The organism is Novosphingobium sp., assembly GCF_032093395.1.
Taxonomy (GTDB): Bacteria; Pseudomonadota; Alphaproteobacteria; order Sphingomonadales; family Sphingomonadaceae; genus Novosphingobium.
On sequence record NZ_DAMDBA010000038.1, the window covers coordinates 1 to 45807 of the forward strand.

At 65.0% G+C, this 45807-nt stretch carries 40 protein-coding genes; 21 read left to right on the forward strand and 19 right to left on the reverse strand.

Translation table 11 applies throughout. The features are described from left to right. The first annotated feature begins 53 nt into the window (after positions 1-53). The 5 genes from obgE (at position 54) to RT424_RS13665 (ending at position 5260) form a co-directional block, all read left to right on the forward strand. Complete coding sequence (gene obgE, locus RT424_RS13645) at positions 54-1109, forward strand: GTPase ObgE (RefSeq protein ID WP_313439201.1); 1056 nt, start codon at positions 54-56, stop codon at positions 1107-1109. A gap of 75 nt (positions 1110-1184) precedes the next feature. Next, the gene (locus RT424_RS13650) at positions 1185-2090 is read left to right on the forward strand and encodes an alpha/beta hydrolase-fold protein (protein ID WP_313439100.1); all 906 of its coding nucleotides are present in this window, start codon (positions 1185-1187) and stop codon (positions 2088-2090) included. 40 nt (positions 2091-2130) lie between these two features. Further along, a complete protein-coding gene (locus RT424_RS13655; protein ID WP_313439102.1) occupies positions 2131-3078 on the forward strand; it encodes a DMT family transporter in 948 nt (315 codons plus the stop codon). Positions 3079-3191: 113 nt separating this feature from the next. Next, a complete protein-coding gene (proB, locus tag RT424_RS13660) occupies positions 3192-4337 on the forward strand; it encodes a glutamate 5-kinase (RefSeq protein WP_313439104.1) in 1146 nt (381 codons plus the stop codon). After that, a complete protein-coding gene (locus RT424_RS13665) occupies positions 4337-5260 on the forward strand; it encodes an NAD(P)H-binding protein (protein WP_313439107.1) in 924 nt (307 codons plus the stop codon). The genes proB and RT424_RS13665 overlap by 1 nt, the downstream gene beginning before the upstream one ends. A 196-nt stretch (positions 5261-5456) precedes the next feature. Here the strand turns inward: RT424_RS13665 and fahA are convergent, their stop codons facing one another. Together fahA and RT424_RS13675 are read right to left on the reverse strand one after the other, a co-directional pair. Then, on the reverse strand, positions 5457-6782 hold the full coding sequence (fahA, locus tag RT424_RS13670) for a fumarylacetoacetase (RefSeq protein WP_313439110.1): 1326 nt from the start codon (positions 6780-6782) through the stop codon (positions 5457-5459). A gap of 74 nt (positions 6783-6856) precedes the next feature. Beyond that, on the reverse strand, positions 6857-7600 hold the full coding sequence (locus tag RT424_RS13675; RefSeq protein ID WP_313439113.1) for an energy transducer TonB: 744 nt from the start codon (positions 7598-7600) through the stop codon (positions 6857-6859). A 210-nt stretch (positions 7601-7810) separates the two neighbouring features. Here RT424_RS13675 and RT424_RS13680 point away from each other — a divergent pair, with 210 nt between their 5' ends. From RT424_RS13680 to RT424_RS13690, 3 genes are all read left to right on the forward strand, one after another. Next, entirely contained in the window at positions 7811-8080 is a 270-nt protein-coding gene (locus RT424_RS13680) for a GlsB/YeaQ/YmgE family stress response membrane protein (RefSeq protein ID WP_313439116.1), read from the forward strand. A gap of 206 nt (positions 8081-8286) precedes the next feature. Beyond that, positions 8287-8565, forward strand: a complete 279-nt coding sequence (locus RT424_RS13685) for a hypothetical protein (RefSeq protein WP_313439119.1) — start codon at positions 8287-8289, stop codon at positions 8563-8565. 237 nt (positions 8566-8802) lie between these two features. After that, positions 8803-9405 carry a superoxide dismutase gene (locus RT424_RS13690; protein WP_313439122.1) on the forward strand — a complete coding sequence of 201 codons (603 nt, stop codon included), beginning with the start codon at positions 8803-8805 and terminating at the stop codon, positions 9403-9405. Positions 9406-9528: 123 nt separating this feature from the next. Here RT424_RS13690 and RT424_RS13695 read toward each other — a convergent pair whose 3' ends face one another. Next, positions 9529-10119, reverse strand: coding sequence for a sigma-70 family RNA polymerase sigma factor (locus RT424_RS13695; protein ID WP_313439125.1), 591 nt, complete (start codon positions 10117-10119; stop codon positions 9529-9531). Beyond that, the gene (locus tag RT424_RS13700) at positions 10112-10324 is read right to left on the reverse strand and encodes a NepR family anti-sigma factor (protein WP_313439128.1); all 213 of its coding nucleotides are present in this window, start codon (positions 10322-10324) and stop codon (positions 10112-10114) included. The genes RT424_RS13695 and RT424_RS13700 overlap by 8 nt, the downstream gene beginning before the upstream one ends. Positions 10325-10541: 217 nt before the next feature. On the opposite strand from RT424_RS13700, the gene RT424_RS13705 reads away from it, so the two are divergent. Next, positions 10542-12257 (forward strand): CHASE domain-containing protein, encoded by a 1716-nt coding sequence (locus RT424_RS13705; RefSeq protein ID WP_313439131.1) that lies wholly within the window; start codon positions 10542-10544, stop codon positions 12255-12257. 97 nt (positions 12258-12354) lie between these two features. Here RT424_RS13705 and RT424_RS13710 read toward each other — a convergent pair whose 3' ends face one another. Beyond that, positions 12355-13149 (reverse strand): response regulator, encoded by a 795-nt coding sequence (locus RT424_RS13710; protein WP_313439133.1) that lies wholly within the window; start codon positions 13147-13149, stop codon positions 12355-12357. 475 nt (positions 13150-13624) lie between these two features. Between RT424_RS13710 and RT424_RS13715 the strand changes: the two genes are divergently transcribed. After that, on the forward strand, positions 13625-14296 hold the full coding sequence (locus tag RT424_RS13715; protein WP_313439136.1) for a sigma-70 family RNA polymerase sigma factor: 672 nt from the start codon (positions 13625-13627) through the stop codon (positions 14294-14296). 63 nt (positions 14297-14359) lie between these two features. Further along, positions 14360-14764 (forward strand): response regulator, encoded by a 405-nt coding sequence (locus RT424_RS13720; protein WP_409521495.1) that lies wholly within the window; start codon positions 14360-14362, stop codon positions 14762-14764. Between the two features lie 272 nt (positions 14765-15036). Here RT424_RS13720 and RT424_RS13725 read toward each other — a convergent pair whose 3' ends face one another. The 4 genes from RT424_RS13725 to RT424_RS13740 all read right to left on the reverse strand — a co-directional run bounded on the left by RT424_RS13725 (position 15037) and on the right by RT424_RS13740 (position 18859). Then, entirely contained in the window at positions 15037-15501 is a 465-nt protein-coding gene (locus RT424_RS13725) for a pyridoxamine 5'-phosphate oxidase family protein (protein WP_313439139.1), read from the reverse strand. A 94-nt stretch (positions 15502-15595) separates the two neighbouring features. Continuing rightward, positions 15596-16078, reverse strand: coding sequence for a hemerythrin domain-containing protein (locus RT424_RS13730; protein WP_313439141.1), 483 nt, complete (start codon positions 16076-16078; stop codon positions 15596-15598). A 94-nt stretch (positions 16079-16172) separates the two neighbouring features. After that, a complete protein-coding gene (locus tag RT424_RS13735; RefSeq protein ID WP_313439144.1) occupies positions 16173-18734 on the reverse strand; it encodes an HWE histidine kinase domain-containing protein in 2562 nt (853 codons plus the stop codon). Then, positions 18731-18859 carry a hypothetical protein gene (locus RT424_RS13740; protein ID WP_313439147.1) on the reverse strand — a complete coding sequence of 43 codons (129 nt, stop codon included), beginning with the start codon at positions 18857-18859 and terminating at the stop codon, positions 18731-18733. The genes RT424_RS13735 and RT424_RS13740 overlap by 4 nt, the downstream gene beginning before the upstream one ends. A gap of 265 nt (positions 18860-19124) precedes the next feature. On the opposite strand from RT424_RS13740, the gene RT424_RS13745 reads away from it, so the two are divergent. The 3 genes from RT424_RS13745 to RT424_RS13755 all read left to right on the forward strand — a co-directional run bounded on the left by RT424_RS13745 (position 19125) and on the right by RT424_RS13755 (position 24097). After that, positions 19125-19853 (forward strand): Crp/Fnr family transcriptional regulator, encoded by a 729-nt coding sequence (locus RT424_RS13745; RefSeq protein ID WP_313439150.1) that lies wholly within the window; start codon positions 19125-19127, stop codon positions 19851-19853. A 151-nt stretch (positions 19854-20004) separates the two neighbouring features. Further along, positions 20005-22473, forward strand: a complete 2469-nt coding sequence (locus RT424_RS13750; protein WP_313439153.1) for an alkaline phosphatase PhoX — start codon at positions 20005-20007, stop codon at positions 22471-22473. A 253-nt stretch (positions 22474-22726) separates the two neighbouring features. Beyond that, positions 22727-24097, forward strand: a complete 1371-nt coding sequence (locus RT424_RS13755) for an aromatic ring-hydroxylating dioxygenase subunit alpha (RefSeq protein WP_313439205.1) — start codon at positions 22727-22729, stop codon at positions 24095-24097. Between the two features lie 151 nt (positions 24098-24248). Here RT424_RS13755 and RT424_RS13760 read toward each other — a convergent pair whose 3' ends face one another. Genes RT424_RS13760 through RT424_RS13770 form a run of 3 tightly spaced genes read right to left on the reverse strand, consistent with a single transcriptional unit; the run spans position 24249 to position 28502 of the window. After that, complete coding sequence (locus RT424_RS13760) at positions 24249-25097, reverse strand: sulfotransferase (protein WP_313439156.1); 849 nt, start codon at positions 25095-25097, stop codon at positions 24249-24251. Beyond that, positions 25094-26344, reverse strand: coding sequence for a DegT/DnrJ/EryC1/StrS family aminotransferase (locus tag RT424_RS13765; protein ID WP_313439159.1), 1251 nt, complete (start codon positions 26342-26344; stop codon positions 25094-25096). Before RT424_RS13765 ends, RT424_RS13760 begins: the two co-directional genes overlap by 4 nt. A gap of 58 nt (positions 26345-26402) precedes the next feature. Beyond that, on the reverse strand, positions 26403-28502 hold the full coding sequence (locus RT424_RS13770; RefSeq protein ID WP_313439162.1) for a nucleoside-diphosphate sugar epimerase/dehydratase: 2100 nt from the start codon (positions 28500-28502) through the stop codon (positions 26403-26405). Positions 28503-29041: 539 nt separating this feature from the next. Here RT424_RS13770 and RT424_RS13775 point away from each other — a divergent pair. From RT424_RS13775 to RT424_RS13790, 4 genes are all read left to right on the forward strand, one after another. After that, on the forward strand, positions 29042-30286 hold the full coding sequence (locus RT424_RS13775; protein WP_313439165.1) for a glycosyltransferase family 4 protein: 1245 nt from the start codon (positions 29042-29044) through the stop codon (positions 30284-30286). 17 nt (positions 30287-30303) lie between these two features. After that, entirely contained in the window at positions 30304-31209 is a 906-nt protein-coding gene (locus tag RT424_RS13780; protein ID WP_313439167.1) for a methionyl-tRNA formyltransferase, read from the forward strand. Between the two features lie 2 nt (positions 31210-31211). Beyond that, entirely contained in the window at positions 31212-31895 is a 684-nt protein-coding gene (locus tag RT424_RS13785) for a PIG-L deacetylase family protein (RefSeq protein WP_313439171.1), read from the forward strand. 1042 nt (positions 31896-32937) lie between these two features. Beyond that, positions 32938-33678, forward strand: a complete 741-nt coding sequence (locus RT424_RS13790) for a response regulator transcription factor (protein ID WP_313439173.1) — start codon at positions 32938-32940, stop codon at positions 33676-33678. A 63-nt stretch (positions 33679-33741) separates the two neighbouring features. On the opposite strand, the gene RT424_RS13795 is transcribed toward RT424_RS13790, so the two are convergent. Both RT424_RS13795 and rlmN read right to left on the reverse strand, forming a co-directional pair. Further along, the gene (locus tag RT424_RS13795; protein ID WP_313439208.1) at positions 33742-34668 is read right to left on the reverse strand and encodes a formylglycine-generating enzyme family protein; all 927 of its coding nucleotides are present in this window, start codon (positions 34666-34668) and stop codon (positions 33742-33744) included. Positions 34669-34818: 150 nt separating this feature from the next. Continuing rightward, the gene (gene rlmN, locus RT424_RS13800) at positions 34819-36087 is read right to left on the reverse strand and encodes a 23S rRNA (adenine(2503)-C(2))-methyltransferase RlmN (RefSeq protein ID WP_313439211.1); all 1269 of its coding nucleotides are present in this window, start codon (positions 36085-36087) and stop codon (positions 34819-34821) included. 331 nt (positions 36088-36418) lie between these two features. Here rlmN and RT424_RS13805 point away from each other — a divergent pair, with 331 nt between their 5' ends. Further along, the gene (locus tag RT424_RS13805; RefSeq protein WP_313439176.1) at positions 36419-37090 is read left to right on the forward strand and encodes an outer membrane beta-barrel protein; all 672 of its coding nucleotides are present in this window, start codon (positions 36419-36421) and stop codon (positions 37088-37090) included. Between the two features lie 68 nt (positions 37091-37158). Here the strand turns inward: RT424_RS13805 and RT424_RS13810 are convergent, their stop codons facing one another. Genes RT424_RS13810 through greB form a run of 3 tightly spaced genes read right to left on the reverse strand, consistent with a single transcriptional unit; the run spans position 37159 to position 38742 of the window. Next, positions 37159-37665: a hypothetical protein gene (locus RT424_RS13810; protein WP_313439179.1), complete on the reverse strand. Its 507-nt coding sequence runs from the start codon at positions 37663-37665 to the stop codon at positions 37159-37161. Between the two features lie 41 nt (positions 37666-37706). Beyond that, complete coding sequence (locus RT424_RS13815) at positions 37707-38216, reverse strand: TPM domain-containing protein (protein WP_313439182.1); 510 nt, start codon at positions 38214-38216, stop codon at positions 37707-37709. 40 nt (positions 38217-38256) lie between these two features. Further along, positions 38257-38742, reverse strand: a complete 486-nt coding sequence (greB, locus tag RT424_RS13820; protein WP_313439185.1) for a transcription elongation factor GreB — start codon at positions 38740-38742, stop codon at positions 38257-38259. 122 nt (positions 38743-38864) lie between these two features. Here greB and RT424_RS13825 point away from each other — a divergent pair, with 122 nt between their 5' ends. After that, positions 38865-40250, forward strand: coding sequence for a glycoside hydrolase family 27 protein (locus RT424_RS13825; RefSeq protein ID WP_409521496.1), 1386 nt, complete (start codon positions 38865-38867; stop codon positions 40248-40250). Between the two features lie 200 nt (positions 40251-40450). Here the strand turns inward: RT424_RS13825 and RT424_RS13830 are convergent, their stop codons facing one another. After that, entirely contained in the window at positions 40451-42427 is a 1977-nt protein-coding gene (locus RT424_RS13830) for a lytic transglycosylase domain-containing protein (protein WP_313439188.1), read from the reverse strand. Positions 42428-42507: 80 nt separating this feature from the next. On the opposite strand from RT424_RS13830, the gene dapA reads away from it, so the two are divergent. After that, positions 42508-43398 (forward strand): 4-hydroxy-tetrahydrodipicolinate synthase, encoded by an 891-nt coding sequence (dapA, locus tag RT424_RS13835; protein ID WP_313439195.1) that lies wholly within the window; start codon positions 42508-42510, stop codon positions 43396-43398. Between the two features lie 200 nt (positions 43399-43598). On the opposite strand, the gene RT424_RS13840 is transcribed toward dapA, so the two are convergent. After that, a complete protein-coding gene (locus RT424_RS13840; protein ID WP_313439198.1) occupies positions 43599-45491 on the reverse strand; it encodes a S9 family peptidase in 1893 nt (630 codons plus the stop codon). Between the last annotated feature and the right edge of the window lie 316 nt (positions 45492-45807).

The following is a 45807-nucleotide window of genomic DNA, read 5'->3' on the forward strand; positions in this document are numbered from 1 at the left end:
GTGCCATCGCCAACCTCGCCTTGAACGTCTTTGAACGCGCCGGAACCCATAAGATGCATTTTCTCGACCAGGCCAAGATTTACATCCGTTCGGGCGGGGGCGGCCCCGGCGCGGTTTCGTTCCGGCGCGAGAAGTACGTCGAGTACGGCGGTCCGGACGGCGGTAACGGCGGCAAGGGCGCGGATATCGTGTTCGAGGCCGTTGCCGGGCTGAACACCCTGATCGACTTCCGCTATACCCAGCACTTCAAGGCCCCGCGCGGCGGCCACGGCATGGGCAAGAACCGCAACGGCGCGGCGGGCAAGGATCTTGTCATCAAGGTTCCGGTCGGTACGCAGATCGTCGACGATGAGGATCGCGAGACGATCCTGGCCGACCTGACCGAGGCCGGCCAGCGCGTGACCCTGATGGAAGGCGGCATGGGCGGACGCGGTAACGCCAGCTACAAGACCAGCACCAATCGCGCGCCGCGCCAGCACCAGCCCGGCATTCCGGCGCAGGAGATGTGGGTCTGGCTGCGGCTCAAGCTGCTGGCGGACGTCGGCCTGGTGGGGATGCCGAACGCGGGCAAGTCCACCTTCATCAACAAGCTGTCCAACGCCAAGGCGAAAGTCGGAGACTATGCCTTCACCACGCTGCGCCCGCAGCTTGGGGTCGTCATGCACAAGAACCGCGAGTTCGTGCTGGCCGACATCCCCGGCTTGATCGCGGGCGCGGCGGAAGGTGCGGGCATCGGGGATCGCTTCCTCGGCCACATCGAGCGTTGCCGCGTGCTCGTCCACCTCATCGACATCTCCAACACCGATCCGGTGGAGGCGATGCACATCGTCGAGGAGGAACTGGAGGCCTATGGCGGCGATCTCGACGGCAAGCCGCGCCTGGTGGCGCTCAACAAGATCGACCTCGTCGACGATGAACTGGCGGCGGCCTATGCCAAGGAACTGATCAAGGCGGGCGCGCAGGAAGTCTTCCCGATTTCGGGCGCGACCGGCAAGGGCATGTCCAAGCTGCTCGACGCGGTGATCGATTACCTCCCCGCCGCAACCGTGACCGAGCGCCCTGACGGCGAACAGGAAGAGACCGACGAAAAGCCCTGGTCGCCGATCTGATCCCGGTTCCGCAATAGTTTCCTTGCGGATCAGGAGGATGTTGGCAGGCAAGACAGTGGTCGCTAGACCATTGCGATGAAGATCGAGCAGACGCTTCTCGCCCTGGGACTTTTCCTTGCTCCGGCTGCCGCTGTCGCGCAGCCGGCAACACTACCGGTGGTCGTCGGCCGACCGATCGAGATCGGCACCAGCTACAGTCTCCATTCGTCCGTGCTGGATGACACGCGCGAACTGAACATCTGGCTGCCGATCGGCTACGACAAAGCGCAGGATCGCTACCCCGTCCTCTACCTGCTGGACGGCGGGCTCGACCAGGATTTCATCCATATCGCGGGTCTCGGCCATCTCGCTTCGCTGAGTTGGACTTACGGGCCGATGATCGTGGTCGGCGTGCAGACGAAGAACCGGCGCGCCGAACTGACGTCGCGGCCAACAGATCCGCGCTATCTTTCCGCCTTTCCCGAAAGTGGCGGCGCCGACACGTTTCGTCGGTTCCTTCGCCAGGAAGTCATTCCCTTCGTGGAAGCGCGCTTCCGAACCGGGGATCGCCGCGCGATCATGGGAGAATCGCTCGCCGGGTTGTTCGTGGTCGATACCCTGCTGCACGATCCGGGCCTGTTCGGCGACTATGTGGCGATCAGCCCCAGCCTCTGGTGGGACGATCGCCGCCCGCTTGCCGATCTCAACCAGACAGCGCGCCTGAAGGAGCTGGCGAAAGCGCGGCTCTATCTGGCGGTGGGCGACGAGGGCGGAACGATGCAGGACGGTATCGACCGACTGCGCGCCGTGCTCTCCGCCCAGCCGTCGCAGCGCCTGACCTTCCGCTACGACGATTTCAGCAAGAGCGCGTCCCACGCCACCGTCTATCACCACGCGGCGGAAGACGCGCTGCGCTGGCTCTACCCGGCGCCGCCGTACGAGGGTGAGGGCACGCCATGGTTCATGATCGAAGGCGCTCAGCCGCCGCCAAGCTCGAAATAAGGCTGCAGCACCCGCTTCGCCCGCACTATGGGAGCGGCCTATGAACAGGGATCACACCATTCCCCGAAAACCGGTCGATGGACAGGCGGCGCTTTTCATGATCGGCCTTTGCGCGATCTGGGGCATGCAGCAGACCGCGCTGAAGGCCGTGGCATCGGACATGGCGCCCGTCCTGCAAATCTGCCTGCGCTCGGGTGTCGCGGCGCTGTTGATCGCCGTGCTGGTCTTCGCGCGGGGCGAGAGCCATGGCTTGCGCGGCGGCACCTGGAAGCCGGGGATCGCCATCGGCGCACTGTTCGCGCTGGAGTACCTGTTCATGGGAGAGGGGCTGCGCTTCACCAATGCCTCTCACATGGGGATATTCCTCTACACGGCGCCGATCTTCACGGCGCTGGGGCTCCATTTCGGACTGCCGGAAGAACGCCTGAGCCCGCTGCAATGGCTCGGCATCGTCACGGCATTCGGTGGGGTGGCAGTCTCGTTCCTCGGTGGTGCGAGTTCTGGGCCGACGCGCGGCACGGCATGGATCGGCGATCTCATGGGCATCGGCGCGGGTGCGGCCTGGGGCGCCACGACGCTGACCTTGCGGTTTTCCCGCCTCTCGCAGGCGCCCAGCACGGTGACGACGCTCTACCAGCTGCTTGGCGCCTTCGTGCTGCTGGGCCTGCTCGCGCTGGGCAGCGGGCAGACCGCCGTGACGGCCACGCCGCTGCTCGGCCTGAGCATGGCGTTCCAGATCGTCTTTGTCTCGCTGATCAGCCTGCTGGTCTGGTTCGGGATGCTGCGCGTCTATCTCGCCTCGCGGCTGGGCGTGCTTTCGTTCATGACGCCGCTGTTCGGCGTGGTCTTCGGCGTCGTCCTGCTGGGCGAGCGGTTGGAAACCGCCTTCATCGGCGGCGCGATCATGGTCGTTGCCGGTATTCTCCTGGTCAGTGGACATGAGACGTTCCGCGCGCGACGGGTAAAGCGCATCGATTCGACGGAATAGTGGGCAACAGGATAGGCCGGCGCCCTGCCGTTCCCGCGACGGGACAGGGAGGGGGCGCTTTCGCAAGCGAGTCCTTTCCACGGCGCGGCCAATGTCCTAGAGGCTCTGCCTCCATGCCTGTATCGCGCCTTTCCGATCTCTCCGACAGAGCCCTTGCACCCCGCCTCGTCATCAAGGTGGGCTCGGCCCTACTGGTGGGCAAGGAAGGCGTGCGGCGCGCCTGGCTGACCGCGCTCGTTGCGGAGATTGCCGAGGCGCGGGCGCGTGGGCAGCAGGTGATCGTCGTTTCCTCGGGCGCCATCGCCTTGGGTGCGGCGACGCTGGAGCTGGAGAAGGGTGGGCGCGGTTCATTGGCCGATGCGCAGGCCGCCGCAGCGGTGGGCCAGATCGCACTTTCCGGGCTCTGGGCGGAACTGCTCGGCAGCCACGGCCTCACCGCCGCGCAGATGCTGCTGACGCTGGACGACCTCGAGGATCGCCGCCGTTATCTCAACGTCACGGCCACGCTTACACGCCTCCTCGATGCAGGCGCCGTGCCGGTGATCAACGAGAACGATTCGGTCGCCACGCAGGAAATCCGCTTCGGAGACAATGACCGCCTCGCCGCGCGCGTCGCGCAGGCCGCCCAGGCCAGCGCCGTGGTGCTGCTCTCCGATATCGACGGTCTTTACGATCGGCACCCCAGGGAGCCCGGCGCGCAGATGATCGCCGTAGTCGAAGGCGTGACCAGCGAAGTCCATGCCATGGCCAGCACCGAATCGAACTCCGGTATGGGGTCGGGTGGCATGGTGTCCAAGTTGCAGGCGGCCGAGATCGCGGAGCTGGCGGGCATCTGCCTCGTCATCGGCAACGGCCAGCACGAGCGCCCGGTGGCGCGTATCATCGGGCAGGGTATCGGCACGCTGTTCCTCCCCCGTCCCGGAAAGAACGGGGGCAGGGCAGGCGCGCGCAAGGCCTGGCTCGGCGGGCGGCTGCGGCTCAAGGGCAGCATTCATGTCGACGCCGGAGCCGCCGCCGCGCTGACGCGGGGATCGAGCCTGCTCGCAAAGGGCGTGACCGGCGTGGAAGGGCACTTCGAACGCGGCGATCCGGTCGCCATCCTCGATGCCGAGGCGCGGGTGCTGGCCCACGGGCTCTCGGAATATCGCGCCGCCGAATGCGATGCGATCCGGGGGCTCCATTCCAGCGAACAGGCCGAAGTGCTGGGTTATTCGCCCCGTTCATCCGTCGTGCATCGCGACCAGCTTGTTCTGAAGTGATGGAAATAGACCGTCCCACCATCGCGCTTACCGGCGCAACCGGCTTCGTCGGCCAATCGCTGCTCGATGAGGCCGTTGCCGCAGGCTATGACGTGCGCGCCCTCGCCCGGCGCGAGCAGGAGCCGCGCGAGAACGTCACCTGGGTACGCGGCGAACTGCGCGACACGGCATCGCTGTCCGAACTGACGCGCGGCGCCGAGGCGATCCTTCATGTCGCCGGCGTGGTCAGCGCTCCCGATGCGGCCGGATACGAGGCGGGCAACGTCACCGGCACGCTCAACCTGATCGAGACGGCCGTTGCGAAAGGCATCCGCCGCTTCGTATTCGTCTCCTCGCTTTCGGCGCGGGAGCCGCAGCTTTCCGCCTATGGCGCTTCCAAGGCCAAGGCCGAGAAGTTCCTGCGCGCCAGCCCGCTGGACTGGACCATCGTGCGCCCGCCCGCCATCTACGGCCCGCGCGACAAGGAAATGTTCGAGCTGTTCCGCGCCGCGCGCTGGGGCGTGGTGCCGGTGCCCAAGGGCGGCTCCGCCTCGATGATCCACGTCGAGGATCTCGCCCGTCTGCTGGTGGCGCTGGTGCCCGGCGGCGAGGACGTGACCGGCAAGCTGTTCGAGCCGGACGACGGCAAGCCGCTCGGCTGGGACAATGTCGAGATGGCCCGCGCTATCGGTGCCGCCGTGGGCCGCCGGGTGCGGGTGCTCTCGCTGTCGCCGGGCGCGCTGAGCAAGGCGGCGAAAGTGGACCAGTTCCTGCGCGGTGACGGTGCGAAGATGACCGCCGACCGGGCGGCCTATTTCAGCCATCCGGACTGGGTGGTCGGTGCCGAGGCTGCCGTTCCGGCTTCGATCTGGGAACCGCGCATCGACACGCGCGACGGGTTGCGGGCTACGGCCGAGTGGTATCGGGCGAACGAGTGGCTTTGACGAAGTAGGAGGAAGTCCTGGGGGTGATCCCCCAGACCCTCGGAATGTCGGCCTTGCGCGTTTCCTAGCCGTAATGCGCTCCCTGCGGCGCAGCCAATTGTCTCCCGACGCGGCCATGGGCGCAGGACGGATAGGCGGAGTGTGACCTCGACAGTAACGGGGTGCAGGGGCGATGGCCCCTGCTTCTACCCTCTTACTACTTCACCGAAACCGCAGCCTGCACGACCCCTGTGCACGGCCCGAACCCGATCGAAACCGCGCCTTCCGCCACGAAGCGTCCCGAAAGCACCAGTTCGTCGCCGTCCTCCAGGAACGTGCGCGTCTCGCCGGTCGGCAGGGTCAGTGCCTGGCGGCCGGATCGGGTGATTTCCATCAGGCTTCCCTGCGAGCCGTCTTCCGGGCCAGAAATGGTGCCGGTGCCGAGCAGGTCGCCGGGGTTCATCTCGCAGCCGTTGGAGGCATGGTGGGCGACCATCTGCGCGATCGTCCAGTACATGTTGCTGGCCGGGCCGTGGCTGAGGCGTTGGGCGGGCAGGCCCTCATCGCGCATCTTGCGGGTGCTGAGCGCCACTTCGAGGTCGAGCGAGAGCGCGCCTTCGCGCTGGTCGGCTTCGTCCCAGAGATAGGGCAGGGGCTGGGGATCGCCTTCGGGGCGCGGCGGCTGCGCGATGCGGAAGGGGGCAAGCGCCTCCATCGTCACGATCCAGGCCGAGACGGTGGTGAGGAAGTTCTTGGCAAGGAACGGCCCCAGCGGCTGATATTCCCACGCCTGCACGTCGCGCGCGGACCAGTCGTTGAGCAGGGTCACGCCGGCGACATGGTCGAGCGCCTCGCCGATGGCGATGGGCTGACCGAGTTCGTTGCCCTGCGCCATCCACACGCCGAGTTCGAGTTCGTAATCGAGCCGGGCGATCGGGCCGAACGAGGGATTTTCCGCGTCAGGCGCCTTGGTCTGGCCGTTGGGGCGGATCACCGGGGCGCCGCTGGCCCGCACGGTGGAGGCGCGGCCGTGATAGCCGATGGGGACGTGCTTGTAGTTGGGCAGCAGCGGGTTGTCGGGGCGGAACAGCTTGCCGATATTGGTCGCGTGGTGGATGCCGACGTAGAAATCGGTGTAATCGGCGATCCGTGCGGGCAAGTGGAGCAGTGCCTCGGCCATCGGCACCAGCAGCGGCTCTACCTGTGGGCGTGCGGCAGCGCCTTCAGCGAGCAGTGCGGATATCCGGCGGCGCAAGGCGCGGCGCGGACCCGCACCCAGCGCCAGGAGCGGGTTGAGGCTGTCGCCCGAACCGGCGCGCGCGGCTTCCAGTGCTTCGCCTTCCAAAAGCCCCGTCCCGGCCAGCGCCGACAGGTCGAGGATGCTGTCGCCGATCGCCACGCCGCCGCGCCGGGTTTCATGGCCCTCGCCACGGCGCGAGAACACGCCGAAGGGCAGGTTCTGGATCGGGAAGTCGCCGTGGCCGTTCGCGCTTTCCACCCACGACTGCAAGGCGCTGTCGTGGGTTTCGTCGATCGTGGCCATGGGATTCTCCTCTTCCGTATTCTGGTTGGCGTATTCTGGTTGGAGCGCATCCCTAGCCGGTCGGAATGACGGCGTCACGGCTCGTCTTCACTATCGCTCACATTGTCCCAGCCGTGGGTTTCGGTCATGAGGAAGGGCACCGGATTGCCGCGCGCATCGCGAGCGGGGCGAAAGCGGAAGCGTTCGGTGATGCGCCGGCAGGTGCCGTCGTCCACGTCCGCCCTGCCGCTGGACACGACTACCGTGCAGCCGCTGACCCGCCCGTCCACGCCGATGCGATAACGCACGGTGATATCGGCCCCGGTGCGGGACTTGCGCACGTCCGGCGGGAGGTCGGAAAAGCGGATGCGTCCAGCAGTCTGGCGGGGATAGGTAGCGACCCCGCTATTCGCACCGGCACCGTCTCCGCCTCTACCGCCACCGCCAGTTCCGGCACCCCGGCCGCCTGCTCCGCTGCCGCTCCCGGCGGATCCCGCACCTTGCGATGACTGCGATCCCGTGCCCGGGTTCGGCGCAGCGACGATCGGCGGCGTCACCGGAAGGACGATGCGTGGGGGCGGCGCGACGATGGCGGTGGCCTTTGCCCGGCGGCCTTCCGGAGCGGGACTGTCCTTCGGTGTGGAAGCCACGCTTCGGGTCGGGGTGGGTGCGGGCGGGGGCGGTTCGTCTGGCAGGGTGGTGATCGCAGTCAGCGCCGCCCGCGCCGGTATGAGCGGAAGATCGACGCCAAGCCCGAAGACCAGACCGGCAAGACCGCCGCCGACGACCGCTGCCGAGGCTGCGGCAGAACGCAGCCGGTCCCGTCGAAATGCCTGCATGACCGCTCCTTCCTGCATGGCGGTTGGAATCCATCTTCAGGGGAAACCGGCACGCCGCGTGAAAGGTCCGGCAGGGCGCGCGCGAGGCCGAAACGGCAGGCCCAGGAACGGGTTGCAGGGAAGGCCCGATGAGAATGGTGACGAAGCGTGCGGAACCTTGATCTCACAACATCGTTATTCCGCCAACGAGACAATTTCGGAGAAACGACTATGACTCTACTTCTCATTCTCCTGGTCGGTGGCGTCATCGGCTGGCTCGCTTCGATCGTCATGCGCACCGATGCGCAGCAGGGCGTATTTCTCAATGTGGTCGTCGGCGTCGTCGGCGCGTTGATCGCCGGTCTGATCGTCACCCCCCTGATCGGCGGCGCGCCGATCACCAGCGGTTCGTTCGACATCATGTCGCTGTTCGCTTCGTTCCTGGGCGCCATCGTCCTTCTGGCGATCGTGAACCTTTTCCGTCGCGGCTCGATCCGTTAAACAGGTTGTCGCGGCGCGGGTTTCCGGGTCGCCAAGGAGCATTTTCTAATCAGATGGAATCATCTGATGACTAGGAAAATGCGTTAAAACAGAAGCTTGGAGCAGATGATCCGATGCAATCGGATCATTTGTTCAAGGAGGCTGGCGCGTCCTCCAAGCGAAACGCGCCCTTTTCAACAGGGATAAGGAAGCCTGAGATGAAAGCCATGAACACTTCGCGTCTCGCCATGATTGCTGTGGTTGCCGCCGGATCGCTGGGTCTTGCGGCCTGCAACAACAAGGCGGACGACGCCACCGAGCAGCAGGCCGATGCGGTCGAGCAGTCGTCGGATGCCGCAGCCGACGCGCTGGAGAATCAGGCCGACACGATGACCGGCGCCGCTTCCGAAGCCGTGGAAGAAAAGGCCGATGCGGTCGAAGCGGCCGGCGAAGCCAAGTCGGATGCGCTGGAAAACAGGGCGGACGAGATCAAAAAGCAGAACTGACCCTTCGCAAATCCCCCTTGCAGAAAAGCAGGGCAGCGAAACAGGAAGGATGGCGGCTTCGCCATCCTTCTTTCGTTTGAAGCCTATGCTCCTTGAAAAATGCCGCCAATAGGTGCTTGAATTGTCGGGCAAGAGGGCAGACATAGCCCCGGAAAGTCCGATACGTTCGATGCGCCGCCCGTTCCTGCGGAGGCGTTGACGGCCAAGCCTTTGATAACCTGAAACAGGAAGACAGCCATGACCATTTCGCTGATGCCGCTGCCCTATGCGCAGGATGCGCTCGAACCCCACGTCTCGGCCAAGACGCTCGAAATCCACCACGGCGCTCACCACAAGGCTTACGTCGACAAGCTGAACGCGGCGATCGACGGCACCGACAATGCGGGCAAGTCGGTTGAGGAAATCACCAAGTCGGCCTCGGGCCCGCTGTTCAACAACGCGGCCCAGACCTGGAACCACGGTTTCTACTGGCACTCGCTGACCGGTGAGAAGACCGCTCCCAGCGAAGCTCTGCTCGCCGCGATCGAGAGCGACTTCGGCTCGCTGGACGCGCTGCTCGAAGCTCTCTCGAACGAGGCCGTCAACCACTTCTCCAACGGCTGGGCATGGCTGGTTGTCGAAGGCGGCAAGCTGAAGGTCATCTCCACGCATGACGCCGACAGCGCGCTGGTCAAGGGCGTGAACCCGCTGCTGACCGTCGACGTGTGGGAGCACGCCTACTACATCGACCAGATGAACAAGCGTCCGGCCTATGTGAAGGCCGTTCTGGAGAACCTGCTCAACTGGCAGTTCGCATCGGAGAACTTCGACCGCGGCACGCCCTGGACCTATCCGGGCTGAGCCGAACGGCGTCGATGAAAAAGGCCTCCGCTCTACTCGAGCGGAGGCCTTTTGCTTTTCAGGACGCTATTTCGCGATCTGTCCGCTTTACGCCGGCATCGGTTGTTTCAGCCTGGGAGGCGTTCAATCCGGGCGCCGTCCGCCAATCTCCAGCAGTTCGGGTTCGCCGTTCAGCATGCGGGCCAGGTCGGCCCTGGCGCGTGCCACGCGGCTTTTCATGGTCCCGATCGGGCAGCCGGCGATTTCCGCCGCTTCCTCGTAGCTGAAGCCGGAGGCGCCGACGAGCAGCACGGCCTCGCGCCGCTCCGCCGCCAGTTTCTGCAAGGCCGCCTCCATGTCGCCCAGATGCAGGGGGCCTTCCTGGTCCGCCTCCATCACCAGCATGCGTTCCACCGCGCCCTCGTCGAGGTCGGTCTGCCGCTTGCTCTTGCGCAGTTCGGACAAGTAATGGTTGCGCAGGATCGCGAAGGTCCAGGCGCGCATGTTGGTACCGGCGGTATAGCGATCCCGTGCGGTCCAGGCCTTGATCGCCGCTTCCTGCACAAGGTCGTCGGCGAAATCCGGCCTTCCGGACAGACCTCTGGCGAAAGCGCGCAAGTGCGGCAGTACCGTCAGAAGTTCCTTGCGGAATTCCTCGTCCCCAGAGCGTGGAATTCTGGGATCGGGGCGCTGGGGATCAGAACCGGAGGGAGAAGCCTTGGCGCCGTCAGGCATCGTCCGCCCCGTCCAGCTTCTTGAGGAGATCCTTGAAGCTGTCCGGAAGCGGTTCGTCCACCACGGAGTTGTAAAGCTTCCTCAACCCTCCGGCCCAGCCGGGTTCGCCGTCCCTGCGGGTTTCCGGCGGCAGGCCCGGCGTCACCGATTCGCCCCCTTGCGGGGCGCTTCGGTGTTCAGCGCCTTTTCCTTCGGATTGATTCAACTTTGACTCCATCGCAACCTGGACACTTGCTTGCTGGCCGGGAGCGGGTCAAGAGTCATGCTGCAACCGCGTTGCGGTGCCGTCGATGGCAGGCTTGTCCGCTGTCCTATCGCCGGCAAGGCAACCGAACGTCGTTTTCGTTGGAACAATCGAGGTCGGTCTTGGTTCCCTTTGCTACAAAGTCTTGTCCTGGCCTCGCTTGCGAATGTTCCGGAGCATGGCGATGCTCTTGAAGAACGATGCGGCCCGGCTCAAATGGCGTGGATTTCCAGTGATTGACCAAGCCTTGCTCGACAGGGTGCAGAAGCAGGCGTGGTTCCACAGGTATCCGCGCGGCTGGCCCTTTCTTCTGTTCATCATCGCGTCGATCACTACGGCCGTCTCGGTCATGGCGATCGAGCGTGCCGACCGGCAGACCCGTCGGGTCGAGTTGGACCGCAATCTCACCGAGATCGCTTCCGCATTGCAGCGCCGCGCCACCGAGAACATCGCCCTGCTAAGGGCCGGGGCGGCCCTGTTCGCCACGCAGGAAACCGTCAGCGCGGCCCAGTTCCGCTCTTTTGCCGAGGATCTCCAGGGCAAGGGAGATCTTTACGGCTCGCTGGGAATGGGCTGGGCGCCGCTGGTGCCGGTGAACCGGCTCTCCGACCTGGAACAGTCGGTGCAGCGCACGGAACGCCCCGATTTCCTGGTCTATCCGCGGCCCGACCTTTCCCGCCGCAACGCCGCGCCGATCGTCTACCTCGAACCGGACGACGGCACCAATCGCGCGGCGATCGGCTACGACATGTTGTCCGAAGACATCCGCCGCACCGCGATGGAGCGGGCGATGAAGCTGGGCAAGCCGGTCGCATCGGGCAAAGTCCATCTGGTGCAGGACGTCAGCAGCAAGCAGCAGACTCCGGGCTTCCTGATCTACATGCCGGTGATCGCGCCGCGTTCCGGTGGACAGGTGAAAGGCTTCGTGTTCAGCCCGTTCCGCGCCGAGACTTTTCTGGAATCGGCCAGCGAGCTTTATCGCAACAACAATATCGACGTTGCCGTCTATGACGCGGCGGTGGAGCCGGAGAAGCTCCTGGCCGAGCGTCATGCGGAAGGCTCCGCCGGGCCGCAGATGGAGCGCCGGATCGATCTGGGCAGCCATACCTGGGTGGTCGTGATCAGCGACCGCAAGAGCGGCGTGCTGTCCACCGCATCGCGGATCACGCTGTTTTTCGGGGCGCTGGCCTCTCTGATGGTCATGGCGATCGGTCGATTGATCACACGCCGTGCCGCGGAGGACCGCATGGTGCTGGAGTGGCTCCAGAGCCAGGCCGCGATCCGCAACTCGCTGACCCGCGAACTGAACCATCGCGTCAAGAATACGCTGGCCAACGTGCTCTCGATTGCGGCCCTGACTCGCCGCCGCGCCACTGACATCGACGATTTCACCGAAAGCCTCACCGCCCGCATCCGCGCGCTCTCCGCCACGCACGATCTGCTGTCGCAGTCGGACTGGACCCATGCCGCCCTGGGCGACGTGGTGCGTTCGGAACTGGCGCCTTACATGGAAGGCAACGAGAGCCACGTCGAACTGTCGGGACCGGAGATATTGCTGGCTCCCAACGATGCGATGTCGCTGGGGCTGGCGATCCACGAACTGGCCACAAATGCCGCCAAGTACGGCGCGCTCAGCAGCAGTGGCGGGCGTATCCATGTCCACTGGATGCTGGAAACGCCGGAACTGGCCGCGCTGGACTGGCGCGAGGAAGGCGGCCCACCGGTTCGCGAGCCGGCCAAGCGCGGCTTCGGTCGCGATCTGATCGAGAAGATCGTTGCGCACGAACTCAAGTCCGAAGTCGATCTCCGGTTCAAGCCGGAAGGCGTGGAATGTCGCCTCAAGGTGCCGGTGCGGGCAAGCCGCGAATTCGCGCTGAGGAACGAACGCAAGTAGCTTTCGCAGTCCCCGGCTTCCACTTCACTCCGCATACCAAAAAACCCCGCCGGAAGCACCGGCGGGGTTTTTATAGCTTCGGCTTCGATCGGAGCGCTTAACCGAGCGGCTTGCTCGATCCGAAAAACAGCGCCTGGCTGATGGCGGCGCGCACCGTGGCTTCCTGGAAAGGCTTGGTCACCAGATAGGTCGGCTCGGGCCGTTCACCGGTGAGCAGGCGTTCGGGATAGGCGGTGATGAAGATCACCGGCACGTCGCCGAACTTCAGCAGGTCTTCCACGGCCTCGATACCCGAACTGCCGTCGGCCAGCTGGATATCCGCCAGCACCAGCCCGGCCGGCGAACGCTCGAAGATGTCGAGGGCCTGGGCGTGGGTGGCGGCAGTGCCGACGACCCGATGGCCGAGATCGCTGACGAGTCCTTCCAGCTGCATCGAGATCAACGGCTCGTCCTCGATGATGAGAACGTCGGTCGTGCTTTCGCTTTCGATCTCGGTGATCGCCTGGGCGACGAGGGCGTCGACCTCTTCCGGCGATACCGCCAGGATGCGGGCGGTATCTTCCCGCGAGAATTCCTCGACGGTTGTCAGCAGCAGGGCCTGGCGATGGGTGGGCGCGATCGTGGCAAGGCGGGTCTGCGCCGCCTGCTCATGTTGGCCGCCTTCGCTATCCAGGCCCGGTTCCTCGACATGGCCGGTGGCCCAGATGCGGGTGAAGGCGCCATAAAGCGCGGCGCGGCTGCGGGCGATATCCTCGCGCAGCACCTTGTCGGCCAGCGCGGCTTCCAGGGTGGCGCGGACATATGTATCGCCCGAATGCTGCGATCCGGTCAGCGCGCGCGCGTAGCGGCGCAGATAGGGTAGCTGGATGGCGATCTGGTCAGAGACGGACATCGAAATTCCTCGGCTCTTGGGAAGTCTTCTTCCCGTGTTTTCGTCGCATCGGTGGCCCGCTTCCCCTCCCGAACTGACATCGATTTCTGCCGTTGCAACGGGGGCAGGGCAACCTCAAAATTTTTCTCACAAAGCCTGGGCGGACGGGAACCAATAGGACGATCGCTCGTTTGATCGATGTCACCACTGGCTCCCCCACCCCCCGCAAACCGGTGGTGACCCGATCCCGGAGGCCTCCGTTCACATCAGTGGACGGAGGCCTCAAAGTTTACGGCGCCGGGATGTTCCCAGGATGAACAAATAAATGCGGTAGGTTTCACCGCAAATCGCGCCTCAGCCTCGTTTCATCCCGTAACAGGCGCCGAAAACGGCATGGAACCGTTCCCCGTTTGGTCGCTTCAGGAACTTTGTGTGCATTAGTCGCGTTTGCCAATTCGACCGGTCACGAAATGTGGCCAGCCAAGGAGGGAACGCAATGTCCGCAGCAACCGAAACCAGCGCCGGCGCCGAAAGCGCAGAAGTCGCAACCGTAGCCGCTCCCGTGGCGGCCCTCAGCGACCGTGATTTCAAGCGCGCGCTGGCCGAAGTGGCGCCGCACCTTCGCGCGTTCGCCCGCGGCCTTTGCGGCTGCCGCGACCGCGCTGACGATCTCGCTCAGGAAGCCATGCTCCGGGCATGGGCGGCGCGCGAACGCTATGCGGCCGGCACCAACTTCAAGGCCTGGACCTTCACGATCCTGCGCAATCACTTCTATAGCGAGGCCCGCCGCGCCCGCTTCCATGGCGAGTACGACGAACTGGCAGCCGAGCGCATCCTGCGCGCCGAAGCAAGCCAGGAAAGCGCCATCGAACTGGCCGACGTCCTGCGCGCCCTGACGGCCATTCCGGAAACCTATCGCGAAGCGCTGATCCTGGTGGCTGCCGGCAATCTTTCCTACGAGGAAATCGCGCGTATCTGCGGCATTGCTCTCGGCACCGTGAAGAGCCGCATCTGCCGTGCCCGCGCCATGCTCTCGAAGGTCATCGAATCCGGCCAGCTTCCGGACTTCCGCCACAACTTCGTGCTTCAGGGCGATGCGATCGACGCCTTCTTCGCAGAACTGGTCAAGATCGCCAATGCGGACGAACAGGATGCTATCGCGGCCTGAGATTACGGCTCTAAAGCCGCTTCCGGTCTTGTTTCCAGGGATGTCCGTGTCTTGGACCCGATGATGGCGCGCAGCGCAAAGATCCTCATCGTCGAGGATGAATTTCTGGTAGCTCTGCAACTTGAAGATATCCTGGCCGACGGCGGCCATGCCGTTCTGGGCACTTTTCCCGATGCCGCCTCGGTGGCGGCATGGGGAGAGGCGCCCGATGTCGCGCTTGTCGACCTGAACCTGCGAGACGGACTGACCGGTCCGTCCGTGGCGCGCGACCTCGCGGCGCGTTTCGGGTCGCGCGTCATCTACGTCACGGCCAATCCCGGACAGATCGATACGCCGGCACCCACCGCCGTGGGCATCGTCCAGAAGCCTTTCTCGCGCCAGGCGATCCTTTCCGCGATCGCCTATGCCCTTGCCGATTGTCCGGAAAACAGTCGGCCGCTTGAATTGTCGCCCCTGGAGCGGGCCTGAAGCTTCGGTCTGACGGGCTGGCACGGGGGGAGATGCCATGTGCGGCGACACGGCACCGTTCCGGCGCCTTCGGCCTTGCAAGGAGCCGAGGAATGCCTCGTCCTCCCTTCACGCTTTCGTTTCCTCAGAACCTGATGAGTGGAAACAGCGCGACTTACTCGCTGCTTTGAGCGGCGATGTTCCGTGCCTTCAAACCTTGAAAGAGAGAAGGGGCGCGAAGGGGCTGGCCTTCGCGCCCCCCGGGAGCACGGTTCAGACGGTCGACGAGGGATTCAGACCGCGCCTACTTCGTGCTCGCCAGCCTTTGACGGATCGATGGTGCCGCCGGTTGCCAGCTTGAACAGCCCGGTGATGCCCACGTCGGATGTCCAGACTTCGGCATCGTCGATCTCGAAACGCAGCATGACGATCGACGGATCGTCCTTGCCCTTGGGGAACCAGGCCTCGACGGCGTTGCTCCAGTGATGCTCGCGCACGGTCCGATCGGTTTCCTCGATGAGGGTACCGGCCAGGCAAGCGAAAACGTCGTGGCCCTTGGTGATGACCTGGCCCATTGCCCGTCCGCCCGCGCCGATGCGATTGTCCCGCTTGCAGAAGAACCAGATGGCGTGATGCGCTTCCTTGTCGAGCAGCGCGGTCATCGGTTCGGCATGGCCATGCGCGGCATCGAGCTTCATCATGATGAACGGGCTGGCGGCGAAAGCTTTCCAGAACCGCTCGCGGACTTGGCTTTCCATGGCAGGTCTCCTCCTGGTTGTTAACGAAGCAACGCCTTCGAACCCTCGGATGTTCCCGGAGAGAATCCAGGGAGAATCCAAGGGGCAGGGCGTCTCACTCGCGTTCGTCGCCGGGCTTCTGCTCTGCGGCCAGGGACAGTTCCGCCGGCTTGCGGCGCTCGAAGGTCTTGGCCATCTTCCGCTCCGCTTCGCTGGAGAGCGTATCGGCGGCGGAGGGGAACATATCTTCCTCCTCTTCGTCGATATGGTGCAGATAGCGATGGCGCATGTCCTTGAACTTGGTCAGCCAGGCGCCCGAAGCCATGTCGATGTCCAGGAGTTCGCCCAGGAAATCGTCGATCTCCTTGTGCTCGGAAACCGAATGGCGGGCCTCGTCCCGCAGTTCCGGACAGGCCAGCATGGTGGCGTAGAGCGATTCCTCCTCCGCCGCCGCATGGGCCTGGAGTTCGCGGCGCAAGGCTTCGAACAGCTCGCGCCGCTCGGGGCTGTCGCCCTGTGTTTCGCCCAACTGTGCCAGCATGTCGCGATGGCGGTCGTGATCCGCCTTGAGATCCTTGAAGATTTGTGCGTCGGCCATGGTCTTTGCTCCTTCCTGGGGCATGTTCTGTACAGGAAGGAACGGGCGCCGGAGACCAGGGTTCCGGCGCACCTTTCTATCAGCGCCTTGTGGATCAGCGGCGATGCAGCCGACCGATCGCGGCACGCACCTCGCGCTCGCCGTAGGGCTTGGTGACGACCGGCATCGCCTTGAACGGACCCGTGGTGAGCGAGCGTTCGCCATAGCCGCTGGCGAAGATGAACGGCACGCCGCGTTCGAGCAGCACCTGCGCCACCGGCTCGCTGGTGTCCTTGCCCAGGTTGATGTCCAGCATGGCGAAGGAAACCTGTCCGCCCTCGACGATCTCCAGCGCCGTCCGCACCGAGCCGGCGATGCGGCAATCGTTGAAGCCCAGCCCGCGCAGCACGTCTTCGGCCTCCATCGCGATGATCACGTTGTCCTCGACGATCAGGGCGATGCCATCCTGCAAGGCACCGGCGAGATCGGCCGCCGAGGGCACTTCGACCGGGGGCTTGGGTTCGGACGCGGTGGGCGTTTCGAAGCTGGCGATATGGTCCGCAGGCAGCAGGAACAGTGCCTTCATGCCTTCGGGCGGGTAGATCACCGAGGCCGAGCCGCCAAGTTCGTGCGGGATCGTGCGCTCGATGATGGTGGAGCCGAAGCCGCGCCGGGTGGGCGTCTTCACCGGCGGGCCGTCGGCCTCGCGCCAGTCGATCTCCAGCGAGCCGTCATCGCCGCGATCGAGCGTGATCGTCACCGTGCCGCGCGAATCCGCCAGGGCGCCGTATTTGCAGGAGTTCGTCATCAGTTCGTGGAACACCAGCGCCAGCGTGGTGAAAGCGCTGGGCGCGACGAGCGCGTCGGGGCCGTCGATCACCACGCGGTCGGCGCTGTGGCTGGCATAGGCGGCGGCCTCGGTGCGGATCAGGTCGTAAAGCGAGGAAGGCGTCCAGTCCTTCTGCGTTACCTGGTCGTGCGCGCGGGCGAGGGCATGGATGCGGCTGCCGACGATCTCGGCGAAATCGTCGATCGTGCTCGCGCTTTCCTTGCTCTGGGTGACGAGGCCCCGGATCAGGTTCAGGATATTGCGCACGCGGTGGTTCAGTTCCGCGATCAGTATGTCCTGCTGGCGGGTGGCCTGTTCGCGCTCCTCATGCGCGGCATCGGCCAGGCGCAGCACCACTTCCAGCAGGGTGACGCGCAGCGCGTCGGCGGCCAGCCGTTCCTCCTCGGTCCAGGGGCGCGAATGGCCGCGTCGCTCTTCCTTCCACAATTCGAAGCTCTTGCGCGGCGTCAGGCGGGCGCCGTTGGGGCCCAGCTCGATCGCCTTTTCCGGATTGCCCGCCCATTTGACCTCCCGCAGCTGCTCGCGCCGGAACAGCACGATGTAGTCGCGGGGGCTGCGGCTTACGGGCAGGGCGAGCAGCCCAGTCGCCCGGTCTCCCCAGGCTTGGGCGGGGGCGAATACGGCGCCGATCGCATCGGTGGACCATACCGTGCTGGCACCTGCGGTGTTGAGGAAGCGGGCCAGTTCCGAGAACTCCGCCTCGCCGGGGGTGGCTCCGTGGCTGACGAAGCGCCCGTCTACCCAGCCGATGATGCCGTCGAAGGGAATGACCCGGCGGATCGATTCGGAGAAGTCCTCGAACCCTTCCAGCATCGATCCTCCCGCCGCGACGCGCGCCATCATCTCGTCGTGAAGGCGCATGGAGGCGGAACGCTGCTCCAGAGCGAAGTCGGTTTCCTTCTGCTCCAGCAGATAGGCGAAGAACTCTCCGAACAACTCGCTGGCCGTGCGGACGGAATAGGACAGCGTCAGCGGCGCGTAATGATGGCAAGCCATCAGGCCCCAGAGCTTGCCTCGCCGCATGATCGATACCGACATTGAGGCCTTGACCCCCATGTTGCGCAAGTACTCGACGTGGATCGGGGAAACGGCGCGCAGGCCGGACATCGACAGGTCGAGCGGATCGCCGTTCGGATCGGTGGCAGGGTGGATAGCCACGGTGGGATCGTTCACGTCGCTGATGATGCGCAGCATGTTGCGGGTGTAGAGCCGCCGCGCCTGCGCCGGGATGTCCGAGGCGGGGAAGTGCAGCCCCTTGAAGCTGTCGACCATGCCGTTGAGGCTCTCGGCCACGACTTCGCCGGCGCCGTCGCCCTCGAACCGGTAGATCATCACGCGGTCGAAGCCGGTCAGCCCGCGCAAGTGGCGGGCGGCGCTGGCGCAAAGCTGCTCGATCGAGGTCGACTGGCGCAGCCGGTCGATCATCGGCCGCACGTAGCTCACGAAGTCGCGGCGGCGGCCGCCTTCGTGAGGCTCGATTTCCAGGACATAGGAACGACCGGAAATGTGGACCGCCATGTCGAACAGGCGCCCGTCGCCCAACAGGTCCACTTCGAACAGCCGCTCTACGGCACCGGCACCGCTCAGCACCTGAAGCCGCGTGCGCACGTCGTGCATGGCGTCGGGGGAAAGAAACTGCGTGGCCGGCAGGCCCACCATGTCGCGCGCCGGGGCACCGAACAGCGCCTCGCAATTCAGCGAGACATGGTTGATGATCCAGTCGCTGGAGAACGACAGCAGCCAGCCGAAGCTCTGGATCCGGCCGATGATGTGGATCGGTTCGAGATCGCAGGTGGAAAGGTCTACCTGATGCGGCGTGTCCGTCACGGGCGTTGATTTCCCGTATCGCCAGCCTGCTTGCCGGACTGCCCATCCGGCTCTTCTCCGGCGAAGGAAACCCGCAGCGCCGGGAACAGGTCGATATCGAAAGCGGTTGGATCCTTGGTCTGCATAGTCGGTAGGCCTAGAAAATAATGCGTACAAGTGCTTGGTGAACAAGGAAAATGGCACACGGCGCTGCGCACGAGCCCCCCGCTCAGGGCACAGAACACGGCCGTAGAGGAAATGTTCCTCAAGAACACTAGCAATCAGGCAGGGGCACGTCTGTTCATTTCTGTACAGAGCCGAAGGGAACCGCGAGCGGCCTTCCCGCATTGTCTGCCTTGCGGCGCGACCTGGCCGCAAAACGGCAATGGATATATCAGGGAGCCGGCTAAAATGGCGTCAATTGCAAGCCACGAGCAGAGCGATCTTCTCGGGGCGCTGCGGCCCGGCGATTTCGAGCGTCTGGCACCGCATCTTTCGGAAGTGCAGATGCGCGCCGGGGAAGTCATCTATCAACCCGGCGACAGCGTGGAATACTGCTATCTTCCGCGCGGCGCCTCGGTCTGCTCCTACTTCGTGGAACTCGACAGCGGGATTTCTGTGGAGACCATCCTGGTAGGCCGGGAAGGGGCGCTGGGAGGCGTGGTGAGCCACGGCAGCCTGCCAGCTTATGCCAAGGCCAGCGTGCTGCACGGCGGCTTGTTCTGGCGCATCCCGATCCGCCAGGTGGACGAACTGAAGGGCACTTCTCCGCCGGTCGCGGACCTCTTCACGCGCTATGCCGACTGCATGATGGCGCAAGTCTTCCAGTCCATCGCCTGCAACGCCGTGCATACGATCGAGGAGAGGGCGGCCAAGTGGCTGCTCGCCGCCGTGGACCGGATCGGGCGCAACGACGTGACGATGACGCAGGAGCAGCTTGCCTCGATGATGGGCATAGGCCGCAGCTATGCCAGCCGTGTGCTCCAGCGCTTCAAGCGTGAGGGACTGGTTCGGACCCGGCGCGGCGGCATCAGCGTGTCCGACCGCGACAGCCTGCGCGAGAAGTCCTGCTCCTGCAACGATCACGTTGCCGCCCACTTCGGCAAAGTGCTGGGCGGGGTCTATCCTAGCGATGCCTGAGCGGCTGTAATGGCCGAGTCTATGGATCGCTTGAACCGAAGTGGCGCGGTTGTCGTGAAACAGACATCGAACTGCCATCGATCTTGCGTTCAATTGCCATGAAGCGGCCCTAGCTACCCCTGTGCGATTGTCACAGGAACAGGGCACAACCATGACTGAAGGGCTTCCCGCCAACGGCTATACCGATGGCGATGTCGATACCAATCCCACTGCCGAGCGCTCGCTGGAGAGCATGGCAGCGGAACGCTATTCCCGTCGCCAGGCACTGTTCCGCGGCGCCGGCGCCACCACCATGGCCTTCATGGGCACCGGCCTGCTGGCGGCTTGCGGCGACGACGACAACGAGAACAGCGTAGCCGTGAGCGCGGGCGCCAATGCCGCCACCAGCGCCGGCCGCGTCGTCACGCTCACCGGCAGCCCTGAGAACGGCTTCGGCGGTTTCACCACCGCATGGGCCCAGACCTCGGGCACGACCGTGCAACTTACCGGAACCGGCTCCTCGGTCAGCTTCATCGCCCCGGCGGTGAGCGCGGCCAGCGATCTCGTCTTCACGTTCTCGGCCACCAGCGTGACCGGCGAAGTACGCACCGCCACCACCACGGTGCGCGTGTCGCCGGCGGTGCTCGGCTTCACCGCCGTCGCCCACAGCCTTGGCGACGTGGTCAAGGTGCCCACCGGCTACTCGGTCACCGTGATGACCCGCCTGGGCGATCCGCTGGCCACCGGCGTATCGGCCTATGCCAACGACGGTTCGGACGGCAACTTCGCCCAGCGCATCGGCGACCATGGCGACGCGCTCCAGTTCTACGGCCTCTCGGCGGCTGGCAGCCGTGACGACAACAGCTCGACGCGCGGCCTCATGGTGCAGAACCACGAGAACCTGAACGTGCAGTACCTGCACCCGAACGGCCCGACCAACGTCTCCACCGGCCCGCGTCCCGCCGCCGAAGCGCTCAAGGAGATCGAGGCGCACGGCGTTTCGGTGTCGGAATATGTCGATGCCGGCAATCGCAAGTGGTCCTACGTCGCCACCAGCGCCTTCAACCGCCGCATCACCCCGAACACGCCGATGACCTTCCACGGTCCGGCCGCCGGTTCGGCGATGCTCGCCACCGCCTATTCCACCAACGGCACCACCGGGCGCGGCACCATCAACAACTGCGCCAACGGCGTCACCCCCTGGGCCACCAACCTCACGTGCGAGGAAAACTGGGCCGGTTACTTCCGCCGCGACGCCGCCGACGATGCCAAGCGCAGCGCCCGCGAACTGACCGCGCTGTCGCGCTACGGCGTGACAAGCCGCACCGGCAACTATGCCTGGTCCTTCGCCAATTCGACCGACTCGATCTACACCAAGTGGAACGCGACGATCATCGGCGCCACCGCTGCCGAGGACTATCGCAACGAGCCGAACCAGTACGGCTGGGTGGTCGAGATCGATCCGTTCGACGCCAGGTCCACGCCGCGCAAGCGTACCGCGCTGGGCCGCTTCGGCCATGAAGGCGCCTTCGTTCGCGCCGTGAACGGGCAGAAGCTGGGCGTCTACATGGGTGACGATTCGCGCCGCGAATACCTCTACAAGTTCGTTTCCTCGGCCACTTACGCCGCTGCCGACGCGGCTTCGACCAGCCGCCTTGCCATGGGCGACAAGTACCTCGACGCCGGCACGCTCTACGTCGCCAAGTTCAATGCCGACGGTTCGGGCCAGTGGCTGCCGCTGGTGTTCGGATCGGTACCGAACCGCCCGGCGACCGGTACCACGCCGGAATACGTCTTCGCCGACCAGGCCGACATCCTCGTCAATCCGCGCCTTGCCGCCGATGCCGTGGGCGCGACGCCGATGGACCGCCCGGAATGGACCACCGGCAACCCGGTGACCGGCGAAATCTACCTCACGCTCACCAACAACAACGCCGCCGGCCGCCCGCTGACCGGCACCGATGCCGCCAACCCGCGTCACTACAACGACCCCAAGGGCGCATCGAACACGGCGCAGTACGGCAACCCGAACGGCCACATCGTCCGCCTGCGCGAGGACGGCGACAATACCGCCGCGCTCACCTTCAAGTGGGACATCTACCTGTTCGGCGCCGATGCGGCCGATGCCGGCGCCAACGTCAACCTCTCGGGCCTGACTGCCGACAACGACTTCTCCAGCCCGGACGGTGCCTTCTTCTCGCGCAGCACCAACCCGGCGGGGCAGTTCAATCCGGTGCTCTGGATCGAGACCGACGACGGCGCGCTGACCGATCGCACGAACTGCATGCTGCTGGCGGCCATCCCCGGCCGCGTGGGAGACGGCGGCGCGAAGACGATCACCAACACCGGCTCCAATGGCGCCACCGCCACCCAGGCGACGATCGTCGGCGCGGCGGCCACGGCAGCGAACCTGCGTCGCTTCCTGGTCGGCCCGGTCCAGTGCGAAATCACCGGTATCGACACGACGCCGGACGGCCGCACGCTGTTCGTCGGCATCCAGCATCCCGGCGAGGACGGCACCCCGGCGGCGCCTTCCAGCCACTGGCCCGACAGCCAGGCCGGATCGGCAGGCGCAACCGTGCGTCCGCGCTCGGCGATCGTCGCGATCACCAAGGATGACGGCGGTGTGATCGCTCTGTGAGCGATGGGGGCGGCGTTATCGCCCTGTAATCCCAAGCCGATCGGCTGAGATCACGAAGGGGAGGGGGCGCCACGGCGCCTCCTCCCTTTTTCGTCGTATCGCCCCGGCGTTGTGCAGAAAGCGTGCTGCCGCTGGAACAGCCGCGCGCTATGGCTTAATGAACAGTCCTGTTGATAATAGGAGAGGCCACGTGCAAGAAACGGGCAAGCTGCAAGCCGGTACAGGTCGGAACGACACGCTGACCGCGCGGGACATGGACGAGGAACGCCTCGCCACCTACCCCACCACCGCCTTCCTGTCGAAGGACTACCTTCAGGCCGAGAAGACGCTGCTCTGGCCGAAGATCTGGCAAATGGTCGAGCGCGAAAGCGATCTGCCCAATCCGGGCGACTGGCTGACCTACAATGTCGCGGACGAATCGATCATAGTCCTGCGCAAGGACGACGGCTCGCTGCGCGCTTTCCACAATGTCTGCCCCCATCGCGGCCGACAGCTGGTTTCGGTGCCGGACATGCTGCCCAGCAAGGTCCATTCCGTGCGCGGCAGCAATCGGCGCAATTTCATCTGCGGCTTCCACGGCTGGACCTTCGACCTCGAGGGACAGAATACCTACATCCTCGACCCGCAGGACTGGCACAACAAGCTGACCCCGGAGATGACCTGCCTGTCCGAGGTTCAGGTCGATACCTGGGGCGGGTACATCTATATCTCGATGGACCCCGATGCCGTTCCGCTGAAGGAATGGATGGGCCGCGCGGGCGAGATCCTCGATCACTTCGACCTCGCCGGAATGCATTACAAGTGGCGCCAGTGGGCGATCTACGACTGCAACTGGAAGACGGCGATCGAGGCGTTCCTGGAACCCTATCACGTCGCCGGCACGCATACCCAGCTTCTGGCCTATGGCGACTATTATGCCCTTTCGAAGCAGTACGGCCTGCACTCCGTCTCCAGCTACGACACCCGCGACAGCAAGTTCCAGATGAGCGAAAGCGCCGGCACCACCCGCGCCGGCAAGGGCGACGACGCCCGCGTCTCGACTTACGAACTCATCCGCGAAAACTACGAGACGGTGAACTACTCCGCCTCCACCGAAACGCTGGTCAACGCCGCCAGCCGCCTGGTGGACGAGCTTCCCGAAACCGCCACGCCGGGAGAGATCATCGCCCACTGGCTCAAGTCGGCCAGAGCGGACGACGCCGCGCGCGGGGTGATCTGGCCGGAAGTGCCGCCGGAGATCAAGAAGGAAGGCGGCCTCGCCTGGGGTCTGTTCCCCAACCAGAACATCCTGCACGGCGAGACTTTCGCGCTTTGCTACCGCGTGCGTCCCTATGGCGACGATCCGGACAAGTGCGTGTTCGAAAGCTATGCTCTCGAACGCTTCCCGGAAGGCGAGGAGCCCAAGACGGAATGGGTCTATGCCGATCCGATCGGCGAGAACTGGGGATCGGTGCTGGCGCAGGACTTCTCGAACATGCAGTTCGTGCAGAAAGGCATGAAGTCCAGAGGCTTCCGCGGCCCGCTGCCCAATCCGCACCAGGAGCAGAAAGTGATCAACCTCCACCGCAATTTGGCGAACTTCATGAACGGCATGGGCGCGCCGACCCTGCTGGAAGTGGATTAGGCAGAAACAACGTCGTCCCGGACTTGATCCGGGACCGCTGTCAGTTCTTTAGGCGCAACCTTTCGATGAGCCGCGGCCACGTTCGAAAGGTGGCGCGGCCTCGACAGCGGTCCCGGATCGAGTCCGGGACGACGGGTGCCGTCCACCCTTTTCAGGCGGCGCTGCGGGCGGCTGTCTTCCAGCGCGTCAGGTCCAGCCCGCAAATGGCCTCCAGCGTCTCCACGTCGCGGGCGTAGAAATCGCGCAAGTGTTCGCGCAACCCCGGCACCAAGGGCGGGTAGGCCATCTCGCGCGCGAGCAGCGAGCGGACGTTCTCGAACACCGATGTGCCGCGCAGCGGGCGCACGGTGTCCTTGAGCGGGGCCAGCGCCTTGCGCAGTGACAGGGGCAGGATGGCGGAGCGGCTGCTGTTCTCCTGCGCCCCGGCCCGTTCCGACCGGAACACCGGCGGCACGCCGATATGGCTGGACACCGCTTCGACGATTCGCTGCGGTTGAACGGTCACGTCGTCGTAGAGGTAGATGAGGATCTGCTCGCGCGGAAACAGGTCATACCAGCGCGCGAGATGGCGCGCGTAGAGCCCGTCCTGCAGAAAGCGCGGATAAGGGTTGTCGAGCGAACGCAGGTATTGCTCCGGGGCGCCCGTGATGGTGCCGCGCCGGTAGAACATCTTGTAGTCCGAATAGGCGCGGTCGATGGGATTGCGCAGCTGCAGTACCAGGCGGGCATGGGGCAGGTCGCGGGCGATCCGTTGCGCGGCCAATGGATGGGCCAGGTAGTCGGCCGATTTCTCGCCGATCGCCAAGGCATCTTTCGGGCGGTCCGCGAAGAAGTTGCGGTACCATGAGACACCGCGATCGTATCCGGCGCTGAAGTAGTGCGGTTCGGGATCGGGCATGAAGATCGCGGGATTATCCTGGAGGCGGGCCTGTATCCAGGTCGTGGCCGCCTTGACCGCGCCGATGACTAGAAAGCTGGGCTGCCAATCCTTGGGCTTCATCGCGTACCAGGCTCCCTCATCGCCGATCCGATCTCCTCGGCCATGCGCAGCATGTCGGCGGGTTCGAGTGTATGGTCGACCGGGAACATCAGCGTCCGGCGTCCCAGGTCCACGGCATTGGCCAGCAGCCCGTCGCGTCGGATCGGCAGGCCGGACAGGGCGTGCTCGCGGCTCATGTCGGGGCACGAACCGCTGCCTGCCGGCATCCCCCGCGCCACCAGCGTCGCCAGCACCGCGCGGCGGCGTTGCTCCGCCTGTTCGGCATCGCCGCTCAGCCGGATATGGAACTTGTACCAGGCATGGCCGACTTCGGCGGGCGGTTCGGGCAGAAGCAGCCCCGGCACGTTCGCAAGCGCGCCAAGCAGCGTCTCTGCATTGCGCCGGCGCGCGGCAAGCCAGCGCGGCAGCTTCGCGAGCTGGCAGCGGCCGAGCGCAGCCTGCATCTCGGTCATGCGATAGTTCGAACCAGGAGTGTCGTGGATATAGCGGAACGCGCCGGGCGTACCCGCCCCATCCGTGACCTTGGCATAGCTCTTGCCATGATCCTTGAAAGCCCATCCGCGCAGCCAGGCCTGGTGGTCCCGGAACAGCAGCAGCCCGCCTTCGCCGCCGGTGGACATGATCTTGTCGGTGCAGAACGAGAAGGACGAAGCCGCGCCGAAAGAGCCGACCTGGCGGCCGCGCCAGGTAGCGCCGTGGGCCTGCGCGCAATCCTCGATCAGATGCAGCCCGTGGTCGCCGCAGATTCGGCTTAGCGCATCTATGTCGCAAGGCCAGCCTGCCAGGTGCACGCAGATCACCGCCCGTGTCGCGGGCGTCACCAGCCGTTCCACCGAGGCGGGATCGATGTTCTGGCTCACCGGATCGATGTCGGCGAAGACCGGCAGGGCGCCGACCGCCAGCACGCAGCTGGCCGTGGCGAAGAAGCTGCGGGCCGGCACGATCACTTCGTGGCCCGGCCCGACGCCCAGCGCGCGCAAGGCCACTTCCAGCGTCAGCGTGCCGTTGGCGAGGCACATACCTTCGGGCATGCCGACGAAGCGGGCGAATTCCGCCGCGAATTCCCGGTTCTGCTCGCCATGGACAAGCGCGTTGACCTTGCCCGAGCGCAAGACATGGGCGACGGCTTTGATCTCATCCGGTTCGTGGCGCGGCCAAAGGCTGCGGACCGGGTGCGGCGGCGCGGGTTCAAGCGTTTCCGATGTCGGGGAAAAATCCTCGACCGCGGGCGGGGATGCCAGGTTCACGGACTCGTTCTCCTTCGAAAGGATGAGGGGAAGGATCGGGGCGCGATCAGGCCCCGAATCAGGCCTTCACCGGCTCGCCGGCGCCTTGCGGCCGGTTCAGGCCGGGGTTTTCGACCACCTCGAACCCGGCGCTGCCGCTGGGCACCTTCACCAGGGTGTGGGTGATCCGTCGGGCCTCGATGTGGTCGCCCAGTTCCACCGCGCGGGCCAGCCGATCGATGCTGCGCGAGATGAAGGGCAGGGGGATCGGCTTGGACTGCGCCTCGAAGATGCCCTTGATGCCCGAGGGCAGCTGCTCCTCGCAGATGTCGAACAGTTCCTCGTAGAGCTTTTCGCCGGGGCGCAGGCCCACGAATTCCACCGGCACGTCGATCTCGGGCTGGAGGCCGTAGAGCCGGATCATGCGATAGGCGAGATCGACGATGCGCACCGCCTTGCCCATGTCGAGCACGAAGATCGTGCCGCGCTGCGAGTTCTGGCTCAGCGCCGCCGAACTGCTCTGGAGGATCAGCTGCACCGCCTCGCGCACGGTCATGAAGAAACGTTCGATGTCCGGGTGGGTGACGGTCAGCGCGCGGCCTTCGCGCAGCTGGCGGTGGAACAACGGGACGATCGACCCGCTCGACCCCAGCACGTTGCCGAAGCGCACGGTCATGAAGCGCGGCGCTTCGGGATCGTCCACGCCGCACATGTCCAGCGCCTGGCTGTAGAGTTCGCCCACGCGCTTGGTGGCGCCCATCATGCCCACCGGGTTCACCGCCTTGTCGGTGGACACCTGGACCATGGCCTTTGCCGAGAACTCGCAGACCGCGTCGGCCACGATCCGCGTGCCGAGGATATTGGTGTGCACGCCGGCGCAAGGGCTGGTTTCGACGATCGGCACATGCTTGAGCGCGGCGGCGTGGTAGACGATCACCGGCCGGTGACGCTCGAACACGCGGCGCACCTCGTCGCGTTCGCGGATGTTGCAAAGCTCGGGCTGGACGTCGAGGTCGGGATACTGCTCGCGCAGCTTCATCTCGATGGCGTAGAGGTGGTATTCGCTATGCTCGACCAGCACCAGGCGGGAGGGGCGGAAGCTGGCGAGCTGCCAGCACAGTTCGCCGCCGATGGTGCCGCCGGCGCCGGTCACCAGCACGCACTTGCCGGTGATCTGGCTGGTGATCTGCTCGCCTTCGAGCGTGAATTCGTTGCGGCCGAGCAAGTCCTTCACCGACAGTTCGTCGGGTGAGGCGCCGTGGTTGCGCTGGAGGATATGGCTCCAGCCGTCGCGGATGCGCGAGAGTTCGAGGCCGAGATTGCGGGCGCGCGATGTGAGGCGCGCCATCTCGCGGTTGGACAGGTCGGTGCCGTCGTCGCAGGCGATCGCCAGCGCCGGGCGCCGGCCCTGGAGTTCCAGCGTCTCCACCGCATGGGCAAGGTCGTCGTGGCTTCCCAGCACGGGAACATTGGCGATCTGTTGCAGCGTATCGTTGGAGACGGGAAGCAGGACGCCGGTGACCGTGAAACTGGGCGAAGTTTCGCGCTTCAGCATCTCGATGATCGAAAGCGCCCAGTCCGGCGATCCGACCAGCAGCGCGCCGCGCAGGTTCTTGCCGTCCACATGGGTGGGCAGGGCCTTGGCGGGTTGGCTCAGCTTCTCGCGAAGGGCGCGGCGGGCACCCCGCACGAAGAACAGCGCGGTCATGGCGAAAAGCCACTGCGCCAGCCCGATCTCCAGCAATTGCGAGCGTTCGGCGCGCACGCCCGGCACGATCATGATCGCCCCCCAGGCAAGCGCGAAGGCGGGCAGGGTCAGCATCGCCAGCTGGATGGCATGGGCGAAGCTGAAATAGCGCCAGCTGCGGCGATAGATGCCGGCGGTGTAGAAGATGCCGATCACCACCAGAGCGAAGGACACGATCGCGCCCAGATGGCCGTCGGACTTGGGAAATCCGGTCTTGCCGATCAGTTCGAAAGCCAGCCCCAGGGTCACTGCCAGGACGAAGAAGTCGATCGTCATCAGCACCGTGTTGCGGAAGGTGCGGCGCAGGCTGAACTGCGCGGTGGAAGAACGGGAGCGGGGGCCTGCCGCCCCGAACTTGCGCACTTTGAGGAACCTGTTCGCAGCATCGACCGGTATGGCCGAGGCACTGCTTCCTGTCGCGGTATGGCTCATTGCGTCGACCTTCTCAGCTCTCGCTTTTCAGCTTCCTGGACCCAAGCATCCCAGAGTGCCGCTCCCATCGGATCCGTCGGTCGGTCCTGAGAATTCGGAGCGGCATTTTTCCAGCAATCTTTCCGGCCCATCCTCGGGTCTGTCCGTTTGGACCGTCTCGTCGGAACCCATTCACGGGGCCGGAAAAAAGCGGGCTGGCCACGTTCGGCCTCGTCCTTTCATGATCTATTGACCATTTCCGGCACACGCACTTGTGCATGAAGCCATCAACCGTAATTGCCGATACTCTTGCGAATAGGTCGCGCCTTCGACTGTCGGACATGGGGCTGATCCAAAGGGAGCGAGCCGGGCGGAGGAAACCCATCCCTTAATCGCCGCCGGGTATCTCGAAGGGCTATCAGCCGATTAGTCGCTTGCGATCGGCGGTTCGTGGGTCATCATTCAGGGCGAAACGGGATGAGGCGAACACGCGGGGGCGTGAGCCACTTGTGGGCCGCTCTTGCGGCGCCACCCCGTCCAGCCTGGGGCTCGATCACGCAATGAAGATACTTGTCCTGTCCAGCCTTGCCTATTCGCTCACCAATTTCCGGGGCGCGCTGCTTCGTGAATTGAAGGCGAACGGGCATGAAGTCGTCGCCGTGGCGCCGGATGGCAATGTCGCGGTGGAAAGGGATCTGGCCGCTTGGGGGATCGGGTTCCGGGTCGTGCCGATGGCGCGCACGGGCACGAATCCGATCAAGGACGCGGCCCTGCTCTCCGCCTACGTCAAGCTGATGATGGCCGAGAAGCCGGACCTGGTCCTGGCCTATACGCAAAAGCCGATCATCTACGGCGGGATCGCCGCGCGGCTGCTCTGCGTGCCGCGCTTCTTCGCGCTGATGTCGGGCCTCGGCTATGTCTTCAGCGAGGATAGCGGCGCGCGCAAGGGCCTGCGCTGGGCAGTGACGCGGCTCTACCGGGAAGCGGTGCGCCGGGCGCGGGGCGTCTTCGTGTTCAATGCCGACGACCGGCAGGACATGATCGACCTGGGCATCGTCACGCCGCGCCAGAACGTGATCCAGGTGCCAGGCTCGGGCATCGATCTCGAACGCTTCCGCCTCGAACCGCTGCCGCGCAACCGCCTGCGCTTCCTGCTGGTGGGCCGCCTGATGCGCGATAAGGGCATCTACGAGTTCGTCGAGGCCGCAAGGCAGCTCAAGCGCGATCACCCCGATGTGGAGTTCTGCGTGCTCGGCCACTACGAGCGCGACAATCCCACCGGGATCGACGAAGTGGAATGCACCCGGCTGGCGCGCCAGTATCCGGTGCAGTTCATTCCCGGCACCAGCGATGTGCGGCCCTATCTGGCGAGCTGCTCCGTCTTCGTGCTGCCTTCCTACTATCGCGAGGGGCTGCCGCGCACGATCCTGGAGGCGATGGCGACCGGCCGTCCGATCATCACCACCGACATGCCCGGCTGCCGCGAACCGATCATCGAGGGCGAGAACGGCTTCCTGGTGGCGCCTCGCGATGCGGGCGCGCTCAAGGCCGCGATGCAGCGGTTCATAGAGGCTCCGACGCTGGTGACCAGCATGGCTGCCCGATCGCGCGATCTGGCCGAGAAGATCTACGACGTGCGCAAGGTGAACCACCAGCTGCTGGACGAGATGGACCTCCTGCGCGAACCCTGGAACGAGCCGACCACGATCCGCTCCGAACCGGCGCCCGGCGTCGATCCCGCTCCCGCCAGCATGGGGCCGCAAGTGCAGGGCGCCACGGGCGCCTCACGGGCGGTGGCGGGCTGAGATCGGGGAGAGGGGCGATGCGTGCTGTCGTGATCGGGGCCGTGGGCAGTACCCAGGTTCTCGTCGAGGAACTGGCCGAGGCGGCCGAGTGGGATCTTACCCTGGTGGGCACGCTGCCCCCCGAATTGCACGGGCGCCATTCGGACCTCGTCGACATGGCGCCTTTCGCTGAGAGGGCCGGGGCAAGGCTGGCGCATATCGCGCGCACCAACGATGCCGAGGTGCTCGACATGGTTCGCGCCGAGCGGCCGGACTATGTCTTCGTGGTCGGCTGGTCGCAGATCGTCGGCCCGGAGTTCCTGTCGATCGCGGCGAAAGGCGCGATCGGCTACCATCCGGCGCCGCTGCCGCGCCTGCGCGGACGCGCCGCGATTCCCTGGACGATCCTGCTGGACGAGCCGATTTCGGCTTCCAGTCTGTTCTGGATCGCGGAGGGGACGGATGACGGCGACATCCTGGCACAGCACTATTTCCACCTCGCGCGGGATGAGACGGCGCAGGGGCTCTACGACAAGCACATGGACGCCTTGCGCGCGATGTTGCGCAGCGTCTTGCCCCGGCTGGCGGCCGGCGAGCAGCCACGACAGACGCAGGACGAACGCTATGCCACCTGGGCTACCAAGCGCACTCCCGCGGATGGGCTGATCGACTGGCGCGAACCCGCGCCCGCGATCGATCGTCTGGTCCGCGCGGTGGGGAGGCCCTATCCGGGGGCTTTCACGCATGTCTCCGGGCGCAAGCTGACGGTCTGGTCGACCCGGCCGGTGCACGGCGGCGAGCGGCACCATGCCATTCCCGGACAGATCATGGCCAGCCGCGACGGCGTGCTGACGGTCCAGACCGGCGAGGGACTGCTGGAACTGACCGACTGGGAACTTGCCGAAGGCAAGCCGCCGGCGCTGCATGCCGTGCTGAAAGGATAACAGTGCCACTCGATCACTACGGAACGGTTCTGGTCGTCGCGCCGCACCCCGATGACGAGATCCTCGGTTGCGGCGGCACGATGGCGCGCATGGCTGCGGCGGGGATGGACGTGCAGGTGGTGGTGGTCACCAGCGGACGGCCGCCGGCTTTCTCCGAAGAGGGGGTGGCAAGGGTCCAGGCCGAGATGCAGCGGGCGCATGCTCATATCGGGGTGAGCCAGGTGCACATGCTCGATTTTCCGGCGGCTTCGCTCGACATCGTTCCGGCCGCCGAGCTCAATGCCGAACTGGGGCGCGTGGTGCGCGCGGTACGGCCGGACACGCTCTTCGTGCCGTTCTTGGGCGACATCCACCAGGATCACCAGCTTGCCTTCCTGGCGGCCATGGTGGCTGCCCGGCCGCGCGACCGCACGGTGCCGACGCGCGTGCTCGCCTACGAGACTTTGTCCGAAACCAACTGGTACGCCGCGCCGTTGACACCGCCTTTCGTGCCCAATGTCCACATCGACATCGCCGGCACCCTGCAACGCAAGCTCGAAGCTTTCGCGATGTTCGAGAGCCAGGTCCGCGATTTTCCGGATGAGCGTTCGCTGATCACGATCGAGGCCTTGGCGCGCCTGCGAGGCTCTACGGTATTTTCGGAAGCGGCCGAAGGGTTCGTTCTCGTTCGCGCCATAGAGCGCTGACACGGGTCCGTCGCTTGGCCTTACGGCCTAAACGCTTGAAGCCCTTTCCCACGAGGAGCGGAAGGTTTCAGCCCCGATCGGGCATGGAACCAAGGCAGATGCCGATAGTGAAGTTGCGAGATAGAACTTCCATCGCGCTTTTCGCCCGTAGTACTCGAAATTCATATGTATAGATCAGGAATACTTCACCGCCGTCTTCCGGTGATGGTTGCGAGCGGTTCGCCGGGGCGTGCGAAAAGAGGCACCCATCGGGGGTGACGGACCTGCGCCCGGGTCGGAAATGATTCGTCATGTTAGCTTACAAGACAACCAAAAGTGCAAACGAGCACTCACGAATGTTGCGACGCATCACCTGGTTGGTGCAAGCGCGAAGGCAGGTGATGGCGCTCGCGACTCGGACCGCAATTTCCACTGGGTAACTGCGGAATAGCGCTGCCTATGGCTTTTTCGCAGCGATAGCGGGCGCAGCGCGAGTCGCGGGCAAGAAAAATGGCGGTTTTGCGTTGGTCGAGCAGAGCTTTGCTGCATGCGCGACGCAACGCCGACACTTCCGACCGAGAGGAGGACATTCGCCTTGCGTTAGGTTTCGTAAGCTAACGCTTTGAAAAAGGCTGAACTTATTCGATAGCTACTCCTTTTGGGGTAGCGTGTACCAGAATTATACATCTGACTCCCTGCGCGGCAGAATGAACTTTTGGCAAGAGGTGGGTATCCTGCTGATCATAGGGGGAATTCGGAGCCATCCGGAATGTAGGTGAGGGGCTCGAATAGAACATAACCACCCCCTCGACTTAAAGACGAGGATATGATCTAAGGTGTTGTACCTAAGGTGTGGGTGGAAATAGGGGGCATACAAAGGGGGGCTTGCCATTCTGGCTATCTCATCCGGCGATTGTCGATGATTTCTGATACGGGATCTATCCGATAGGATGATTCTTTGACTGTTCTTTCCTGCGCTTGGGTGTGTAAGGGAACAGTCCTAAAACAATATTATAACATGTATTGGGTCGTCCGTATTTCCGTTATTCAGGAGAGAAAGACGATGTCGACTTTTGATGAAGTATCCGTGAGCATTGTCGGTTTCAATTCCCTCGTGAGGGAAGGAATCTGCAAGATCCTCGACAAGTGCGAATTCAAGTGCACCCAGTTCTTCAAGGACTGCGATGCGGTGCTTAGCGACAGCAATATGCCGCCGGTGGGGCTGACGGTTTTCGACATGGGCACCTGTGGTGACTTGCTCGAAGCCCTTCCAGCCATGAAGGAGCGCCATCCCCAGATGCGCGCGGTACTGCTGACCGACGAATTCGAATTCGGCCAGATGGTGGAAGCGTTCCAGCTCGGCGCCCATGCCTTCCTGCTGAAGGAAATCGGTTCCGAACCGCTGATCGAGTCCCTGCGTTTGGTTAACCAGGGTGAAAAGGTATTGCCCAGCGCGCTGCTTCAGCATCTTCCGCAGAAGCAGGCCATCGCCGAAGGCAAGGCCGAAGTGCAGGTGCAGCTGAGCGAACTGCTGTCCGAACGCGAGATCGACACACTGCGCTGCCTCGTCATGGGATATCCTAACAAGGTGATCGCCTATCGCCTCGATATCAGCGAGGCGACCGTGAAGGTCCACGTCAAGGCGATCCTGCGCAAGCTGATGGTCCAGAACCGTACCCAGGCCGCGATCTGGGCGGTGAACCAGGGGCTCATCACCCATGGCGGCGATTTCCGCGAGACCGTGGACTTCGTTCCCGTCGAGGAAGTGAGCCGTGCTCCGGTAGCTCTCGCGCTGGCGCGTTGATCAGGCCCTAACGGCATCGTCAAAGGGGGTGGCCGGATATCTCCCGGTCTCCCCCTGACGCTGTCACGTTTGGCGGATCACGCAGCGAAATCCGATATGCGTGGTTGCCGTGTCGATCATCTCGGGATGGCGCGCCGCCGGGCGATAGCGCTGGCAGTAGTTCGCAGCGCAAAGGTGCGAACCGCCCTTGATCACTTTGCGGCCGATCTTCACTTGCGGCTGTGCGGGATCGAAACTGTCCCTGAGCTTCGGGCCCTTGGGATTGCTGATCGCGCAGCATGAGCCGCCCGGCTTCGTGCCCCCTTGCGGTCGGTCCGACCACCAGTCCCGCGTCCATTCCCAGGTGTTGCCGATCATGTCGTAGAGGCCGTAGCCATTGGCGGGGAAGCTGCGCACGGGAGAAGTGCGTTCCCACCCGTCCAGGCACTGGTTGGCGAACGGAAACAGGCCCTGCCAGTAATTGGCCATCATCCGGCCCTCCGGCGCGAGTTCCTCCCCCCAGGCATAGTCCGCGCCTTCGAGGCCGCCCTTGGCGGCAAATTCGAACTCGGCTTCGGTCGGCAGATCCTTGCCGGCCCATTCCGCGTAGGCTTCGGCATCTGCATAGGCCACATGGACCACGGGATGGTCCCATAAGTCGAGCGCATCGATGTCGCTGTCCGGCCCCAGCGGATGACGCCACGAGGCGCCGAATTCGAAGTTCCACCAGTTCGCCGGGTTGGACGTATCCACCGGCCTGACCGTCTTGCGGAAGACCAGCGAGCCGGCGCGCGCCATCTCCGCCGGCATTCCGGGATAGTCCTTGGGATCGGGGGCGACTTCGGCGACCGTGACATGGCCGGTCGCCTCCACGAAGCGGGCGAAATCGCGATTGGTGACGGGCGCTTCGTCGATCCAGAAGGCATCGATCGAAACCCGCCGCAACGGCGCTTCTTCGGGGTAGAAGGTTTCCGAGCCCATCGTGAAAGTGCCGCCGGGCAGGTGGATCATGCCGCGCAGGCGTTCGTCACCGGCAGTTGGGGGCAGGGTCTCGGTCATCCAAAGTCCTTTCGGTCGATCTCGGCCCTGTCTACGGCTGCATTGGCATCGCGCCAAATGCGTAATGCCAATGCAGCCGGAAGAGCCGGGAATCGCGAAAGGTCAGCCGAGTTCCTTTTCCTTCTCGGCATAGAGACGCTCCAGTTCGGCGCGGCTCTTCTTCTCGGCGGCAGTCTTGAGCTGGCCGCAGGCCGCATCGATATCGCGCCCGCGCGGGGTGCGCACCGGGGCCGAGATGCCGCCCCTGAACACGATCTCGGAGAAGGCCTTGATCCGCTCCGGGGTCGAGCATTCGTACTGCGCGCCGGGCCAGGGGTTGAACGGGATCAGGTTCACCTTGGCGGGAAGGTCGTACTTCTTCAGCAGGCGGACCAGTTCGTGCGCGTCGGCGTCGCTGTCGTTCTTGTCCTTCAGCATCACATATTCGAACGTGATGCGGCGCGCGTTCGAGGCGCCGGGATAGTCGGCGCAGGCCTGGAGCAGGTCTTCGATGCCGTACTTCTTGTTGACCGGCACGATCTCATCGCGGACTTCCTTGGTCACCGCGTGGAGCGAGACGGCCAGGTTCACGCCGATCTCCTCGCCGCAACGGGCCATCTGCGGGATCACGCCCGAAGTCGAGAGCGTGATGCGGCGCTTCGACAAGGCAAGGCCGTCGCCGTCCATCACCAGCTTCAGCGCATCGCGCACATTGTCGAAATTGTAGAGCGGCTCGCCCATGCCCATCATCACGATATTCGTGAGCAGGCGGCCGTCCGACGAATAGCCGCCTTCATCGTCATCGCTTTCGGCGCCGTCCACCCCGTCACCGAAGGCGAAGTCCATGCGGCCCTTGGGCCATTCGCCCAGCGTGTCGCGGGCGAGCATGACCTGGCCGACGATCTCGCCCACCGTCAGGTTGCGCACCAGACGCATCGTGCCGGTGTGGCAGAAGCGGCAATTGAGCGTGCAGCCGACCTGCGAGGACACGCAGAGCGTACCGCGATCGGCGTCAGGGATGAACACCATCTCGAAGTCGTGCGCGTCCGCCGTGCGCAACAGCCACTTGCGGGTGCCGTCGCTGGAATGCTGGGCCTCGACGATTTCCGGGCGGCCGATCACGAAGCGTTCGGTGAGCCAAGGGCGCATGGTCTTGGCGATATCGGTCATCGCCTCGAACTCGGTGACGCCGCGATGGTAGAGCCAGTGGTAGACCTGCTTGGCGCGCAACTTGGCAGCCTTGGCGTCGAGCCCGGCGCTTTCGAACAGTTCCGCGATACGCTTCTTGGGCAGGCCCAGCAGGTCGATGCGGCCGTCCTCGCGAGGGGTCACGCCCTCCACCAGGCCGGGGCGGGGCACCGGCACGGGGTCGATGTGGCCGGGAATCGGCATGGGGGCGCCGGAATGGGGAGCAGCGCCGGTGGCGCCGGAAAGGGTTGAGGTCGCGTCTGTCATGATTGGCCGGTCATATAGTGCATTCGGGGCGAAAACGAAAGATGCGCGCGCAGACGAGCCCGCGCGAACGTTCGCAAAGGATACCCGGTTCCTTTCGTTCGGCGCTTGCCCAAGGCGCCCCGTCGATTGAGTGTGACCGAAAAACATCAGTCTTTTCGTTGTGTTAGGTTCAGGAAACTCCACCCGTATGACGATCATTTGACCAGTCCAGACGGGCCGGTCGCCGCCAACGGATGCCCGTCGGAAAAAACAACGAATGGAGCATCCCATGAAGAAAATTCTCGTCTGCCTCGCCCTCGGAACCGCCGCTGTCGCCGCCGCGCCCGCCATGGCGCAGGACACCGGCCCGGTTCAGCCCTTCTCGGGCTTCCATGTCGAAGCGCTCGCCGGCTACGATGTCACCAAGGCCGGCAGCAGCGTCGATGACGACGTCAATGTCGACAACGACCAGTCGATCGACGGCTTCGCTTACGGCGTCGGCGCGGGCTACGATTTCCGCTCGGGCAACTTCGTGTTCGGTCCCGAGGCCGAAGTGACCTGGTCGACCGCCAAGACCAAGTTCGACGATGGCGACTTCGAAGGCTTCGGCCTCGGCAACGTCAAGACCAACCGTGACCTCTATGTGGGTGCGCGCGTCGGTTACGTCGTGACGCCGACCACCATGGTCTACGCCAAGGGCGGCTACACCAACGCCAAGTTCGACGTGCGCAGCACCTTCGGCGATGTCGAAACCAACCGCGACATCGACGCCGACGGCTGGCGCATCGGCGCGGGCGTCGAGCAGGCGATCACCAACAACGCCTTCGTGAAGCTCGAATATCGCTATTCGAACTACGAGAAGGGCGAACTCGACTACACCGGCGACATCGCGGACGGCCAGCGCTTCGACCTCGACCTCGACCGTCACCAGGTCATGGTCGGCGCGGGCGTGCGTTTCTAAGTCGCGCGATCTTCGAAGGAGAGGGGCGGGAGCGAAAGTTCCCGCCCTTTTCTATTGCAGTCTCTGTTCTATGGTAGTCTGGCGCAGCCGATCAGCGCAGCGTCCATGGCAGAGGCGGCACCCGGCAGCGCCCAGGCATTGACGAAGCGCCTGCCCTGGCGGTCCCGCGCCGTGACGGTCATGCGGGGTGCGGATCGCATCGCCGCGACGATCGCGGCATTGTCCTTCTCGTCCCGCGCCCAGGCATCGCCTTCGCCCGCCACGAGGATGAAGCGCTGCCTGCCGATCGAGAGCGTGACTTGCGCCCCTTGCGCGATCCGGCGCGAAAGGCGGAAATGCACTTGCCCCCGCGCCCCGCGCCGGGGCCAGGATCCCACCGTCGCGAAAGGCTGATACTCGCGCGCCGCCGCATTGGGCTCGGCCATGGCGATGGCATAGCAGCGCGGGATCACCGGATCGCGAAATGCCCCCCAGGTTGCGTAGATGCCAAGACTTTCGCGAGCGAGCGCCGGGGGGCAGGTCATGGCGAGACAGGCGGCTATGCCAGCCAGATAGCGGAAGCGAAGGGGATGCATGGAGCGCGGCTCATGGCATGAATGCGGCACGCTCAAAACTCTCAATTCAACCGGGTGGCAAACGCGGAGACTCCGGCTTCGATACCGGCGCCATAGTTGCCTTCGCGAAAGCGGGGTACCATGTCACGTTCGATGATCTCTAGACTGATCTGGTCGGGGATTTGATCGGTCAGGCCGTCCCCAACGGCTATCCGCACCTTGCGCTCGTTGGGTGCCACCAGCACGATAATTCCGTCGTTCTTGCCCTTGCGGCCAATTCCCCAACGATTTCCCAACGCGGTTGCATAAGCCGAGATATCCTCGCCGCCGAGGGAGGGCGTCGTGGCGATGGCGAGTTGATGCTTGGTCCGTTTCTCCAGCCGTTCCGATGCCTCGGTCAGCCGCTTTTCGGCGTCAGGGGGGAGGATGCCAGCAGCGTCGCTTACCCTACCCTGAAACGTCAGCGGCTCCCCCGCAACTTGCTGGGTCGATTCAGGGATAGAAGGGTCGAGCGGGTCGGCGCTGCCCTTGCAGCCCGGCGCGATAAGCAGGCTGGCAAGAACCAGGGGCACGGCCCTATTGCGAAGTTTCATGGACATGCCCTGATCTTGCTTACGGTGCTGGGTACTCGATTTCCAGAACTTCCCATTCCTTCTCGCCCGAAGGCAGGCGCACCATCTTGAGGTCGCCCACCGCCGCGCCGCGCAGGGCGCGAGCGATTGGGGCGCTCCATCCGATCAAGCCCTTGGCCGCGTCCTGTTCGTCGTCGCCGACGATGGTCAGCGTCTTGTGGTTGTCGTCCTCGTCCGCAATCGTCACGGTGGCGCCGAAGAAGACCTTGCCGCGCTCGGTCTGGTCCGCTGGATTGACGACGCGCAGCGCCTTCATGCGGCGCGCCAGATAGCCGAGTTCGCGGTCGATCTCGCGCATGCGCTTGCGGCCGTAGAGGTAGTCGCCGTTTTCCGAGCGATCGCCGTTGCCCGCCGCCCAGGATACGATCTCGACGATCTCGGGCCGCTCCTTGCCGAGCAGGTGATCGTAGCGGGCGCGCAGCGCGGCCATGCCTGAGGGCGAAATCGGAGGACCGGCGGGTTTCATGGCCTGATCCATATAAAGCATTGCTCGCATGGCCAAGCCCGGCACCGCCTTCTCCACGACCTTGCGCATCCTCTATTTGTCCGACAAAAGAGCGGCTACGAATTTGGGAGCAAGGACAGACCATGGAATTTTCACGCCGCACCGCGCTTCTCGCTGCCGCTTCCGCGCCTCTCGCCGGGCTTGCAGTGAAGACCGGTGCCCAGTCGAATTCGCCTGTCGGCTCCGCTTCCGCCGCCCTCTCACCCGCGCCGGGCGCCGCTCTCGCGCCGCGTCCGCCGATGGGCTGGAACAGCTGGAACAGCTTCGCCGGGACCATCACCGAGGCGCAGGCGCTGGAAACCGCCGCAATCATGCGCGAGAAGCTGCTGCCCTTCGGTTACGACGTCTTCACCGTCGACATCCAGTGGTACGAGCCGGATGCCAAGAGCTACACCTACAACGCCAACCCGGTGCCGGCGCTGGATGCCCATGGCCGGATGATCCCCGCGCCGAACCGCTTCCCCTCGTCCAGGGGCGGAAAGGGCTTCGCGCCGCTCGCCGCCAAAGTCCACGCCATGGGCATGAAGTTCGGCATCCACGTCATGCGCGGCATCCCGCGCCACGCCGTGAAGCTCAACCTCCCGGTGCTCGGCACCAAGCTGCGCGCGCAGGACATCGCCGACACCTCCAGCGTATGCTCGTGGAACCCCGACATGTACGGCGTCGACATGAGCAAGCCCGGCGCTCAGGAATACTACGACAGCATTTTCAAGCTCTACGCCTCGTGGGGCGTCGATTTCGTCAAGATGGACGACATGAGCCGCCCCTACGACGCCCACGCGCCCGAGATCGAGGCCGCCGCCAAGGCCATCGCCCGCTGCGGCCGCCCGATGGTGCTCAGCCTCTCGCCCGGCGAAACCCCCGTGCTGCGCGGCGCCCACGTTCGCCAGCACGCGCAGATGTGGCGCATCTCCGACGACTTCTGGGACGAATGGGCGCAGCTCTACGCGCAGTTCACCCGTCTCGAAAACTGGACGCCGTTCCGCGGCCCCGGCTCCTGGCCCGACGCCGACATGCTGCCGCTCGGCCGCCTCGCCCTGGGCGATCGCGACACCCGCTTCACGCCCTACGAGCAGCGCACGCTGATGACGCTGTGGTCGATCGCCCGCTCGCCGCTGATCATGGGCGGCGACCTGCGCCACCTCGACGCGCCGACGCTGGCGCTGCTCACCAACCGCGAGGTGCTGGCGGTGAACCAGTCGAGCACCGAAAACACGCCCCTGTTCCTCGATGACGGCACCAAGGTCTGGACTGCGCGCGCCGAAGGCGGCTCGGACCGCTACGTGGCGCTGTTCAATGTGTCGGACAAAGAGCGCGACGTAAGCGTGCCGCTTTCGCTGCTCGGATTGGGAGCGAAGGCTTCGGTGCGGGACTTGTGGGAGGGCAAGGACCTGGGCGCAGTCGAAGGGCGCGTTTCGGCGCGGCTTGCTTCGCACGGGGCGGGGTTGTTCAGGGTTAAGGGGGCTTAAGAAGAGGAAGACCCGGGGGATGATCCCCCGGACCCTCGGAATGTCTGCCTTGCACCCGGCCTATCCGTCGTGCTCTCCTTGCGGCGCAGCCATTATGTCTCCCGACGCAACCGGGGGCGCGCGACGTTGTTGGTCCGCGTGACCTAGACGGTAATGGGGGTGCAGGGGGGCTATGCTCCCCTGCTTCTTCCCTTAAACCTTCACCCCGGCGTCCGCTTCCCGATCAACTGCGTCAGCGGCGTGTTCCCGCGATAGCCCGACTCCTTCGGGTACATCGACTCATAGACCACGGCGTTTTCCAGCACGCGCTGGATGTAGTTCTTGGTCTCGTAGATCGGAATCTGTTCCAGCCAGTCGATCCAGTCCACCGCGCCGGTGCGGGGATCGCCATTGGCGCGCAGCCACTTGTTCACGTTGCCCGCGCCCGCGTTGTAAGCGCCGACGGCCAGCGGCAGCGAGCCGCTGAAGTAGTCCGTCATCCGCGCGAAGTAGGCATCGCCGAGGCGGATGTTGTAGGTGGCGTCGCTGACCAGCTGATTCTGGTCGTAGGCCATGCCGAGCTTGCCGGCCTGCTCGCGCGCGGTGGCGGGCATGAGCTGCATGAGGCCGCGCGCTCCGGCGTGGCTGAGTGCGTTCTGGGCGAACTGGCTCTCCTGGCGGGTAAGGGCGTGGACCATGGCGAAGTTCGCGCCGGGCGGCATCGGGATCAGCGGATAGGCGATCTGGCCGAAGTCCTGATAGCCGTCGCCATGGGCGCTTTGGCCGAGGATGACGGCGAGGTCGCGGCGGCCGATGTCGCGGGCGAGTTCGGCGACGAGCACGTGATCGGATTCGCTCTGGGCCTGGTCCGATATCTCGCGGAAGAACTGTACGCCGGTACGCCAGTCGGCGTCGCGGGCCACGTCGCGCACGGCGGCGGTCAGCGGCTTGGCCAGGAAGGCGCTGCGCTCGGCCTGGGTCGGCACGGCGCGGGGGCGGCTGTCGAGGTCGGGCAGGGGGCGGCCCAGCCGTTCGAGGGCAAGCTGGCCGTAGAAGTAGTGCGGATAGGAGGCGGCCATCTGGAAATAGCGGTTGGCGCCTGTCGTGTCCCCGGCCTTGGCGAGCGCGCGGCCTGCCCAGTAGAAGCCTTTGGAGCGCGTGCCCGGCGTCTGCGCGGCGGCGCCGTAGCGATAGAACAGCGGCGCGGCGCGGCGGGCGTCGCCCAGCTGCCACAGCGCCTTGGTGCCGCCCAGCCAGACCAGCGAGGTATAGTCGTCGCGCAGGCGGAAGGAGAGCTGGCTGATGTCGGTGCCCGGCGCGAAGGCGTCGTCGATGCTGCCGGCGATGCGCACGGCCGAATCCGCGCCCGCGCCCTTGGCGGCGGTGAGCAGTTCGCGCACCCACTTTTCAGGCTCCGGCACCGGCGCCGTCAGGGTGGGGCGATTGGCCAGAAGGGCGATCTCGCCCGGCAGGTTGCCGCTCTTTCGGGCCTGCACGGCGCGGGCATAGATATAGCCGGCGTCGGCGTTCATCTGCGGCGTCAGCACCAGCCCCAGCGAGCCGGGGGGCGAGCCTTGCAGCATGGTGAGCCGTTCCATGAACAGGGCGCGGCGCTCGGCGGATACGAAGGAGATCTGCCGCTCGGCCTGCGACGTCTCGCTCTGCCAGAGCAGGCGATCCATGCGGGCGTCATGATCGGCGGTGGTCAGCGCGCCGCGATAGGTGGCGAGGATCAGCGCCTCGTCGTTGGGCGCCAGGGAGCCGCCGCGCCAGGCGGCGAGCGCGCGTTGCTGGGCGTCCGGGCGGCGCAAGGTAGTCAGCGCAACGGCATAGCGTCCGGCGGCCTGGTTCGACAGCGGCGGATAGCGGGTGAAGAATGCGACCAGCGAATTGGCGTCCGGCGACTGGTTGACCAGCGCCCGCTCCGCCGAGGCGCGAATCTTGTCGGCCTGGGGATAGCCGGGATAGGTCAGCAGAAACGATGAATAGCTGCCGAAGTCGAAGCCGTCGGACGCCACGAGCTGGCGCCAGCGATCGATCGACTGGTGCACGGCCATGTCGTGCGACTGCATCGCGCGGGCCTTGGCGAGATCCCATTCGCGGCCGTCCTGCGCGGCGGCGGGGCTGCCGATTGCGATACCGAACAGGGCGGTCGAAGCAAGCAAGACGAGGGGGGCGACACGCTGCATGCTGGACATTTTGGGAAAAGGCTCCTTATCAGGCGCTGAACATCGGGTCCGTCGGTTCCGATCAATGAACATCAGGTGAGGTAAAGTCCATGTTCTCGGGTTCCATTCCTGCGCTTGTTACACCGTTTCGCGACGGAGCGTTCGATGAACAGGCCTTTCGGCGACTCGTGGACTGGCAGATCGAATCGGGCTCCTCGGCGCTCGTTCCCTGCGGCACGACCGGCGAGAATTCGACGCTTTCGAACGCCGAGCACCACCGGGTCATCGAACTTTGCGTCGAGCAGGCGGCCGGACGCGTGCCGGTGATCGCCGGCTGCGGCAGCAACGATACCGTGAACGCGCTGCTGCACATGAATTTCTCCAAGAAGTGCGGTGCCTCGGCGGCGCTGCTGGTGGCACCGTACTATAACCGCCCGAGCCAGGAAGGGCTGCTCGCCCACTTCACCTATCTGGCGGAAAACAACGACCTGCCGATCGTGCTCTACAACGTGCCCGGCCGCACCGTTACCGACCTGTTGCCGGAAACCGTCTGCGAACTGGCGCGCCGCTTCCCCGATCGCTTCATCGCCATCAAGGACGCCAGCGGCGATCTCAGCCGCGTGACCGACCACCGTATGGGCATCGGTAAGCATTTCGTGCAGCTCTGCGGCGACGACGAACTGGCGCTGCCGTTCAACGCGGCGGGCGGCGTGGGCTGCATCTCGGTGACGGCGAACGTCGCGCCGAAGCTCTGTGCCGAGTTTCAGGCGGCCTGCGCGGCCAACGACCTGGAAGAAGCGCGCCGCCTCAACGACCTGCTCTATCCGCTGCACTACGCCATGTTCGAGGACAGCTCGCCGGGGCCGTGCAAGTACGCGCTGGCCCAGGTGCACGGCTGGATCGAGAACGAACTGCGCCTGCCGCTCGTCCCGTGCAGCGACAAGGCCCGCACCGCCGTGGACGAGGCGCTGGTTCATGCCGGGCTCGTCAAGGCGGCCTGAGGGGGGCTTTGACGACGGCAGCGAAGGAGAGGATAGCGTCGTCCCGGACTTGATCCGGGACCGCTGTCAGTTCTTTAGGCGCGTGCTCTCACCGTGGCGAGCAGGCGGTCGTGAGCCCCGTCGCTAGGTGGGCTGTTCACGGCCAGCGGTCCCGGATCAAGTCCGGGACGACGGGTTTTCTCCCTCTCAGACCAAAAGCATCAATCCGCCGGATTGTGCTTCTGCACGAAGCGCACGGCTTCCGAGAGCATTTTCTTGCGCGTTTCCTCGCGCGAGAGCCAGTGGTCCTCGCCGGGCAGGGTGACGAGTTCGTACGGCTTTCCCGCATCCTTCAGCGCATCGGCCATGACCAGGCTCTGCTTGTAGCCGACCACGGTATCGTCCTTGCCGTGGATCAGCATGACCGGCGCATCGGACCGCGCGGCGAAGCGGCGGGGTGAGACTTCATCGTAGAGCTTGGGGTCGCCCAGCTGTTCGCGCAGAGACTTGCTGAGCATCTTGGAATCGCCGCTCTCGCGCAAGTCGGTGGCATACATCAACTTGAGGTCGGTCACGCCTGCCACCGAAACGGCGCAGCGGTAGAGTCCCTGTTGCAGGGTTACGCCCGCGAGCGCCGCATAGCCGCCGTAACTGGCGCCGACGATGCAGGCCCGCTTGGGATCGACAAGTCCGCGCTTTGTCAGTTCGGCCAGACCGTCAGAGATGTCGGTCTGCATCTTGCGGCCCCACTGGCCGTTCCCGGCGTGGCGGAAGGCGTCGCTGCGGCCGGTCGAGCCCCGGAAGTTGGGTTGGAACACCGCATAGCCGCGCGAGGCGAAAGCCTGGGCCCACCAGTCGAACTCGGCCTTGTCATGCGCGGCCGGGCCGCCGTGCGGCAGCAGGATAACCGGCAGGTTTTTCGCCTCGCGACCGGGCGGCAGGGTGAGGACGCCGTCCATGTCGAGGCCGTCCTGCGCCTTGTAATCGACGGTGGAAATGGCGCCGACCTGTTCCGGCGCGATGGCGGGGCGCTCGTTGCCGATCGGATCGGCCCGCTTGGCGCGCACGTCCACGAGATACCAGGTGCCGCTGTCCTTGTTGCCGGTGGTGCGCACCAGCACGTTCGAGAAGTCCGGCGTCCAGTCGATCAGATGCGCTTCGCGGCCCGCGAACGCTTTGAAGATGCGGGTGATCGCGCTCTGGTAGACGGGGTTGTCCATGACCGTCTTGGGCGTTTCACCCAGGGTTCGGTAGCCGATCATGTCACCGCTGTTGCGGTCCACGAACAGACGCTCGATGCCGACTTCGTTCATGATTTCCCTGGCCTCGCCGCCCGCCAGCGGTGCCTCGTACCAGTGCGCAGCGCCGTCCTCGTCCTCGATCCCGTAGATCACGGCCGAGCCGTCCTTGGCGAACGAGACCAGGCTGACGTCGCCGGTGGGATCCACGCCGCGGGCAAGCTCGGCGCCCTTGGGAGACGTGATCTTCCAGACCCCGTTGTTTCTCGAGACGTCTAGGAAGGCCGCGACGTTGCCGGCACGGTCGATCAGCCAGTCGCGGTAGTGGTCCTCCGCCGCCGGCTGGGCCACGATGCGGGCGCGGTTGGTGGCAATGTCCACCGCGTAGAGCGTCGTGCGGCCATGGCGCCAGCGCGTGTTGAAGCCATCGACGTCAAGGGCGATGCCGCCGAAATAGCCGACCGTGCGCCCGTCGATGGTGCGGATGCCGTAGCGGCCCCGCGTCGTCTTCGCGATTCCCTTGGTCTTGCCGAACACCAGCCCCGATTCGTTGCCCGGCCGCAGCGGCAGGATGATCGTGCCGCTCATCTCGTACTTGGCGGCGGCGAAGCCGAACATCGGCACGGTGGCGCTGTTGGTCAGGAGGACGGTGTCGTTGTCCGCCCATTCGATGGAACGGACCTTGGTGTCCCCCGAAGAGCCGTTGAGCACCACTTCGCCGTTCTTGAGCACGACGACGCGCCGGGCGCCGTTGGTATGCACCACGCTGGCGATCGATGTGCCGTCCGGAGAGAGGGCGGCATCCTCCATTTGCGGCAGCTCGCCATAGGCATCGAGCGGAGGGGGCTGGATCGACGCGGGAGGCGCTGCTGCCAAGGCAATGGACGATGTGGAGCCGACAATGAGCAAGGCAGCCGGCAGGGCCGACCGAAATATGGTACGCACGTTCAATTACCCCCGTTTGTTCCGGGGTATTCAAATTGTCGGCGCCGATGGCAAGGGTCATCTTCAGCGCAGGCGCGGTTAATTTTCCTTCATCGCACGCGGGTTCTTGGAGTCCGTTTGAAAATTCGCTGAAAGCGAATTTCGCGGCACCAGCCCGCGCCCCCACCCTACCACCCGCAGGATACTACAGTTGGGTGGTAGGGTGGGGGCGCGGGCTGGTGCCGCACTGAAAATGCCCTCTCGGGCA

What these genes read in the sequence shown, in the direction of transcription:
- greB (WP_313439185.1), bottom strand. Translation starts at nt 38,742, where the DNA reads ATGAAACCCGCCGGTCCTCCGATTTCGCCCTCAGGCATGGCCGCGCTG.
- RT424_RS13755 (WP_313439205.1), top strand. Translation starts at nt 22,727, where the DNA reads ATGGACGAGGAACGCCTCGCCACCTACCCCACCACCGCCTTCCTGTCG.
- RT424_RS13705 (WP_313439131.1), top strand. Translation starts at nt 10,542, where the DNA reads ATGGCGATGCTCTTGAAGAACGATGCGGCCCGGCTCAAATGGCGTGGA.
- RT424_RS13750 (WP_313439153.1), top strand. Translation starts at nt 20,005, where the DNA reads ATGACTGAAGGGCTTCCCGCCAACGGCTATACCGATGGCGATGTCGAT.
- obgE (WP_313439201.1), top strand. Translation starts at nt 54, where the DNA reads ATGCATTTTCTCGACCAGGCCAAGATTTACATCCGTTCGGGCGGGGGC.
- RT424_RS13655 (WP_313439102.1), top strand. Translation starts at nt 2,131, where the DNA reads ATGAACAGGGATCACACCATTCCCCGAAAACCGGTCGATGGACAGGCG.
- RT424_RS13715 (WP_313439136.1), top strand. Translation starts at nt 13,625, where the DNA reads ATGTCCGCAGCAACCGAAACCAGCGCCGGCGCCGAAAGCGCAGAAGTC.
- dapA (WP_313439195.1), top strand. Translation starts at nt 42,508, where the DNA reads ATGTTCTCGGGTTCCATTCCTGCGCTTGTTACACCGTTTCGCGACGGA.
- RT424_RS13710 (WP_313439133.1), bottom strand. Translation starts at nt 13,149, where the DNA reads ATGTCCGTCTCTGACCAGATCGCCATCCAGCTACCCTATCTGCGCCGC.
- RT424_RS13725 (WP_313439139.1), bottom strand. Translation starts at nt 15,501, where the DNA reads ATGGAAAGCCAAGTCCGCGAGCGGTTCTGGAAAGCTTTCGCCGCCAGC.
- RT424_RS13830 (WP_313439188.1), bottom strand. Translation starts at nt 42,427, where the DNA reads ATGTCCAGCATGCAGCGTGTCGCCCCCCTCGTCTTGCTTGCTTCGACC.
- proB (WP_313439104.1), top strand. Translation starts at nt 3,192, where the DNA reads ATGCCTGTATCGCGCCTTTCCGATCTCTCCGACAGAGCCCTTGCACCC.
- RT424_RS13745 (WP_313439150.1), top strand. Translation starts at nt 19,125, where the DNA reads ATGGCGTCAATTGCAAGCCACGAGCAGAGCGATCTTCTCGGGGCGCTG.
- RT424_RS13690 (WP_313439122.1), top strand. Translation starts at nt 8,803, where the DNA reads ATGACCATTTCGCTGATGCCGCTGCCCTATGCGCAGGATGCGCTCGAA.
- RT424_RS13790 (WP_313439173.1), top strand. Translation starts at nt 32,938, where the DNA reads ATGTCGACTTTTGATGAAGTATCCGTGAGCATTGTCGGTTTCAATTCC.
- RT424_RS13650 (WP_313439100.1), top strand. Translation starts at nt 1,185, where the DNA reads ATGAAGATCGAGCAGACGCTTCTCGCCCTGGGACTTTTCCTTGCTCCG.
- RT424_RS13730 (WP_313439141.1), bottom strand. Translation starts at nt 16,078, where the DNA reads ATGGCCGACGCACAAATCTTCAAGGATCTCAAGGCGGATCACGACCGC.
- RT424_RS13780 (WP_313439167.1), top strand. Translation starts at nt 30,304, where the DNA reads ATGCGTGCTGTCGTGATCGGGGCCGTGGGCAGTACCCAGGTTCTCGTC.
- RT424_RS13810 (WP_313439179.1), bottom strand. Translation starts at nt 37,665, where the DNA reads ATGCATCCCCTTCGCTTCCGCTATCTGGCTGGCATAGCCGCCTGTCTC.
- RT424_RS13770 (WP_313439162.1), bottom strand. Translation starts at nt 28,502, where the DNA reads ATGAGCCATACCGCGACAGGAAGCAGTGCCTCGGCCATACCGGTCGAT.
- RT424_RS13825 (WP_409521496.1), top strand. Translation starts at nt 38,865, where the DNA reads ATGGAATTTTCACGCCGCACCGCGCTTCTCGCTGCCGCTTCCGCGCCT.
- RT424_RS13775 (WP_313439165.1), top strand. Translation starts at nt 29,042, where the DNA reads ATGAAGATACTTGTCCTGTCCAGCCTTGCCTATTCGCTCACCAATTTC.
- RT424_RS13760 (WP_313439156.1), bottom strand. Translation starts at nt 25,097, where the DNA reads ATGAAGCCCAAGGATTGGCAGCCCAGCTTTCTAGTCATCGGCGCGGTC.
- RT424_RS13680 (WP_313439116.1), top strand. Translation starts at nt 7,811, where the DNA reads ATGACTCTACTTCTCATTCTCCTGGTCGGTGGCGTCATCGGCTGGCTC.
- RT424_RS13675 (WP_313439113.1), bottom strand. Translation starts at nt 7,600, where the DNA reads ATGCAGGCATTTCGACGGGACCGGCTGCGTTCTGCCGCAGCCTCGGCA.
- RT424_RS13740 (WP_313439147.1), bottom strand. Translation starts at nt 18,859, where the DNA reads ATGCAGACCAAGGATCCAACCGCTTTCGATATCGACCTGTTCCCGGCG.
- RT424_RS13720 (WP_409521495.1), top strand. Translation starts at nt 14,360, where the DNA reads ATGGCGCGCAGCGCAAAGATCCTCATCGTCGAGGATGAATTTCTGGTA.
- RT424_RS13795 (WP_313439208.1), bottom strand. Translation starts at nt 34,668, where the DNA reads ATGATCCACCTGCCCGGCGGCACTTTCACGATGGGCTCGGAAACCTTC.
- RT424_RS13665 (WP_313439107.1), top strand. Translation starts at nt 4,337, where the DNA reads ATGGAAATAGACCGTCCCACCATCGCGCTTACCGGCGCAACCGGCTTC.
- RT424_RS13805 (WP_313439176.1), top strand. Translation starts at nt 36,419, where the DNA reads ATGAAGAAAATTCTCGTCTGCCTCGCCCTCGGAACCGCCGCTGTCGCC.
- rlmN (WP_313439211.1), bottom strand. Translation starts at nt 36,087, where the DNA reads ATGCCGATTCCCGGCCACATCGACCCCGTGCCGGTGCCCCGCCCCGGC.
- RT424_RS13685 (WP_313439119.1), top strand. Translation starts at nt 8,287, where the DNA reads ATGAACACTTCGCGTCTCGCCATGATTGCTGTGGTTGCCGCCGGATCG.
- RT424_RS13695 (WP_313439125.1), bottom strand. Translation starts at nt 10,119, where the DNA reads ATGCCTGACGGCGCCAAGGCTTCTCCCTCCGGTTCTGATCCCCAGCGC.
- fahA (WP_313439110.1), bottom strand. Translation starts at nt 6,782, where the DNA reads ATGGCCACGATCGACGAAACCCACGACAGCGCCTTGCAGTCGTGGGTG.